48 protein-coding genes and 1 pseudogene are annotated in these 49,187 nt (G+C 63.0%); 33 read left to right on the plus strand and 16 right to left on the minus strand.

Annotated elements, in window-relative coordinates; all coding sequences use genetic code 11:
- The first annotated feature begins 49 nt into the window (after nucleotides 1-49).
- The 5 genes from NKI59_RS06620 to NKI59_RS06640 all read left to right on the plus strand — a co-directional run bounded on the left by NKI59_RS06620 (nucleotide 50) and on the right by NKI59_RS06640 (nucleotide 6,587).
- Nucleotides 50-1,555 carry a UxaA family hydrolase gene (locus tag NKI59_RS06620; RefSeq protein WP_352703111.1) on the plus strand — a complete coding sequence of 502 codons (1,506 nt, stop codon included), beginning with the start codon at nucleotides 50-52 and terminating at the stop codon, nucleotides 1,553-1,555.
- A gap of 329 nt (nucleotides 1,556-1,884) precedes the next feature.
- Complete coding sequence (locus tag NKI59_RS06625; RefSeq protein ID WP_023675208.1) at nucleotides 1,885-2,880, plus strand: ABC transporter substrate-binding protein; 996 nt, start codon at nucleotides 1,885-1,887, stop codon at nucleotides 2,878-2,880.
- Between the two features lie 104 nt (nucleotides 2,881-2,984).
- Complete coding sequence (locus NKI59_RS06630) at nucleotides 2,985-4,538, plus strand: sugar ABC transporter ATP-binding protein (RefSeq protein WP_352703113.1); 1,554 nt, start codon at nucleotides 2,985-2,987, stop codon at nucleotides 4,536-4,538.
- The gene (locus NKI59_RS06635) at nucleotides 4,535-5,500 is read left to right on the plus strand and encodes an ABC transporter permease (RefSeq protein ID WP_352448376.1); all 966 of its coding nucleotides are present in this window, start codon (nucleotides 4,535-4,537) and stop codon (nucleotides 5,498-5,500) included. The genes NKI59_RS06630 and NKI59_RS06635 overlap by 4 nt, the downstream gene beginning before the upstream one ends.
- Before the next feature lie 70 nt (nucleotides 5,501-5,570).
- Nucleotides 5,571-6,587, plus strand: coding sequence for a zinc-binding alcohol dehydrogenase family protein (locus NKI59_RS06640; RefSeq protein WP_352703116.1), 1,017 nt, complete (start codon nucleotides 5,571-5,573; stop codon nucleotides 6,585-6,587).
- Nucleotides 6,588-6,605: 18 nt separating this feature from the next.
- Here NKI59_RS06640 and phnF read toward each other — a convergent pair whose 3' ends face one another.
- Complete coding sequence (phnF, locus tag NKI59_RS06645) at nucleotides 6,606-7,349, minus strand: phosphonate metabolism transcriptional regulator PhnF (protein WP_352703118.1); 744 nt, start codon at nucleotides 7,347-7,349, stop codon at nucleotides 6,606-6,608.
- A 134-nt stretch (nucleotides 7,350-7,483) separates the two neighbouring features.
- On the opposite strand from phnF, the gene phnG reads away from it, so the two are divergent.
- The 12 genes and pseudogenes from phnG to phnE (NKI59_RS06705) all read left to right on the plus strand — a co-directional run bounded on the left by phnG (nucleotide 7,484) and on the right by phnE (NKI59_RS06705) (nucleotide 18,689).
- A complete protein-coding gene (gene phnG / locus NKI59_RS06650) occupies nucleotides 7,484-7,945 on the plus strand; it encodes a phosphonate C-P lyase system protein PhnG (RefSeq protein WP_352703121.1) in 462 nt (153 codons plus the stop codon).
- Nucleotides 7,945-8,553, plus strand: coding sequence for a phosphonate C-P lyase system protein PhnH (phnH, locus tag NKI59_RS06655; protein ID WP_352703123.1), 609 nt, complete (start codon nucleotides 7,945-7,947; stop codon nucleotides 8,551-8,553). Before phnG ends, phnH begins: the two co-directional genes overlap by 1 nt.
- A 1-nt stretch (nucleotide 8,554) precedes the next feature.
- A complete protein-coding gene (locus tag NKI59_RS06660) occupies nucleotides 8,555-9,667 on the plus strand; it encodes a carbon-phosphorus lyase complex subunit (protein WP_352703125.1) in 1,113 nt (370 codons plus the stop codon).
- On the plus strand, nucleotides 9,664-10,575 hold the full coding sequence (locus NKI59_RS06665; protein ID WP_352703127.1) for an alpha-D-ribose 1-methylphosphonate 5-phosphate C-P-lyase PhnJ: 912 nt from the start codon (nucleotides 9,664-9,666) through the stop codon (nucleotides 10,573-10,575). The genes NKI59_RS06660 and NKI59_RS06665 overlap by 4 nt, the downstream gene beginning before the upstream one ends.
- Nucleotides 10,572-11,348 (plus strand): phosphonate C-P lyase system protein PhnK, encoded by a 777-nt coding sequence (gene phnK, locus NKI59_RS06670; RefSeq protein ID WP_352703129.1) that lies wholly within the window; start codon nucleotides 10,572-10,574, stop codon nucleotides 11,346-11,348. The genes NKI59_RS06665 and phnK overlap by 4 nt, the downstream gene beginning before the upstream one ends.
- A 175-nt stretch (nucleotides 11,349-11,523) precedes the next feature.
- Nucleotides 11,524-12,231, plus strand: a complete 708-nt coding sequence (gene phnL / locus NKI59_RS06675; RefSeq protein ID WP_352633814.1) for a phosphonate C-P lyase system protein PhnL — start codon at nucleotides 11,524-11,526, stop codon at nucleotides 12,229-12,231.
- The gene (locus NKI59_RS06680; RefSeq protein ID WP_352703132.1) at nucleotides 12,228-12,845 is read left to right on the plus strand and encodes a DapH/DapD/GlmU-related protein; all 618 of its coding nucleotides are present in this window, start codon (nucleotides 12,228-12,230) and stop codon (nucleotides 12,843-12,845) included. Before phnL ends, NKI59_RS06680 begins: the two co-directional genes overlap by 4 nt.
- Nucleotides 12,846-13,396: 551 nt before the next feature.
- A pseudogene (locus tag NKI59_RS06685) lies at nucleotides 13,397-14,106 on the plus strand (DUF1868 domain-containing protein).
- A gap of 167 nt (nucleotides 14,107-14,273) precedes the next feature.
- The gene (gene phnC, locus NKI59_RS06690; protein WP_352703134.1) at nucleotides 14,274-15,140 is read left to right on the plus strand and encodes a phosphonate ABC transporter ATP-binding protein; all 867 of its coding nucleotides are present in this window, start codon (nucleotides 14,274-14,276) and stop codon (nucleotides 15,138-15,140) included.
- An 89-nt stretch (nucleotides 15,141-15,229) separates the two neighbouring features.
- On the plus strand, nucleotides 15,230-16,138 hold the full coding sequence (phnD, locus tag NKI59_RS06695) for a phosphonate ABC transporter substrate-binding protein (RefSeq protein WP_352703136.1): 909 nt from the start codon (nucleotides 15,230-15,232) through the stop codon (nucleotides 16,136-16,138).
- 159 nt (nucleotides 16,139-16,297) lie between these two features.
- Nucleotides 16,298-17,254: a phosphonate ABC transporter, permease protein PhnE gene (phnE, locus tag NKI59_RS06700; protein WP_352703138.1), complete on the plus strand. Its 957-nt coding sequence runs from the start codon at nucleotides 16,298-16,300 to the stop codon at nucleotides 17,252-17,254.
- 67 nt (nucleotides 17,255-17,321) lie between these two features.
- Nucleotides 17,322-18,689, plus strand: a complete 1,368-nt coding sequence (gene phnE / locus NKI59_RS06705; RefSeq protein ID WP_352703140.1) for a phosphonate ABC transporter, permease protein PhnE — start codon at nucleotides 17,322-17,324, stop codon at nucleotides 18,687-18,689.
- Between the two features lie 25 nt (nucleotides 18,690-18,714).
- Here phnE (NKI59_RS06705) and NKI59_RS06710 read toward each other — a convergent pair whose 3' ends face one another.
- The 3 genes from NKI59_RS06710 to NKI59_RS06720 all read right to left on the minus strand — a co-directional run bounded on the left by NKI59_RS06710 (nucleotide 18,715) and on the right by NKI59_RS06720 (nucleotide 22,193).
- Nucleotides 18,715-19,566 (minus strand): sugar phosphate isomerase/epimerase family protein, encoded by an 852-nt coding sequence (locus tag NKI59_RS06710; RefSeq protein WP_352448390.1) that lies wholly within the window; start codon nucleotides 19,564-19,566, stop codon nucleotides 18,715-18,717.
- Between the two features lie 227 nt (nucleotides 19,567-19,793).
- The gene (locus NKI59_RS06715) at nucleotides 19,794-20,981 is read right to left on the minus strand and encodes a Gfo/Idh/MocA family protein (protein WP_352448391.1); all 1,188 of its coding nucleotides are present in this window, start codon (nucleotides 20,979-20,981) and stop codon (nucleotides 19,794-19,796) included.
- A 156-nt stretch (nucleotides 20,982-21,137) separates the two neighbouring features.
- The gene (locus NKI59_RS06720) at nucleotides 21,138-22,193 is read right to left on the minus strand and encodes a sugar phosphate isomerase/epimerase family protein (RefSeq protein WP_292661180.1); all 1,056 of its coding nucleotides are present in this window, start codon (nucleotides 22,191-22,193) and stop codon (nucleotides 21,138-21,140) included.
- A gap of 392 nt (nucleotides 22,194-22,585) precedes the next feature.
- Between NKI59_RS06720 and NKI59_RS06725 the strand changes: the two genes are divergently transcribed.
- From NKI59_RS06725 to NKI59_RS06745, 5 genes are read left to right on the plus strand one after another with little or no spacing between them, the layout of a single operon-like run.
- Nucleotides 22,586-23,473, plus strand: coding sequence for a sugar phosphate isomerase/epimerase family protein (locus tag NKI59_RS06725; protein ID WP_023675190.1), 888 nt, complete (start codon nucleotides 22,586-22,588; stop codon nucleotides 23,471-23,473).
- Between the two features lie 53 nt (nucleotides 23,474-23,526).
- Nucleotides 23,527-24,696, plus strand: coding sequence for a mandelate racemase/muconate lactonizing enzyme family protein (locus NKI59_RS06730; protein WP_023675189.1), 1,170 nt, complete (start codon nucleotides 23,527-23,529; stop codon nucleotides 24,694-24,696).
- A 1-nt stretch (nucleotide 24,697) separates the two neighbouring features.
- Nucleotides 24,698-25,414 (plus strand): FadR/GntR family transcriptional regulator, encoded by a 717-nt coding sequence (locus tag NKI59_RS06735; protein ID WP_292661187.1) that lies wholly within the window; start codon nucleotides 24,698-24,700, stop codon nucleotides 25,412-25,414.
- A 1-nt stretch (nucleotide 25,415) separates the two neighbouring features.
- Nucleotides 25,416-26,396: a hydroxyacid dehydrogenase gene (locus tag NKI59_RS06740; RefSeq protein WP_352644064.1), complete on the plus strand. Its 981-nt coding sequence runs from the start codon at nucleotides 25,416-25,418 to the stop codon at nucleotides 26,394-26,396.
- Nucleotides 26,397-26,438: 42 nt separating this feature from the next.
- Nucleotides 26,439-26,822 carry a DUF6748 domain-containing protein gene (locus NKI59_RS06745; RefSeq protein WP_352703144.1) on the plus strand — a complete coding sequence of 128 codons (384 nt, stop codon included), beginning with the start codon at nucleotides 26,439-26,441 and terminating at the stop codon, nucleotides 26,820-26,822.
- A gap of 14 nt (nucleotides 26,823-26,836) precedes the next feature.
- Here the strand turns inward: NKI59_RS06745 and NKI59_RS06750 are convergent, their stop codons facing one another.
- Nucleotides 26,837-28,132, minus strand: coding sequence for an amidase (locus NKI59_RS06750; protein WP_352703146.1), 1,296 nt, complete (start codon nucleotides 28,130-28,132; stop codon nucleotides 26,837-26,839).
- 120 nt (nucleotides 28,133-28,252) lie between these two features.
- Here NKI59_RS06750 and NKI59_RS06755 point away from each other — a divergent pair, with 120 nt between their 5' ends.
- The gene (locus NKI59_RS06755; RefSeq protein ID WP_352703148.1) at nucleotides 28,253-28,600 is read left to right on the plus strand and encodes a GFA family protein; all 348 of its coding nucleotides are present in this window, start codon (nucleotides 28,253-28,255) and stop codon (nucleotides 28,598-28,600) included.
- Here the strand turns inward: NKI59_RS06755 and NKI59_RS06760 are convergent.
- Complete coding sequence (locus NKI59_RS06760) at nucleotides 28,597-29,820, minus strand: MFS transporter (RefSeq protein WP_352703150.1); 1,224 nt, start codon at nucleotides 29,818-29,820, stop codon at nucleotides 28,597-28,599. The two genes, NKI59_RS06755 and NKI59_RS06760, sit on opposite strands and share 4 nt — an antisense overlap.
- A 91-nt stretch (nucleotides 29,821-29,911) precedes the next feature.
- Here NKI59_RS06760 and NKI59_RS06765 point away from each other — a divergent pair, with 91 nt between their 5' ends.
- Nucleotides 29,912-30,892 (plus strand): AraC family transcriptional regulator, encoded by a 981-nt coding sequence (locus NKI59_RS06765; RefSeq protein ID WP_352703152.1) that lies wholly within the window; start codon nucleotides 29,912-29,914, stop codon nucleotides 30,890-30,892.
- Between the two features lie 12 nt (nucleotides 30,893-30,904).
- On the opposite strand, the gene NKI59_RS06770 is transcribed toward NKI59_RS06765, so the two are convergent.
- The 8 genes from NKI59_RS06770 to NKI59_RS06805 form a co-directional block, all read right to left on the minus strand.
- Entirely contained in the window at nucleotides 30,905-31,186 is a 282-nt protein-coding gene (locus NKI59_RS06770) for a hypothetical protein (RefSeq protein ID WP_352448400.1), read from the minus strand.
- Nucleotides 31,187-31,432: 246 nt separating this feature from the next.
- Nucleotides 31,433-32,536, minus strand: coding sequence for an ABC transporter ATP-binding protein (locus NKI59_RS06775; protein WP_023675181.1), 1,104 nt, complete (start codon nucleotides 32,534-32,536; stop codon nucleotides 31,433-31,435).
- Nucleotides 32,536-33,639 carry an ABC transporter ATP-binding protein gene (locus NKI59_RS06780; protein WP_023675180.1) on the minus strand — a complete coding sequence of 368 codons (1,104 nt, stop codon included), beginning with the start codon at nucleotides 33,637-33,639 and terminating at the stop codon, nucleotides 32,536-32,538. Before NKI59_RS06780 ends, NKI59_RS06775 begins: the two co-directional genes overlap by 1 nt.
- Nucleotides 33,636-33,857: a hypothetical protein gene (locus NKI59_RS06785; protein WP_023675179.1), complete on the minus strand. Its 222-nt coding sequence runs from the start codon at nucleotides 33,855-33,857 to the stop codon at nucleotides 33,636-33,638. The genes NKI59_RS06780 and NKI59_RS06785 overlap by 4 nt, the downstream gene beginning before the upstream one ends.
- Nucleotides 33,854-34,813 (minus strand): carbohydrate ABC transporter permease, encoded by a 960-nt coding sequence (locus tag NKI59_RS06790; protein ID WP_292661213.1) that lies wholly within the window; start codon nucleotides 34,811-34,813, stop codon nucleotides 33,854-33,856. The genes NKI59_RS06785 and NKI59_RS06790 overlap by 4 nt, the downstream gene beginning before the upstream one ends.
- A 1-nt stretch (nucleotide 34,814) precedes the next feature.
- Nucleotides 34,815-35,720: a carbohydrate ABC transporter permease gene (locus NKI59_RS06795; protein ID WP_023722315.1), complete on the minus strand. Its 906-nt coding sequence runs from the start codon at nucleotides 35,718-35,720 to the stop codon at nucleotides 34,815-34,817.
- 74 nt (nucleotides 35,721-35,794) lie between these two features.
- Nucleotides 35,795-37,111, minus strand: a complete 1,317-nt coding sequence (locus tag NKI59_RS06800) for an ABC transporter substrate-binding protein (RefSeq protein WP_352456826.1) — start codon at nucleotides 37,109-37,111, stop codon at nucleotides 35,795-35,797.
- 359 nt (nucleotides 37,112-37,470) lie between these two features.
- Nucleotides 37,471-38,166 (minus strand): TetR/AcrR family transcriptional regulator, encoded by a 696-nt coding sequence (locus NKI59_RS06805; protein WP_502901030.1) that lies wholly within the window; start codon nucleotides 38,164-38,166, stop codon nucleotides 37,471-37,473.
- Between the two features lie 109 nt (nucleotides 38,167-38,275).
- On the opposite strand from NKI59_RS06805, the gene NKI59_RS06810 reads away from it, so the two are divergent.
- From NKI59_RS06810 to NKI59_RS06820, 3 genes are read left to right on the plus strand one after another with little or no spacing between them, the layout of a single operon-like run.
- On the plus strand, nucleotides 38,276-39,472 hold the full coding sequence (locus tag NKI59_RS06810; RefSeq protein ID WP_352703154.1) for a Tm-1-like ATP-binding domain-containing protein: 1,197 nt from the start codon (nucleotides 38,276-38,278) through the stop codon (nucleotides 39,470-39,472).
- A gap of 11 nt (nucleotides 39,473-39,483) precedes the next feature.
- The gene (locus NKI59_RS06815) at nucleotides 39,484-40,323 is read left to right on the plus strand and encodes a phosphoenolpyruvate hydrolase family protein (protein ID WP_352456829.1); all 840 of its coding nucleotides are present in this window, start codon (nucleotides 39,484-39,486) and stop codon (nucleotides 40,321-40,323) included.
- 26 nt (nucleotides 40,324-40,349) lie between these two features.
- A complete protein-coding gene (locus NKI59_RS06820; protein WP_352456830.1) occupies nucleotides 40,350-40,766 on the plus strand; it encodes a cupin domain-containing protein in 417 nt (138 codons plus the stop codon).
- A gap of 2 nt (nucleotides 40,767-40,768) precedes the next feature.
- Here NKI59_RS06820 and NKI59_RS06825 read toward each other — a convergent pair whose 3' ends face one another.
- Entirely contained in the window at nucleotides 40,769-41,449 is a 681-nt protein-coding gene (locus NKI59_RS06825; RefSeq protein WP_352622262.1) for a DUF4304 domain-containing protein, read from the minus strand.
- A gap of 62 nt (nucleotides 41,450-41,511) precedes the next feature.
- Nucleotides 41,512-42,717, minus strand: coding sequence for a M24 family metallopeptidase (locus NKI59_RS06830; RefSeq protein WP_352703156.1), 1,206 nt, complete (start codon nucleotides 42,715-42,717; stop codon nucleotides 41,512-41,514).
- A gap of 366 nt (nucleotides 42,718-43,083) precedes the next feature.
- On the opposite strand from NKI59_RS06830, the gene NKI59_RS06835 reads away from it, so the two are divergent.
- The 6 genes from NKI59_RS06835 (at nucleotide 43,084) to NKI59_RS06860 (ending at nucleotide 49,081) form a co-directional block, all read left to right on the plus strand.
- Nucleotides 43,084-44,694, plus strand: a complete 1,611-nt coding sequence (locus tag NKI59_RS06835; protein ID WP_352677668.1) for an ABC transporter substrate-binding protein — start codon at nucleotides 43,084-43,086, stop codon at nucleotides 44,692-44,694.
- 287 nt (nucleotides 44,695-44,981) lie between these two features.
- On the plus strand, nucleotides 44,982-45,968 hold the full coding sequence (locus NKI59_RS06840) for an ABC transporter permease (protein WP_352703158.1): 987 nt from the start codon (nucleotides 44,982-44,984) through the stop codon (nucleotides 45,966-45,968).
- Nucleotides 45,965-46,795, plus strand: a complete 831-nt coding sequence (locus NKI59_RS06845; protein WP_352703160.1) for an ABC transporter permease — start codon at nucleotides 45,965-45,967, stop codon at nucleotides 46,793-46,795. Before NKI59_RS06840 ends, NKI59_RS06845 begins: the two co-directional genes overlap by 4 nt.
- Nucleotides 46,792-47,790, plus strand: a complete 999-nt coding sequence (locus NKI59_RS06850) for an ABC transporter ATP-binding protein (RefSeq protein ID WP_352703162.1) — start codon at nucleotides 46,792-46,794, stop codon at nucleotides 47,788-47,790. Before NKI59_RS06845 ends, NKI59_RS06850 begins: the two co-directional genes overlap by 4 nt.
- Complete coding sequence (locus tag NKI59_RS06855; protein WP_352703164.1) at nucleotides 47,787-48,578, plus strand: ATP-binding cassette domain-containing protein; 792 nt, start codon at nucleotides 47,787-47,789, stop codon at nucleotides 48,576-48,578. Before NKI59_RS06850 ends, NKI59_RS06855 begins: the two co-directional genes overlap by 4 nt.
- Nucleotides 48,575-49,081, plus strand: coding sequence for an L-2-amino-thiazoline-4-carboxylic acid hydrolase (locus tag NKI59_RS06860; RefSeq protein WP_352703166.1), 507 nt, complete (start codon nucleotides 48,575-48,577; stop codon nucleotides 49,079-49,081). Before NKI59_RS06855 ends, NKI59_RS06860 begins: the two co-directional genes overlap by 4 nt.
- Nucleotides 49,082-49,187 lie beyond the last annotated feature (106 nt).

The following is a 49,187-nucleotide window of genomic DNA, read 5'->3' on the forward strand; positions in this document are numbered from 1 at the left end:
CCGCGTGTCAATCCGCTCGCGCACCCAGGAACACACCCAGGAAGCTCCCGTGAACGCCGCAAACAGCATTCTTCTGTCTCCCGCCGACAATGTCGCGGTCGCCAATGGCCGCATCGAGATCGGCACCGTGCTGCCGGGCGGCGCCGTCGCCGCCGCAGTGATCGAGCCGGGCCACAAAGTGGCGATCAAGCCGATTGCGGCCGGCGAGGCCGTGGTCAAATACGCCCAGGCGATCGGCCGCGCCACGCAAAACATCGCGCCCGGCGAGCATGTCCATTCGCACAATCTGGTCTTCGAAAGCGGGCGTTTGCCGGTGGTGCCGCCGAGCGAGGCTGTGCATGCGACCGAGGCCGATCGCGCCCGCACCTTCATGGGCTACCGCCGCGCCGATGGCCGCGCCGGCACGCGCAATTTCATCGGCATTCTCGCCAGCGTCAATTGCTCGGCCACCGTCTGCCATGCCATCGCCGACGCGGCGAACCGCACGCTTTTGCCGCAATATCCCGGCATCGACGGCTTCGTCCCGATCGTCCACGGCCAGGGCTGCGGCATGAGCGCCACCGGCGACGGCATGATGGTGCTGCATCGCACGCTGGCCGGCTATGCCCGTCACCCGAATTTCGGCGGCGTGCTGATGGTCGGGCTCGGCTGCGAGGTCAACCAGCTCACCCTCTACGGCCAGAAGGGCGTTGCCGCGGGAAAACGTCATTTCAACATCCAGGAAGCCGGCGGCTCGCGCAAATCGGTCGAGAAGGCGTTGGTCGTGCTGGCCGAGATCGCCGAAGAGGTCGGCAAGCTTCAGCGTGAGCCGATCCCGGTCAGCGAGATAGTCGTCGGCCTGCAATGCGGCGGCTCCGACGGCATGTCCGGCATCACTGCCAATCCGGCGCTGGGTGCCGCGGTTGACATCCTGGCCGGCGTCGGCGGTGTCGGCATCCTCTCCGAGACGACGGAGATCTACGGCGCCGAGCACCTGCTCGCTTATCGCGCCGCAACCCCCGAGATCGCCGCCAAGCTCGACGGTTATGTGAAATGGTGGGAAGACCACGTCGCCAAGCATGGCGCATCGATCGACAACAATCCCTCACCGGGTAACAAGCGCGGCGGCCTGACCACCATCCTGGAAAAGTCGCTCGGCGCGGTCGCCAAGGGCGGCCAGACGCCGCTCAACGGCGTCTTCGGCTATGCCGAAAAGGTCACCGGGCACGGGCTGGTGTTCATGGACACGCCCGGCTACGACCCGGTCTCGGCCACCGGCCAGGTGGCGGGCGGCGCCAACGTCATCGTCTTCACCACAGGCCGCGGCTCCTGCTTCGGCTGCCGGCCGACGCCGTCGATCAAGGTCGCCAGCAACTCGACCATGTATCACACGATGGAAGAGGACATGGACGTGAATTGCGGCGTCATCGCCTCGGGCGAAAAGACCATCGCCGGCATGGGCCGCGAGATCTTCGAACTGATCGTCGAGACGGCTTCGGGCCGCAAGACCAAGAGCGAAGAGTTCGGCTACGGCGACAACGAGTTCGTGCCTTGGCATCTCGGAGCGACGCTCTAAGCCGGACATGCGCAATAGTCGCGAACCCCGGACGTGATCGCCAGGCGTCACAGTTTCAACGCTCCCGAAAAAGAATGAACATTCCATATTGACTGGATGATGGAATTAATATTCCATGCGGCATATTGGAGGAGATTGGCAGCGGAGTTCCGAGGGAGCAAGCTTTCCCGCCCAGCCATTCGAGCGGCCATTAAACATCGCTTGCGCCGACCGAGGTGATGCACTATCAAAATGCGGTAAATGTTTTTTATTGATAAAGTTCCGTTTGGGCCGCGCCATCCGAATGGAGCTTCCGTAACATTCACCGGGCGACTTAGGGAGGACTCCTAATGAAATTCGTGACCAGCATTCTCAATCGCCGCGCCTTCGTGGCACTCGCAGCCGCCTCGATGCTTGCCGGCGTGATGCACTCGGCCCCGGCATCCGCGGCCGACGCGACCATTCCGATCATCGTTAAGGACACCACGTCCTTCTACTGGCAGATCGTTCTGGCCGGCGCCCGCAAGGCCGGCAAGGATCTCGGCGTCAACGTGCCGGAGCTCGGCGCCCAGGCCGAGACCGACGTCAACGGCCAGATCTCGATCCTCGAAAATGCCGTCGCCGGTAACCCGGCCGCCGTCGTCATCGCGCCGACCGAAGCCAAGGCGCTCGGCAAGCCGATCGACGAGGCCGCCACCAAGGTCAAGATCATCGGCATCGACTCCGGTGCCGACTCCAAGGCCTTCACCTCGTTCCTGACCACCGACAACATCCAGGGCGGCCGCGTTGCCGCTGACGGCCTTGCCGCAGCCATCGGCGAAGCCAATGGCGGCAAGGTCGAGGGCGACGTCGCCCTGATCACCGCTCTTCCGGGCGCCGGCTCGCTCGAACAGCGCGCCCAGGGTTTTAAGGAACAGCTCGCTGCCAAATATCCGGGCCTCAAGCTGGTCGCCGACAAATACGCCGACGGCCAGGCCACCACCGGCCTCAACATCGCCACCGACCTGATCACCGCCAACCCCAACCTCAAGGGCATCTTCGCCTCCAACCTGATCATGGCGCAGGGCGTCGGTCAGGCGATCGCCGAGAACAGTCTTGCCGGCAAGGTCGGGCTGGTCGGTTTCGACAGCGACGAGAAGCTGATCAAATTCCTCAACGACGGCGTCATTTCGGCTCTCGTCGTTCAGGATCCGTACCGGATGGGCTATGACGGCATCAAAACGGCGCTCGCCGCCTCGAAGGGCGAGAAGGTCGAGGCCAATGTCGATACCGGCGCCAATTTGGTTACCAAGGCCAACATGAAGGATCCGAAGATCGACGCGCTGCTCAACCCGAAGCTCGACTGAGCATAGCCGCAAGTGAACTGTTTCCGGGGCCTTTTCGCCCCGGAAACATCCCACTCGTGCCAATCGCGAGGCCAATCTTTGGGGGCCAATCTGGGAGGATTGTCATGATGTCGACGGCGCAGGAACTCCATCCGGCCCCAACGCTTGAACCGGGCAGGACCATCCTCGAACTCCGCGGGCTGGAAAAGCGCTATCCCGGCACCCACGCGCTGAAGCCGGTCGACCTCGCCTTCAAGGCCGGCGAGATCCACGCCATCGTCGGCGAGAACGGCGCCGGCAAATCCACCCTGATCAAGCTTCTGACCGGCGTCATGCCGCGCACCTCCGGCGACGTCATCTGGGAGGGCAAGCCTGCCGCATTGGCAACGCCGCATGAGGCGATGGCGCTCGGCATCAATGCCGTGCATCAGGAAGTCGTCCTGTGCCGCCATCTCACCGTCGCCGCCAACATGTTCCTCGGCGAGGAGGATTCCCGCTTCGGCATCCTGCAGCAGCGGGCGATGGTCAGGCAGGCGCAGAAGATCATCGACGATCTCGGCTTCGACCTGCCGGCGCATGTCATGCTGGGTGACCTGACCATCGGCCAGCAGCAGCTGATCGCCGCCGCCCGCGCCACGGTGCGCGGCACCAAATTCCTGATCTTCGACGAGCCGACCGCCTATCTTACCCGCAAGGAGGCCGACCAGCTGTTCACGCTGATCCGCCGGCTGAAGGGCGAAGGCGTCACCATCATCTACATCAGCCATCGCATGGAAGAAGTGTTCGAGCTCGCCGACCGCGTCTCGGTGCTGCGCGACGGCACGCTGGTCGGCACCAGGAACATTGCCGAGACCAATGACGCCGAGCTGGTCAAGATGATGATCAACCGCTCGATCGAGCAGGTCTACCACAAGGAGCATTTCACCCCCGGCGCGACCATCGTCGAAACCAGGAACCTGTCCGGCAAGGGTTTCGAAAATGTCTCGATGTCCGTCCGCGCCGGCGAGATCGTCGGCCTCTATGGCCTGATTGGCGCCGGGCGCAGCGAGTTCGTCACCACGCTCTATGGCCGCCACCGCAAATCGGCCGGCCATATCCTCTGGGAGGGCAAGGAGGTCAAGGTCAATTCCGAACATGACGCGATCAGGCTCGGCATGGCGCTGGCCCCGGAAAGCCGCCGCGACCAGGGCCTCTGCCTCAACCTGCCGGTCGGACTCAACCTTAATCTGCCGATCTACAAGCGCATCTCGAGCAATCTGCTGATCTCGCGCGCGCAGGAAAAGGCGCAAGCCGATCGCCAGATCGCCGACCTGCGCATCAAGACGCCGACGCGCGGCGCCCTGGCCTCCAGCCTGTCCGGCGGCAACCAGCAGAAGATCGTCATCGGCAAATGGCTCGCCCATGGCGCCAAGCTATTCATCTTCGACGAGCCGACTGTCGGCGTCGACGTCGGCACCAAGGCCGAGATCTACCGCCTGTTCGGCGCGCTGTTGTCCAAGGGAGCCGGCATCATCCTGATCTCGTCCTACCTGCCCGAGGTCTATGAACTCGCGGACACGCTGCACGTGTTCCGGCGCGGCAAGCTGGTGGCCACGCACGGCTTTCGTACCGCTGACCACGAGGAGATCCTCACCCAGGCGCTGGCCGAGAAACAAGAAAAACCGGGAGGACGGATATGAGCACCGAGGCGATCGCTGCCGAAAGGCCGAAACGCAACTACAACGCCCTGTTCGGGCTGACACTGCTGGCGCTGCTGGTTCTTTTATGGATCATCCTGTCGGTGGCGACGCCGAGCTTCGCCTCCGCCAACAACATCTCCAACCTGTTGCGGCAAGGGTCGATGATCGCCATCCTGGCGGTCGGCCAGACCTTCGTCATCATCACCGGCGGAATCGACCTTTCCGTCGGCGCCGTGGTCGGCTTCGCCACCGTCATCGTCGCGATGCTGATCAACGCCGGCACACCGGTTTTCCTCGCCATCCTGATCACCTTGCTGGTCGGCGTCGCCATCGGCATGTTCCATGGGTTCGGCATCGTCAAGATGGGCCTGCCGCCCTTCATCATCACCCTGGCAACGCTGACCTCGCTGCGCGGCATCGGTCTGTTGATGACCAATGGCAACTCGATCTCGATCAACAACGACGCCTTCCAGACGTTCTCGCGCAGTTCCTTCGCCGGCGTCCCCAATCTGTTCTGGATGGTGATCCTGGTCGGCATCCCAGCCTACATCTTCCTACACCACAGCCGCTGGGGTCGCTATCTGTTCTCGGTCGGCTCCAACGCCGAGGCGTCGCGCCTGTCAGGCGTCAACGTCCAGCGCACCATCTACATGGCCTACACGCTGTCGGGCCTGTGTGCGGCCTTCGTCGGCGTGCTGCTTGCCTCGCGTATCGGCATCGGCAATCCGACGCAGGCCGAGGGCTGGGAATTGCAGGCGATCGCCTCCTCGGTGATCGGCGGCACCTCGCTGTTCGGCGCTGTCGGCTCAGTGCACGGGCCGCTGCTCGGCGCCTTCATCCTTGCCACCATCAACAACGGCGCCAATCTGCTCAACGTCAACGCCTTCTGGCAGCGCATTATCACCGGCGTGCTGATCATCGTCATCGTCTATTTCGACGGGCTGCGCCGCCGCGGCAAATAGACTGCCTCCCAACAACCGCCGGCCTCGCGACAGCAGGGCCGGCGGTGCCATGAACCGACTGGATTGAAGCATGAAAGCCGTCGTCTGCCGCTCGCCCGGCGAACTTGTCCTCGAAGATCGTCCGGCGCCTGGCGCGCCCCCCGCCGGCTGGGCGCTGGTCGCCGTCAGCCATGTCGGCATCTGCGGCACCGACTATCACATCTTCGAAGGCAAGCACCCGTTCCTCGCCTATCCCCGCATCATGGGCCACGAGGTTTCCGGCACCGTGATCGAGGTTGGCGAGGACGTCGATCTCGCCGTCGGCGAAGCGGTGATCGTCAATCCCTATCTCGCCTGCGGCAAATGCATCGCCTGCCGGCAAGGCAAGCCGAATTGCTGCGTCAGGATCGAGGTGCTCGGCGTCCACCGCGACGGCGCCATGTGCGAGCAGATCCTGGTGCCGGCGCAAAATCTTTATCCGGCAAACGGCCTGTCGCTGGCCGATGCCGCCGCCGTCGAATTCCTGGCGATCGGCGCCCATGCCGTGCGGCGCTCGCTCGCTGATCCAGGTGCGCGCACACTGGTCATCGGTGCAGGCCCGATCGGGCTCGGCACGGCGCTGTTCGCCCGCATCGCCGGGCTAGACCTGATGCTGCTCGACATGAGTGCGGAGAGGCTGGGTTTCGCCGAAAGCGAACTCGGCTTCGCGACCCTCGACGGCTCGCGGGGCGCTGCTGCCGACCTGGTGCGGGAAGCAACCGGCGGCGACGGCTTCGACGTGGTTTTCGATGCCACCGGCAACACCCGGTCGGTGCAGTCGGCCTTCGCCCATGTCGCGCACGGCGGGGCGCTGGTCCTGGTCAGCGTCGTCAAGGACGACATCGCCTTTTCCGATCCCGAATTCCACAAGCGCGAGATGATGCTGATCGGCAGCCGCAACGCCCTGCGTGCCGATTTCGACCATGTCGCCGCCTCGATCCGCAACGGCGCGCTGCCGCTGGCAAAGCTTGTGACGCACCGCACCACGCTTGGCGAGACGCCGCACGACCTCGCCCGCTGGGCGCATGAGAAGTCTGGCCTGATCAAGGCTGTCATTCAGGTCGGATGATGCCAGGGCTGCCGTATCTCAGAGCGCCGACAATTTGAGCTCGATCCGCTCGGCCGGGAAGCGCGACTCCGAAAACTGTATCGGCTGACCGTCGGGCGTGACGTTGACGGCGACCGTCACCAGCACGATGGCGCCGGGCTGCAGCTCGAGGTCCGCAAGGTCGACGGCATCGGCATGGCGCGCCGACAGCACGGTCGATTGCCTGAGATAGTCGTCGATGCCGAAACGTGCCAGCGATGCGGTGATCGAACCGGTTTCCGCCATGGCGGCATCGATGCCGGCAAAGCGCTTGGCATCGAACCAGCCGGCAGCGCGGGACACCGGCATTCCATCGGCTTCGCCGCGCGTTTCCAGGCGTATCACATCGGCGCCCGTCGCAAGGCCTAAGCCCTCTGCGACACGACGGTTGGCCGGCTCGACCGATGACGCGAGCAAGGTGATATGCCGCTCGGACGCCTGTCCTTGCAATCCCTCGGAAAAGCGGGTGCGAGCGCCGATCGGATAAGACATCCGCTTGCGCGACAGCACGAAAGTGCCGCGCCCCTGCTCCGCCCTGAGCACACCCTCCTGCACCAGCGCTGCGATAGCGCTGCGCACCGTGTGGCGGTTGACGCCATAGCGTCCGGCCAACGCGATCTCCGGCGGCAGCGCGGCATTCTCGGGAAAATCGCCGGCGGCGATCGAATGCAGGATTTGGTCGGCGATCTGCCGCCACAGCGCGACACCGCTGCGCCGCTCGATGCTGTTGGCTTGTCCGATCATCTCCCGCCCCAATTCCTTGCGCCGATCTTTTGGCCCGTGTCACGTGCCCGTCATGGACACGCGCTAGATAATGGATATAATTTGTATAGTTGTCTATATCAATAGACAAATGAACGCAGACGAGGAGCACCGCCATGCGAGGACGGGAAGCGAGAGAGCAGGCCGAGCGCAAGGCCGTGATGGCGACGCTGGCGCAATCGGCCGGCGACGACATCGTCCGCCTGTGGGACGAAACCGGCCTGCCTTGCGAAGCGGAACTTCTGCGTGGCCCCGAAACCGGCCTAGTTACGGTACGCGGCCGCATCGGCGGCGGTGGTGCCCCTTTCAATGTCGGCGAGGCGACGGTCACCCGTGCCACGGTGCGGCTTGCGTCCGGCCATGTCGGCCACTGCTACGCGCTCGGCCGCGACAAGCAGAAGGCAAGGCTGGCGGCAATCGCCGATGCGCTGTGGCAGGATCCTGCCCACCGCAATGAGGTCGAGATCGGGATCGTTGCGCCCTTGCAGGCGGCACTGGCCAAGGCGCGTGAACAGCGCCGCGCCGAGACGGCGGCGACCAAGGTCGATTTCTTCACCATGGTGCGCGGAGAAGACTGATGGATATCGCCACTCAATCCATTGAAGGCGGCTTCGCCGATCCGGTATTCAATGCCCAGACCGTATTCCGTGCCGTGATGGACGCGATGGCGCGGCCGGGCAGCGTCCAGCCCTTGCCGGCCCTTGCCCACCCACCGGCGCCGCTGTCGGCCACCGCCGGCGCCGTTGCGCTGGCGCTGTGCGACAACGACACGCCGCTCTGGCTCGACCCGGCTTTGCAGGCGTCGGCGGTGAAATCCTGGCTTGGCTTCCATACCGGCGCGCCGCTGGCCAACACCCCGGCCGACGCGCATTTCGCGCTGATCGCCACGCCGGCCGAGATGATGGCGCTCGACGGGTTTTCGCAAGGCACCCAGGATTATCCCGATCGTTCGACGACGCTGATCCTCGAGGTCGGCGATCTCGTCTCCGGCGCTCCGCTGCTGCTCGAAGGCCCGGGCATCGAGAAGACGGCGACGATCGCGCCGGCGCAAATGCCGCGCCATTTCGTCGAGCAATGGAAGCAGAACAACCAGCGTTTTCCGCGTGGCGTCGACATCATCCTCGCCACGTTCGACGCAATTGCCTGCCTGCCGCGCACGACGCGCATCAAGACGATGGAGGCATAGGATGTATGTCGCGGTAAAGGGTGGCGAAGCGGCCATTCGCAACGCCCACAAACTGCTCGCCGACCGCCGGCGCGGCGATCGTTCGGTGGCCGCACTTCGCCTCGACCAGATCGTCGAGCAGCTGGCGCTCGGCGTCGACCGGGTGATGAGCGAAGGCTCGCTCTACGACAGGGATTTGGCGGCACTCGCCATCGTCCAGGCGCGCGGCGATATGATCGAGGCGATCTTCCTGGTTCGCGCCTATCGCACGACGCTGCCGCGTTTCGGCTACACAAGGGCGATCGACACCAGCACGATGCTGGTCGAGCGGCGGGTGTCGGCCACCTACAAGGACCTGCCCGGCGGCCAGTTGCTCGGCCCGACTTTCGACTACACCCACCGGCTGCTCGATCCCGAACTTGCCGCCGGCGGCGATGTCGCCGAGCCGGAGCAACGTGCAGGCGAGGCGGAAGCCATGCCGCGCGTCTCGGCCATCCTCGCCCGCGAAGGCCTGATCGAGCCCGACGGCGACATGCCTGGGGATCATACCCCCGGCGACATCACCCGCGAGCCGCTCGAATTCCCGATGGCGCGCGACATCCGCCTGCAGGCGCTGTCGCGCGGCGACGAGGGGTTTCTGCTGGCGCTCGGCTATTCCACCCAACGCGGCTATGCGCGCAACCATCCCTTCGTCGGCGAAGTTCGCATCGGCGAGGTCGAACTGGAACTGGACGTGCCGGAACTGCCCTTTGCCCTGCCGCTCGGCAGCATCCGCGTCACCGAGTGCCAGATGGTCAACCAGTTCAAGGGCTCGGCAAAGGCGCCGCCGCAATTCACCCGCGGCTATGGCCTCGTCTTCGGCCAGAGCGAGCGCAAGGCCATGGCCATGGCGCTATGCGACCGCGCGCTGCGCGCCTCGGAGTTGGGTGAGGATGTCATCGCCGCAGCGCAGGATGAGGAGTTCGTCATCTCGCATTCCGACAATGTCCAGGCGACCGGCTTCGTCGAGCATCTGAAGCTGCCGCATTATGTCGACTTCCAGGCCGAACTCGACCTCGTGCGCCGCATGCGCGCCGAGCATGATGCCCGCGAAAATGCCGGCAAGGGCGAAGAGAAGAGGCAGGTAGCGGAATGAGTGCACAACCAGCGGACATCGCCACCTACAACTTCGCCTATCTTGACGAACAGACCAAGCGGATGATCCGCCGCGCCATCCTCAAGGGCATCGCCATTCCTGGCTATCAGGTGCCGTTCGCCTCGCGCGAAATGCCGATGCCCTATGGTTGGGGCACCGGCGGCGTCCAGGTCACCGCTTCGATCATTGGCCCGGACGATGTGCTCAAGGTCATCGACCAGGGCGCCGACGACACCACCAATGCCGTCTCGATCCGCGCCTTCTTCAAGAAGGTCGCCAATGTCGCGGTCACCACCGAGACGGCCAAGGCGACCATCATCCAGACCCGCCACCGCATCCCTGAATATCCGCTGAGTGCCGGCCAGGTGCTGGTCTACCAGGTGCCCATCCCCGAGCCGCTGCGCTTCCTCGAGCCGCGGGAAACGGAGACGCGCAAGATGCATGCGCTGGAGGAATACGGCCTTATGCATGTGAAGCTCTACGAGGACATCGCCAGGCACGGCCGCATCGCCACCACTTACGCCTATCCGGTCAGGGTGGAGGGCCGTTATGTGATGGACCCGTCGCCGACGCCGAAATTCGACAATCCCAAGATGCACCGTTCGCCGGCTTTGCAATTGTTCGGCGCCGGCCGCGAAAAGCGCATCTACGCGCTGCCGCCCTTCACCGATGTGGTCAGCCTCGATTTCGAGGACCATCCGTTCGAGGTGCAGACCTTCGACCAGCCCTGCGCGCTGTGCGCGGCCGAGAACGTCTATCTCGACGAGGTCATCCTCGACGACCATGGCGGCCACATGTTCGTCTGCTCCGATACCGATCATTGCGAGAAGCGGCGCGCGGAAGGCCACTGCGGCCATCTCGCGCCCGAGACCCATCTTGCCCCAGGAAAAACGGAGCCGGCGCAATGACAGACGAACCGCTGCTGCGCGTTTCGGCGCTGTCCAAATTCTACGGCTCGCGCGTCGGCTGCGAGAACGTCACTTTTGACCTCTGGCCGGGCGAAGTGCTGGCGGTGGTCGGCGAATCCGGTTCCGGCAAGACGACTTTGCTCAACTGCCTGTCAACTCGACTGCTGCCCAGCTCCGGCACCGCCAGCTACCGGATGCGCGACGGCCAGTTTCGCGAACTCTACCGCATGAGCGAGGCCGAGCGCCGCTTCCTGATGCGCACCGATTGGGGTTTTGTCCATCAGAACCCGGCCGACGGGCTGCGCATGACGGTGTCGGCCGGCGCCAATGTCGGCGAGCGGCTGATGGCGGTCGGCGACCGTCACTATGGCAGAATCCGCGCAACGGCGGTCGACTGGTTGTCTCGTGTCGAGATCGACGAAGACCGCATCGACGACGAGCCGCGCGCCTTTTCCGGAGGCATGCGCCAGCGCCTGCAGATCGCCCGCAACCTCGTCACCGGGCCGCGGCTGGTGTTCATGGACGAGCCAACCGGCGGCCTCGACGTCTCGGTGCAGGCGCGCCTGCTCGATCTGTTGCGCGGCCTGGTCACCGATCTCGGCCTGGCCGCCATCGTCGTCACCCACGATCTCGCCGTGGCGCGGCTGTTGTCGCAGCGCATGATGGTGATGAAGGACGGCTGCGTCGTCGAAAGCGGCCTCACCGACCGCGTCCTCGACGATCCGCGCGCGCCTTATACCCAGTTGCTTGTCTCCTCGATTCTGCAGGTGTGACCATGGAACGCATTTGCCTGGCACCTGCCCCCACCCCGCTGCTTCGCAGCGACCCTCCCCACAAGGGGGAGGGTAAAACGCCGGCGCCCTACCTCCCCCTTGTGGGGAGGTCGGACCGAAGGTCCGGGTGGGGGTACTCCGGCCCGCAGACGAATGACGATTGGAGAACCCTCTGATGGCAACCCCGCTCGTTGTCTCCGATGTCGCGAAGAGCTTCACCATGCATCTGCGCGACGGCATCAAACTGCCGGTGGTCGCCGGTGTCTCGTTCGCGATCAGGGCCGGCGAATGCGCCGTGCTCGGCGGCCCGTCCGGCGCCGGCAAGAGCTCGATCCTGAAAATGCTCTACGGAAATTATGCCGCCGATGAAGGCCAGATCATCGTCCAGCACGAGGGCGGGCTCATCGATCTCGCCTCGGCCAGCCCGCGCACCGTGCTTGCCGTGCGCCGGCTTACCATCGGCTATGTCAGCCAGTTCCTGCGCACCGTGCCGCGTGTCTCTGCGCTCGACGTCGTGGCCGAACCGCTGGTCGAGCGCGGCGAGGAGCGCGAGGTCGCGCACGGCAAAGCACGCGCCTTGCTGGCGCAGCTCAACCTGCCGGAGAAGCTCTGGGCGCTGCCGCCGGCGACGTTCTCCGGCGGTGAACAGCAGCGCGTCAACATCGCGCGCGGCTTCATCACCGAGCACCCGATCCTGCTGCTCGACGAGCCGACCGCTTCGCTCGACGCCAGGAACCGCGATGTGGTGATTTCCCTGATCGCCGCCAAGAAGGCAGCGGGCGTCGCTTTGCTCGGCATCTTCCACGATCACGACGTGCGTGAGGCGGTCGCCGACCGCGTCATCGACGTGACCGCCTTCGCCGCCGGGAAAATCGCCGCATGACCAGGAAACTGTCGGAGGCGCCGCTGATCCACGAGACGGCGGAAGTCGAGAACTCGACGCTTGGCCGCTGGACCGAGATCGCCGAGCGCTGCCGGGTTTCCGAAAGCACGCTCGGCGACTATTCCTATATGATGCAGGACTGCGGCGTCTGGTGCGCAACGATCGGCAAATTCGCCAACATCGCCGCAAGCGTGCGCATCAACGCTACCAACCATCCGACCTGGCGGCCGACGCTGCACCATTTCACCTATCGCGCCTCGGACTACTGGGACGACGCCGAGCACGAGAGCGAATTCTTTGCCCAGCGCCGCGCCAAACGCGTCTCTATCGGCCACGACACCTGGCTTGGCCACGGCTCGACCATCCTGCCCGGCGTCACCGTCGGCGATGGTGCAGCAGTCGGCGCCGGCGCCGTCGTGTCCAGGGATGTCGCCCCATACACCATCGTCGGTGGCGTGCCGGCAAAACCAATCCGCGAACGCTTCGACCGCCGCACGGCTGAGCGCTATCAAGCGCTGGCCTGGTGGGATTGGGATCACGCCCGGCTACGCGCCGCGCTCGACGATTTCCGCGAGCTGGAGGCCAATCAGTTTTTGGAGAAGCATGGGGGTTGACGCCCTGAATAAGTCAGCCGCTCAGGCAAATGTCCAAAATAATAGAAAGAAATCCTAACGTAATAAGAATAGCAACACAAGTCTGATTTAACCTGATAAGTCCTATAAATTTTTTGTCATAACCAATATCTATAAGCGATTTGGTTTTTTCCTCAACTTTATTTGCAAAATTTATCGTAACTAGCACGATTAAAAAAATGAGAATCATTAGAATAATGGCCGCGTCACGCCCATTTCCATAATTGTACAAGTATCCAGATATTGGATGGTTCAAGCTACCAACCCGATATATGGACGTCAAAACCAGGGCCACTGTGAAACTCATCGCAGCGACTACCCCTGCAGCATACAGTCGCAACCACTGGCGCCAACGTAGCAATTAGGAAGCCTCTCTTTGATACGAGTTTGAATCTTTATTTCAATCTTGATGATGTGGAAACCCCGGCAGCATCACTTGGCGAATCATGCGTTTGATATTCTACTTCTTGGCACGGTTTTCATGTCCCTGACACATCGTCGGGGCAGGACGCGGCCTTCGTTTGGAGATCGCAATGCCTGTTTCAGTCAGACCTTCGCTCGCCGGATTCTTTGCCGGCTCGAACCCGACCCCTCCGGTGCATCTCGGCAGGCGCTACGACACCTCTGGTAATTTTCTCAACGAGCCCGGCAACACGGTCGTCTGCCATCTCGTCAACGGCTCGGCTTCGGAAGCGGTGATCATCGACGTGCGTGAGCGCATGCGCGCCATGCCTGATGCCGACGGGCTGGCCTTCACGCCCGTCTCCAGCCTGCACATGACGCTGTTCCAGGGCATCATCGAATACCGCCGCCGGCTTCCCTATTGGCCGGAGGATGTGCCGCTCGACACCAGCATCGACGACATGACCCGCCTCTATCAGGAACGCCTGAACGGCTTCGAAGGCTGCGGCGCCTTCAAAATCAAGGTCGTCGATGTCGTACCGACGGGCTTGACCGTTGCCGGCGCAACCGATGAGGACGTGCGTATCCTGCGCGCATGGCGCGATGCCTTGTCGGCGCCTTTCGGATACCGGCGTCCGACCACGACACTTACGTCTTCCACATCACGTTCGCCTACCAGATCCGGCGTCTGGCGGACGAAAGGGCGTCCGAGTGGCAAGATCTGTTCGACGATTGCCTCTCGCTGTTTGCCCGCCAGGCTCCGGTGATCGAGCTGCGGCCACCTGCCTTTTGCCGCTTCAGGGACATGGAGCATTTCGAGGAGTTGCTGATCCTCGGCTGATCCCATCCAAGCCGCCCGGACGGCAGCGGTTTGGGTCAACTCGCCTTCGCGCCAAACGCGCCTGTGGGCAGTAACAAAACTGACATCAATCCGACACCGCAGGTTCATGCCGTTGCGCTAGCGAGGGTTAACAGACCTTCAACCGCGACTGGACTGGAACTTACCCCATGTCAGCAACGCCAGAAATGTCAGCAACGCTCGAAATTCGCGGCGTCACCCGCCGGTTCGGCAAGAACACCGCTGTCAGCAATGTCGACATCTCGATTCCGCACGGTCAGATGGTCGGCATCATTGGCCGCTCCGGCGCCGGCAAATCGACGCTGCTGCGCATGATCAACCGCCTCATCGATCCCAGCCAGGGATCCATCCTGTTCAACGGCGTCGAGGTCTCCGGGTTGCGCGGCTCGCCGCTCCGGCGATGGCAGCGCGACTGCGCCATGATCTTCCAGCAGTTCAATCTCGTGCCGCGCCTCGATGTGCTGACCAATGTGCTGCTCGGCCGGCTCAACCACCGCTCGACGCTGTCCAACCTATTTGGCATGTTCTCCCGCGGTGAATGCGCCGAGGCGGTTGCAGCCCTCGAGCGCCTCGACATCGCCCGCACCGCCCTGCAGCCGGCCGGCACGCTTTCCGGCGGCCAGCAGCAGCGCGTTGCGATTGCGCGCGCCATGATGCAGCAGCCGAAGGTGTTGCTGGCGGATGAGCCGATTGCCTCGCTCGATCCGCTCAACGCCAAGGTGGTGATGGATTCGCTGCAGGACATCAATTTGCGCGAGGGCATCACCGTCATCACAAATCTGCATACGCTGGATACGGCCCGCACCTACTGCAACCGCATCATCGGCATGGCCGCCGGCAAGGTCGTCTTCGACGGCTCGCCCGAAGCCCTCAACCGCGAGGCCGTGCGCATGGTCTACGGCACCGACAGCAATGGCGGCGAAATCTCCGAGGCCATCACCTCCACCAGTGTCGCCATCAAACAGAAAATCGCTGCATCCGCCGGACCGCTCGAGCCCGCATTCCCGGGATATTGAGAACGGCCTGATCGCCCGCCCGCGTCAAAGCACCTGTCAAAAAATTCGAACGCTACCGGCGCGAGGCCGGAACCAACAGGAGAGAGATAATGTTCAGGAAGATGGTTTTTGGCGCCGTTTCATTGCTCGCCATCGCGGCAAGCGCCGCTCACGCCCAGGATATCAAGGAATTCCGCATCGGCATCCTTGGCGGTGAAAACGAAGCGGACCGGCTGCGCAACTTTCAGTGCCTCGCCGATCACATGAAGTCCGAATTCGGCTTCGAGAAGGTCTCGCTGTTCCCGGCCGCCGACTATGACGGCGTTATCCAGGGCCTGCTCGGCGGCACGCTCGATTTCGCAGAGCTTGGCGCGTCGGGCTATGCCAGCGTCTACCTCAAGGATCCGAACGCCGTGACTCCGATCCTCACCACCGAGCAGACCGACGGCGCGACCGGCTATTATTCGATCGGCCTTGCGCTGAAGTCGTCCGGCATCACCGACATCAAGTCGGCCAAGGGCAAGAAGCTCGGCTATGCCGACCCGGATTCGACCTCCGGCTACCTGATCCCGCTGACCCAGATCCCGAAAGACACCGGCGCTTCGAACGAAACCTTCTTCGCCTCGACACAGTTCAATGGCGGCCACGAGAACAACCTCCTCGCGGTTCGCGACGGCAAGGTCGATGTTGCGGTTGACGATTCCTCTGGCATCGGCGACTTCAAGAACGGCTACACCTCCGGCACCTTCCACAAGGAAGTCGCCAAGGGCGCCGTGGACCCCAACGATTTCGTTGAAGTCTGGCGCTCCGGCTTGATCCCGAACGGCCCGCTGGTCGTGCGCACCGCACTCGGCGGCGACATGAGCGCCAAGCTCGCCAACTTCTTCACCAGCCTGCCGGCCAAGGACAAGCCTTGCTTCGAGGCCGTCGAAGGCGGCGATTTCACCGGCTATGTTCCGGTGAAGCCGGACTTCTACAGCGTCATCGTCGAAGCCCGCAAAGCCGCGATCGGCGGCTGACGACAATTGCGGAAAGGGCGGCGTCCATTAGAGCGACGTGCGTCCACTTGGACGCACAAAGTACGCTCTAACACTTAGATGCCGCATCGTGCTTTCCGAAAGTCGACTTTCGGGCCGATGCGGTCGCCGCCCTTTTTGCGTGTCCGCTCGTGACCCCGTATGACCTTCGCCGCTACAATTCGTTCAGACGCGGTCCGGCAGGCAGCAGACGCCTGGCGACGCCAGACGTCCTTGCGCCGGTTCTACACGGCGCTCGGCATCGGCTCACTGCTTGTCGCCATGTGCACAGCCATGTGGTTCGCCGACGAGGCCAATGCCGGACATTTCTTCGATCGGCTGCCGCACATACTGGATTTCCTTGGTTGGCTTGTTCCCAAGGACTGGAACGACGTCTGGCGGGCGCTGTTCGACATCGCATCGCCGCACGACAAGGGCAGCCAAGAGTTCAACTTCCCGCTTGGCCGCGTCTATCTCTGGGGCGGCTTTTATCTACCCGAATATTTCGAGCTGATGCTCACCACGCTTAACGTGGCGCTGGTTTCCACTTTCATCGGCTTTGTCTTTGCGGTGCCCTTTTCCTTCATCGCCGCGCGCAACTTGACGCCCAGTCCGGTGCTCAGGCTCGTCGTCAAGCGCTTCATGGAACTGCTTCGCGCCTTCCCCGAGATCGTCATTGCCGGCCTGTTCGCAGCCATCCTCTCGACCGGCCCGGTCGCAGCCATCATCGCCATCGGCCTGCATTCCATCGGCGCCCTCGGCAAGCTCTTCTACGAGATCAACGAAAACATCGACATGCGTGCCGAAGAAGGCCTGCGCGCGGTCGGCGCCAACTGGTTCGAGCGCGTGCGCTTTGCCGGCCTGCCGCAAGTGCTGCCCAATTTCATGTCCTACACGCTGCTCAGGATCGAGATCAATGTGCGTATCTCGACCATTATCGGCGCGGTCGGCGGTGGCGGCATCGGCGAGGAACTGAAGCTCTCCATCTCGCGCGGCTTCGGCGCCAAGACGCTGGCATTGGTGCTGCTGCTGTTCACGACGATCTTCCTCGTCGACCAGTTTTCCGCCTGGCTACGCCGCAAGCTCGTCGGCGAGCAGGCATTCATGATGGGTGCCTGACCATGATCCCAAAAAGTGGATTCCGGTTTTTGGAAAAGATCATGGCAAATCAACAAGAAGACTGCCCATGGCCGCAATGACCGCCGATGAGATGCGGTCGATCGAGGAGCGCTTTCCCCAAGTGTTCCGGCGGCCCTTGTACAAACGCTTTGGCCCGCTCGTGCTGTTCGCCGGCATCCTGCTCTACCTCGTCTATGCCTTGTGGTTCTTCAGCCTGCCGCAAGTGCTGAGGGAATCGCACTGGGAGCGCCTGCCGCTCTTCCTGACGCAATGGATCAGCTACGATCTGCAGCCGGAATTCCGTCTCGACCAGCCTCAGATCACACCCAGATACCCGCGTTTTTCGGCGCTCGGCGAAGACCCGCATCCCGATTGGGTCATCACCAACGCCAACGGCTCCTACTCCATCCTGATCGACGGCCGGGCCAAATCGGTCACCTTCGACAAGACCGAGGCGACGCTGGTCGCCAATGGCCAGACGGTGCCGATGTCCTTGGCCAGCGGCAAACCGGTAACATCCGGCCCGGTGCCGGAGTGGATCACCGCGCATGACGATGAGATCGTCGCCAGGATGGGCTTTGCCGGCGAGGTCCGTATAACCGTCGATCGCGTCAAGGTCCGCAAGCGCTTCCTCGGCTGGGCGAATTTCGTCTTCGACACACGCTCGCCCTTCTTCGGCAAGTCGCCCGGCGAGGTGGTCTCGTTGCTGATGTCCGGACCCCAGCTCAAGCCGGGCACATCAAACATTGCACTGGCCGCCGACAATATCTGGAACAACGCCCAATGGCAGCATGGCGACGTCTGGACGAAGCTGTTCCAGACCATCGTCATGGCGTTTCTCGGCACCTTGCTCGGCGGCATCGTTGCCTTCCCGCTCGCCTTCTTCGCCGCCCGCAACATCACCCCGAGCGGCCTGCTTAGCCAGGTGCTAAAGCGGTTCTTCGATTTCATGCGTTCGGTCGACATGCTGATCTGGGCGCTGTTCTTCACCCGCGCCTTCGGCCCGGGCCCGCTTGCCGGCAGCGCCGCGATTTTCTTCACCGAGATCGGCACGCTCGGCAAAGTCTATTCGGAAGGCCTCGAGAACATCGACGACAAGCCACGCGAGGGCATCCAGTCGACCGGCGCCAACGGCTTGCTGGTGCAGCGCTATGGCGTGCTGCCGGAAGTGATCCCGGTCTTCATCAGCCAGACACTCTATCAGTGGGAATCCAACACCAGGGGCGCGACGATCATCGGCGCCGTCGGTGCCGGTGGCATCGGCCTGAAGCTCTGGGAGGCGATGCGCACCAATTCCAACTGGGCCAATGTCTTCTACATGGTGCTCTTGGTCCTGCTCGTCGTTTTCATCTTCGACAACATTTCCAATTTCCTGCGCCGCCGCTTGAGCAGGACGATCCACGACTACAACCGGATCCAGGCCGGCCAGGGCTGACGGGGGGCGTTGCGCAGGCGTGCGGTTAGGGCGCCTTCCTCCATCCATTCCTGATATGCCTGTAGCCGTCGCGGTAAACAGCTTCCGGGCCTTCGGAAAAGTCGCGCCACACCTTGGTGGCCGCGGCCAGATCCTTCAGCGAACGCCCGAACGCCTCGATCGTCAGCCAATCGTCGTAGCCGCTCTTGCGAATGGCGGAGAAAGTCTCCTTCCAGGGGACGTGGCCGCGGCCCGGCACGCCGCGATCGTTCTCCGAAATATGGATATGGACGATGTTCTTGCGGTTGCGCATATAGGCGCCGATCGGGTCGGCCTCTTCGATGTTGGCGTGGAAGGTGTCGTACATCGCCTTGATGTGCGGCCGGTCGATCGCGTCGATATGCGCCGACAAATCGTCCATCGTGTTGAGCAGATAGCATTCGAAGCGGTTGAGCGCCTCCAGCCCGATGGTGATGCTCTTGTTGCCGGCATAGTCGCCAATGGCGCGTTGCGAAGCGATCGAACGTTTTTTCTCGGCCGCCGTCGGCCCGCTGCCGGAGAAGGCTCCGAGTGTCGAATGCAGCGGGCCGCTCAACGTGTTCGCGCCAAGCGCCTGAGCGCAGTCGATCGCCGATTTCATGTAGTCGATCCCGGCCTTGCGCGTCGAGGCGTCGGCCGAGATCAGGTTCATCGCCGGATCGCCCATCGCCGAGACGGCGGTACGTTGCAGCCCGATGCGGTCGAGCAACTCACCGAGCTTCTTGTAGTCGTCCGGCGTGCCGGAGAAGACCGGTATCTCGACGCCGTCGAAGCCGGTCGCCTTGATATCCCTCAACAACGGCTCGTGTTTTTTCGTGACACTGGTCGTCCACAACAACATGCACATGCCGATTTTCATCGACGCCCCTCCCCTTTGACGGCCGGGCTTGCTCCTCCGGCGACTTCGCCACAAGCCCCCTCATCCGGCCACTTCGCGGCCACCTTCTCCCCGCTGGGGACAAGATGCAGACGCCAACGCAGGCGATCTCCTCTCCCCTCGGGGAGAGATCGGAATGCCCCGAATTGCCCTTGCAATTCGGCTGGCAATCCGGGTGAGGGGGACTTCCCGTTAACCGGACGCAGTGATTAAAGTTTCGTCCATACTCCATTCTTCTTCGCCGATTTCACGCAGGCCTCGATGAAGGCCATGCCTTCGACGCCGTCTTGCACAGTTGGGAAAACGACATCCTTAGCCGGCTTGCCGCCCTTCCGGCGCGCCGCACGAATGGCCCGCGCGGCTTCCTGGTAGATGTTGGCGAAACCTTCGAGATAGCCTTCCGGATGGCCTGGTGGAACGCGGCTGACGCGCCCGGCAACGGGCAACGCTCCCGCGCCGTTTCGGGTGATCAACTGCTTCGGCTGGCCGAACGGCGTGTACCAGAGATAGTTCGGATCGGCCTGCACCCATTCGAGCCCGCCCTTCGAGCCGTAGATGCGCAATTTCAGGCCGTTCTCGTGGCCGGGCGCCACCTGGCTTGCCCAGATCATGCCCTTGGCGGGGTGCGACCCGCCGACCGGCTTGAAGCGCAGCAGCACATTGATGTTGTCGTCGAGCAGCCGCCCCGGTACGAACGCATCGAGATCGGCCGACAACGAATCGAGCTCCAGCCCGGAGACGAAACGGGCGAGGTTGTAGGCGTGCGTGCCGATATCGCCCAGCGCACCGCCGGCACCGGCCTGCTTGGGGTCTGAGCGCCACGCAGCCTGCTTCTGGCCGGTGGCGGCCAGATCTTCGGTCAGCCAGTCCTGCGGATATTCCGACTGCACGATGCGGACATCGCCGAGCTGTCCTTTGGCCACCATCTCGCGTGCCTGCCGCACCATCGGATAGGCGGTGTAGTTGTGCGTCAGCACAAAAACTTTGCCGGTCTTCTCGACCAGCGCGGCCAACCTCTTCGCCTCGGCCAGCGACGTCGCCAGCGGCTTGTCGCAGATGACATGGATGCCGGCCTCGAGAAAAGCCTTGGCTGCCGGCACGTGCACATTGTTCGGCGTGACGATGGCCACCGCCTCGATGCCGTCCGGCCGCTCGGCCTCGGCCTTGGCCATCTCGGCATAGGAGCCGTAGCTGCGCGCCGGATCGAGCCCAAGCTCGGCCGCCGAGGCCTTGGCGCGCTCCGGATTCGACGACAAGGCGCCGGCAACCAGCACGAACTCGTTATCAATGCGCGCCGCGATGCGATGCACCGCGCCGATAAAGGCGCCTTGTCCGCCGCCAACCATGCCGTAACGGATCGGACCGCCTCCCGTTTCCGTCTTCGATGCGCCAACCATGATTTTCTCCCTCGTCACTGAAATACCCCTCCGCTTGAGGGGAAGGTGGCCCGCAGGGCCGGGTGGGGTTGGTTCATGCCGAGCTCTACGCCCAGCGACCCCACCCCGATCCGCTGCGTGGATCGACCCTCCCCTCGAGGGGGAGGGATATCTGTGCTAGATCCCCATCATGCCGCGCAGCACCTTTTTATCGGTCGTGCCGCCGGCGAAGTCGTCGAATGCTTTTTCCGTCACCCTGATGATGTGGTGCTGGATGAAGGGAGCGCCTTCGGCAGCACCATCCTCCGGGTGCTTGAGGCAGCATTCCCATTCCAGCACCGCCCATGAATCGTAATTGTATTGGGTGAGCTTGGAGAAGATGCCGCCGAAATCCACCTGCCCGTCACCGAGCGAGCGGAAACGCCCGGCACGGTTGGTCCAGCTCTGGTAACCGGAATAGACACCTTGCCGCCCGGTCGGATTGAACTCGGCATCCTTGACGTGGAACGCCTTGATCCGCTCGTGGTAGATGTCGATGAATTCGAGATAATCGAGCTGCTGCAGCAGGAAGTGCGACGGGTCGTAGTTGATGTTGCAGCGCTTATGGCCGCCGACCGCATCGAGGAACATCTCGAATGTCGCGCCGTCGAACACGTCCTCGCCCGGATGGATTTCGTAGCCGACATCGACGCCGTTCTCGTCATAGACGTCGAGGATCGGCTTCCAGCGCTTGCCCAGCTCAGCAAATGCTTCCTCGATCAGTCCCGCCGGCCGCTGCGGCCATGGGTAGAGGTATGGGAAGGCCAACGCGCCGCAAAACGACACCGACGCCTTGAGCCCGAGATTCTTCGACGCCTTGGCGGCGAACTTCATCTGTTCGACCGCCCATTGCTGCCTGGCTTTTGGATTGTTGTGCACCGCAGCCGGCGCAAAGCCGTCGAACTGCGCGTCATAGGCGGGATGCACTGCCACCAGTTGCCCCTGCAGATGCGTCGACAGTTCGGTGATTTCGACGCCGGCATCGGCGCAGATGCCCTTCACCTCGTCGCAATAGGCCTTGGAGGAGGCTGCCTTCTCGAGATCGAACAGTCGGGCGTCCCATGTCGGGATCTGCACGCCCTTGTAGCCCAGACCAGCCGCCCATTTGGTGATCGAGGCCAGCGAATTGAACGGCGCGGCGTCGCCCGCAAACTGCGCCAAGAACAGACCAGGCCCCTTCATCGTCGTCGGCATCGGCATCTCCCTATGTTTCACGACCAAGCATAGCGCCGATTGAAAACAGGGCCAGCGTCTTTGGTCTCTTTGCACAGCGCGCTCAGCGCTGCTATTCTGGTATTACCAAATGCCGAAATCTGGTCAAGCCATTTGACACGCTGCCGCGGTCCTGCAACCATGCCGAGTTGAGCCACATGTTTAAGTATAATCAATAGCATAGACAGGAGCCAACGCTTGATGGCAGCACTTCTTGCCGTCCAGATGAAATTGCTGTAGACCTCCCATCAAGCCCAATTGGTCGAACCAGTTTGCGAAAAAATGCTGGGACGCCTTGGGGAGGAATCATGCGGCGGCTTCGGCAGAGTGCGCCGCAGGCAAACTGGTACAGGCGATTCTGGGAAGGATAGACCATGCATCTTTCGACGCACAATTGGATGCGGGCGGAGCCGCTGGAAACGACGCTCAAGCGCATCAAGAAATTCGGCTACGAGTCGATCGAGATCTCCGGCGAACCCGAACAGTACAAGCCCAAGGAGACGCGCGCACTGTTGAACGAGTACGGCATTCGCTGCTGGGGAGCGGTGACGCTGATGCTGGGCGAGCGCAATCTCGCCGCCAAGGACCAGGGCCAGCGCGAGCGCTCGGTGCAGTATGTCAAGGACGTGCTGACCATGGTCAGCGAACTTGATGGCGAGATCATCACGCTGGTTCCGGCCACCGTCGGCAAGGTGGTGCCGGACGGCACCGAGGAAGAGGAGTGGAAATGGGTGGTCGACGCCACCCGGGAATGCTTCACCCACGCCAAGAAGGTCGGCGTCAAGATCGCGGTCGAGCCGCTCAACCGCTTCGAGACCTATCTGTTCAACCGCGGCGCCCAGGCACTGGCGCTGGCCGATGCGGTCAGTCCCGAATGCGGCGTCTGCCTCGACGCCTACCACATCCACATGGAAGAATTTAACGTCTACGACGCCATCCGGCAGGTCGGCAAGCGCCTGTACGACTTCCATGTCGCCGACAACAACCGCTTCGCCGCCGGCCTCGGGCAGATCGACTGGCCGAAGATCGTCGGCACGCTGAAGGAGATCGGCTATGACGGCGCGCTGACCAATGAATTCGTCGCCCCCGTCGACCGCACGCCGGCTGCCCCCTATCCCGACATGGTCGAACGCAACCCCGTCGACATCTCGCCGGAGCAGCTGAAATTCATTCAGGACCACGGCTCCAGCGTGCTCACGGAGAAATTCTACACCGACCAGATGCGCATCAACGCGGAAACGCTGCTGCCGCTGATCAAGTAGCCGAGCCGTTTGGAAAGCCCTTCCGCCTCACCGCGGCCGGGCCGAGGATGAACATGCGTATCAAGACGGTCCAAGCCTGGTGGGTCCGCATACCGATCGAAGCCGCGAAGCAGCACCGCAGCGACTTCGGTCAGGTGGCGACGTTCGACGCCGCCATCCTGCGCATCGAAACCGACGACGGGCTGGTCGGCTGGGGCGAGGGCAAGAATGCCGCCGGCAGCGCCGGCAGCTACGGCGCCCTTGTCCATTTGCTGAACTACGAGGTCGGCCCGCAGCTGGTCGGCCGCGACCCGGCTGACATCGGCGTCATATGGGAGATGCTCTATAATGGCACGCGCCACGACAGCGCCGCTCGCGCCGGCCACGCCATGCCGCAATTGGCGCGACGCGGCATGAGCATCGCCGCTATCAGCGCCGTCGACATCGCATTGTGGGACATTCTTGGCAAATCGCTCGGCGTTCCGGTCTGGCGGCTGCTCGGCGGCCGCAAGCTGGACCGCATGCCGGCCTATGCTTCCGGCGGCTGGGCTACTGCGGAAGCCATCGGCGACCAGCTGCAGTCCTACATCACCAAGGGCGGTTTCAAGGCGCTGAAGATGCGCGTCGGCGCCATGGACGGCGCCCCACATATCTCGGCCGCTCGCGTCCGTGCCGCCAGACAGGCGCTCGGTCCCGATATCGACCTGATGGTCGACGCGCACGGCACCTACACGGTGGCCGAAGCCAAGCGCTTTATCCATCTCGCCGGCGACCTCGATCTCGCCTGGTTCGAGGAGCCGGTGATCGCCGACGACAAGCCCGGCATGGCCGAGGTGCGCGCCTGCGGTTCGATCCCGATCGCCACCGGCGAAAGTGAGGCGACGCGCTATGCCTTCCGCGACCTCGCCGTGCTCAAATCCGCCGATATATTCCAGCCGGATCCGGCCTTTTGCGGTGGCATCAGCGAGGCGATGAAGATCGGCACCATCGCCAGCGCCTTCAATCTGCGCTTTGCGCCGCATCTTTGGGCCGGCGCGCCCTGCTTCTTTGCCGGGTTGCATGTCTGCGCTGCTTCACCGGCGAGCTTCACCGTCGAATATTCGCTCGGCGCCAACCCGATGATCCACGATCTGATCGAAGAGACTGTCGAAGCAAAGGACGGTATGGTAGCGATCCCTGATAGACCCGGGCTGGGATTCACCATTTCGGAGCGGTTCCTGGAGGCGCACGCGCAACACGGCTGACATGAAAGAAAAGAACCTTCTCGCGGAACTCGCCGCCTATCTGTTCTCCCATTCGGACAAGGAGACGGGCCGCACGCCGTCGGAGCGCGAACTGGCAGAGCATTTCAGCGTCAGCCGCGGCCAGATCCGCGAGGCGCTGGCCATTCTCGAGGCCATGCGCATCGTCGAGCGACGGGCGAAATCCGGCATCTACATCGATACGAAGCAGGCGAGCGTCGAGGCGATGGCGCTGTTCGCCCGCGCCGGCCTGCCGCTCGATCCCGTCCAGATCTACGAGACGGTCGAGTTGCGCAAGATCCACGAGATCAAGGCCGCCGAACTTGCCTGTTCACGCGCCACCGAGGAGAATTTCGAGCGGCTGCGCGAGATCCTGAAGGCCTCCGAGGATCGCATCGCCGCCGGTGAAGGGCTTGCCCGGGAAGACCGCGAGTTCCACCTCGAGATCGTGCGGGCGACCAAGAACAGCGTCTTCCACAATATCTGCAGCGTCTACTACATGATGGGTGAGCTGCGCCTGCCGATCTATTTCAACGATCCCGAACGCAGCGTGCGCTCCCATGCCGAGCATATCCAGATCTACGAGGCGCTGCTGCGCCGCGACGGCAATCTCGCCCAGGCGCTGATGAGCGCCCACCTGCAAGGCGCGGAAAGCTACTGGAAGGGGCTGATCGAGGGGCGTGGGGCGGAACCGGAAAGCCCTGCGCTCGAAAAGGCCTGAAATGCCCAAGATCCTGTCAACACACAGACTGCACCCTCGTGCCGCTTCCATGCTGACCGGGGCCGGCGAACTCGTCGTTGCTTCCGCCCTCGATGCGGCCACGCTGGCCGCCGAGGCGAGGAACGCCGATGTCATCATCGTTCGCGCTCCCTTGCCTGCGGCGCTTTTCGAAGGCGCGAAGAAGCTCAGGGCCGCGATACGCCACGGCGCCGGGCTGGACATGGTACCGATGGAAGCGGCCAATGCGGCCGGCGTGCTGGTGGCGAACGTGCCGGGGGTGAACGCGCGATCTGTCGCCGAATATGTGATGTTCGCGGCGCTGGCGCTACTTAGGCGCTTCCGTGTGTTGGACCGCGACTTGCGTGCGAAGGGCTGGCTGGCGGGCCGCGAACACACGGTGGTGGCCAGCGAGCTAGCGGGCAAGACGATCGGCATTGTCGGCCTCGGCGCGATCGGTCAGGCGGTTGGCCACATCGCCGCCCATGGGTTCGATCTGAATGTGGTGGCGACGACGCGCAGCATGCGGCCGGCGCCGGACAGGGTCGGCTTCCTGTCGATCGATGCACTCATCGAACAGAGCGACATCATCGTTCTGTGCTGCCCGCTGACGCCCGAAACACGGGGGCTGATCAGCCGCGAGCGCATTGAGCGGATGAAGCCGGATGCGCTGCTGATCAATGTTTCGCGCGGGCCGGTGATCGATGACAACGCGCTGATCGAGGCCTTGCAGAAGGGCCGCATCGGCGGCGCTGCGCTCGATGTTTTTGCTACACAACCGCTACCGCCCAACCATCCTTATTTCGGCTTCGACAACGTCATCGTCACCCCGCACATGGCTGGGATCACCGAGCAGTCGATGATGCGCATGGGCGTCGGCGCGGCTGGCGAAGCCTTGCTGGTGCTGGCCAACAGATTGCCGGTCAATCTGCGCAACCCCGAAGTGGTCGAGCACTACCGGCGGCGGTTCCCTGCCGATTTCTGAAAGCGCCCCAATTTTCCCGAATTCGCCGGCGATGGTGCCGGCATGGCAAGCGTCACAAAATTCCTGCTGACCGCCGGCTTCTGCGTGGCGACGGCGCAAGCCTTCGCCAACGGACAGGGTAGTTACGTGTTCTGCGACAACGGCATACGCTGCGTGGCGGCACCCTGTCCATCGAACAGCGCACTCGACCTCGCTGCTAGGAAGCTCATCAAAGGCGTTTCAATCGACATCGATCGCCTGCCGCAGCAAGACAAGGCGCTCGATCTTTCAGACAAGCTCTATGCCGGCAAGGTCGTTGTTGTCGGCTCGATCGAGAACCGCACCCGGACCTTCAACGGCAAGCGGTACACCCTGCCTTGGCTGGTCGCCACCAGCATCGAACGCGCCGCCAAGGACAGCGAACGCGGCCACTGCTCGTCGCGCTGACACGCGCTATCCGATCAATTTGCAAGCAGCCCCTCCACGCCCGCTGCGATGCGCAGCAGGTGATGGTCATGGCCATTGCGCGCCAGCAGCATCAGCCCGGCCGGACGCGTCATTCCCGGCATCGGCAGCGAGATGGCTGATAGATCGAACTGGTTGGCGACCTGCGTGTTGCGCAGCAGAAGGCCTTCCGTCCTGTTGCACAGAGCCTCGTCGCTGGTCATCGACACGATCGTCGGCGCCGTCACCGGTGTGGTCGGCAGGGCCAGCACGTCGACCGACGCCAGCCGGTCATCCATCGCGGCGGCCAGGGCCGTGCGGCGGCGCATTGCCCTGATATAGACCGTGGCCGGAATGGCGGCGGCGCGCGCCAATGGCCCGCTTACCCGCGGGTCGACCGGCCTCGTCGCTCCCGTCGCCAGCCAGTCGGCATGGATCTCCGCCCCTTCCATCGCCGCGATCGACGCGCGTTGGGTTGCCACGCGCAGATCGGCAAGCAGGTCGTCGATCGACAGCCCCACAAGCCGTGCGCCGCTAAGCTCTATCTTACGCAGACACCGGTCGAACGTCGTCGCGACCTCTTCCTGCGTATCATCGAACAGCACGCCGCGCGCAATACCGATGCGCAGGCCGCCCAGCGGCAGCGGCAACAGTGCCGCCAGGTTTTCGCCCGACATCACTGCATCGGCCGCCGCACATTCGGCGACGGTGCGGGCCAGCGGACCGATCGAGTCCAGCGTGGCTGACAGCGGAAACGCACCCGCAAGCGGCACGCGCCGCGCAGTCGGCTTGAAACCGACGACGCCATTCAGCGATGCCGGAATGCGCACCGAACCACCGGTATCGGAACCGATGGAGATTTCGCTGGTGCCTTCGCCCACCGAAACGCCGGCGCCTGAGGAGGAGCCGCCCGGAATACGGCTGGCATCGCTAGCATTGCCGGGCGTGCCATAATGTGGATTGACGCCGATCGCAGTAAAGGCGAACTCGGTCATGTTGGTCTTGCCGAGGATGATTGCACCGGCCTGGCGCAACTGTTGCACGACAATGGCATCCCGCAGCGCCGGCGCTGCGTTGGCGAGCAGCAGAGAGCCCGCCGTGGTCGGCTCGCCGGCGACATCGAACAGATCCTTGATCGAGACGATCGCCCCATCGAGCGGCCCGAGCGTGACGCCGGCTTTTCGCCGCGCATCGGTGGCGTCCGCCGCCGCCCGTGCGGCTTCCGGGTAGAGCTTTACGAAAACCCTCTCATCGTCGACGCGAGCGGCAAGAGGCGAAAGAATTGCTTCGAGGTGATCGCGGGCTGATTGCATTTTTCGGTGTCGGACTCCGCGCGCTTACAACGTCTTAAGGTAGCAGCCAGAAACGGGCCGCAGGAGACATAGCCCGGCACGGTCGGATTTGCACCTGTCGAACCGAAGGAGGAAGGCCCGATGCTCTACCAAGGCAGCTGCCACTGCGGCAAGGTCGCGTTCGAGGTCGAAGGCGAGCTGACCGGAGCCGTTCGGTGCAATTGCTCGATCTGCTCGCGCAAGGGTGCACTGCTATGGGCAGTTCCGCATGAGAGCATGCGGGTGCTTGCCTGGGGCGATGATCTCGGCCGCTACAGCTTCAGCAACCATGTCATCGCCCACCGCTTCTGCCGCAGCTGCGGCATTCACCCCTTCGCCGAGGATGTCGGCGAAGGGAGCGGGCGAAGTGCCTATATCAATATTAATTGCATCGAGGCGTTGGACGTCGCCGCCGTGCCGGTCTTCGACTTCGACGGCCGTTCCGTTTAGGCCTTAGGGTCGTCGATCGGCTTGGGGCCAAGGAAGAACGCCGCCAGTGCCGCAAGCAACGTCGCCGCCGCGCAATAGGCGAAGGCGGTGGCAACGCCGGTATTGTCGACCAGCAGGCCGCCGAAGACGGCGCCCAACGCGATGGCGACCTGGAACGTCATGACCATGAGCCCACCGGCGCTTTCCGCCTGATCGGGAGCGGCCCGCACCAGCCAGGTCTGCAGCCCGACTGGGACGGCGCCGAAGGCAAAGCCCCAGCTGGCCACTGCTATTGCAGCCACGACGGGTGAACCTCCGACCACCAGCAGCAGGAGCGCCGAAAACGCGATCAGCAGGGGCGCTAGGCTGACGGCTGCCTTGAGGCTGCGTTCGGCAATGAAGCCGCCGGCAAAATTGCCGAAGAAGCCACCAATGCCGTAGGCGAGCAGCACAAGCGAGATCGTCTCGATGTCCAGCGCGGGCACCTTCTCGAGAAACGGGCGGACATAGGTGAAGCCGGCAAAATGTCCCGAGGCGACCAGCAGCACCACCAGCAGTGCCACCCTGATCATCGGCCGCTTCATCACCTCCAGCAGCGTGCGAAAACCTGCCGTACCTGCAGGCGGCAGCTTCGGAATGGTAGCCACCTGCACCAGCAGCGCCAGCGCACCGACCACGGCGGCGATCATGAACGCCGTCCGCCAGCCCCAGATGTCGCCGACATAGGCGCCGACCGGAGCCGCGCAGACCGTCGCCACCGAAACGCCGGTGAGAATGATCGACATGGCGCGCGGCATCAGCCGCATCGGAACGAGCCGCATCGCCATGGCTGCCGACATCGACCAGAAGCCGCCAAGACTGATCCCGAGCATGATGCGGGCAATCAGAAGAACGGGAAGCGAGGACGCAAACGCGGCCACCAGGTTTGACAGCACAAGCAGCACCGTCAGCGCCAACATGACCAGCCTGCGGTCCAGCCGCTTGGTGACAATAGCCATGGTCGGCGCCGCAATCGCGCCAATGACGGCGGTGGCCGTTACCGCCTGCCCGGCGGCGCCTTCGGTGATGCCGAGATCCTGCGCAAGCGGCGTCAGCAGGCTGGCAGGCAGAAATTCCGCGGTCACCAGGCCAAAGACTCCGAGCGCCAGGGAGACCACCGCCCCCCATGCGGGCTCGGATCGTTCGCCGGTTTCCGATGGGTCGAGAACGGCGTCCATGACGCCTGTCGCGGGTTCGCTCATGAGGGATCTCCGATCTGGTTGCAGGGCAGAATCTGGCTGCAGTGCAACATAGGGAGTGACCGTCTGGAGCTTCCATGCTAGAAACACCATTATGCTTGACCGTTCGTCCAAAATCCCCGTCACCGGTGATCCGCTGACAGACATATTGCGCGGATTGCGCCTCGAAGGCGTCGATTACGGCCGTTGCGAGATGAAGGAACCCTGGGGCATCCATTTTCCGGCTCAGGCGGCGGCACGGTTTCATTTCATCGGCCGCAAAGGCTGCTGGTTGCTGCAGCCGTCCGGTGAATGGGTCGAGCTCAAGGCGGGCGACGCGGTATTGTTGCCGCGCGGCTCAGCCCACACACTGGCGAGCGAGCCGGGTATCGAGGCGGCGCCGATCCACGGCTATGAGGTCGAGGAAATCTGCAAGGGTGTCTATTGCATGTCGAATGACGGCATGCCCGGCTGCCGTCCGGGGACCTTGCTGTTTTTCGGCAGCATGTATTTCAATCTCGATGGCTTGCACCCCTTGCTCGGCATGATGCCGGACGTGATGCGCGCACATGAGTTGGAGGCCTATGAGCCAGGTATCCCGCATTTGCTGGAAGCGATGGCCCGCGAGGTGACGATGGAGCGCGTCGGCTCCGGCGGCATCCTGGCGCGGCTGGCCGATGTGCTCGCCGCGACCGTCATCCGCTCATGGGTCGAGCGCGGCTGCGGCGACTCTTCCGGTTGGATTGCGGCGGTCAGGGACCGCGAGATCGGCCGGGTGCTGGCCGCGATCCATCTTGAACCGAACCGCGACTGGACGGTGGAGGCTCTGGCGAAGATGATGGGTGCCTCGCGATCAGGTTTCGCCGAGCGCTTCGCAACCATTGTCGGCGAAACACCGGCAAAGTACGTCACGCAGGTGCGGATGCACCAGGCGAGGCAATGGCTGGTCCGCGACCGGCTCAAGATTTCCGTCGTCGCGGCGCGCCTCGGCTACGAATCCGACGCCTCCTTCAGCCGCGCCTTCAAACGGGTCATCGGATCGCCGCCCAGCCATTTCCGGGCCGAGGAACAGGCGGAGATCCGCCAGGCCGGCTAAACGTTGGCCGGCTTATTGCTCGGTGATGCAGGCCGAGCCGGCGCTGCTCTTGCAATATTTGCCGGAGGCCCCGCACCTGCCATCCGAGACTTCCACGACGGTGCCGCTCAACAACAGCTTGCAGTCGCTGGTGGACAGATTGACCGTGCCGTTGAGGTCCTTGATCTTTTTGGCGTCGACCTTCGCGCCGGCGACAACTTTCTTGGCTGCCTGCGCCTCGCCCAGATGCGCCGCCGACAATCCCATACCGGCGACGAGCAGGATCGTCGCAAAACTGCGGAACAGATTTCCCATAGCCAACCCTCCATTTTGGGCCTCCAAATTGGGCTTGCAAAGCCCGTTTGGGACCAAAGGATCAGCCTATTCGACAAATCGGAGCATCCGCATCCCCCGTACGGGGGATGACGGGAAGACTCGAGCATTTCGCAGCCAAGTGGAATTACGTGGCGTCGCACAAATGCGGCTAAAACACATGGATAGAGCGGGATACACGGTTCACTTTGAACGCATCCCGCTCTAGCGCAGTAAAGACGCTTGTACTTAGCCGGCGTGACGCAGGCTTATTCCGCTGCCCTTGTCGAACAGCACCACCTTGTCCGGGTTCCAGGCAAAGCGCACCGGCTGCTCTATCTGGACGTCGGTCCTGGCAGGCACGGTGGCGCGCAGCATGGCGTCGCCGACCCGCAGCGTCAGGATCTTCTCGACGCCATGGTTCTCGACGTCATGGACCCGCGCCTCGACCGGCGCGCCGGTCTCGAGATAGACGTCCTCGGGACGAATACCGAAGACGAGCGGGCGACCGTCGGTCGCCGCGCCCGTCTTGGCACCCCCCGAAGTCTTGGCACCCCCTGCAAACGGCAATTCGAAATTGAGCGGCGCCATCACCGCACGTCCGTTGACGAGCTTGCCGTCGATGAGATTCATCGGCGGCGAGCCGACGAAGCTTGCCACGTAGGTGTCGCGCGGATTGTTATAGATCTCGTACGGCGTGCCGGTCTGGACGATGCGGCCATGGTTGAGCACGCCGACCTTGTCACCCATCGACATCGCCTCGATCTGATCATGCGTCACGAACAGGAAGGTGGCGCCAAGCTGCATCTGCAGGTTCTTCAATTCGGTGCGCAGCGCCTCGCGCAATTTGGCGTCGAGCGCCGACAACGGCTCGTCCATCAGGAATACCCGCGGCTTGCGCACGATGGCGCGACCGATCGAGACGCGCTGCATCTCGCCGCCTGAAAGCCTGTCGGTCTTGCGGTCGAGCAGATGCTCGATCCTCAGCGTCCTGGCCGCGCGGTCGACACGATCCTTGATCTCGGCATCGGGCAGCCGGCGGATCTTCGGCTTCAGCGGAAATTCGAGGTTCTGGCGCACCGTATAGCGCGGGTACAGCGAATATTGCTGCAGCACCAGCGCCACGTCACGCTCGGCCGCGCCCCAGTCGGCGACATCGACGCCGTCGATGAAGACCTGGCCTTCGCTCGGTTTTTCCAAGCCGGCAATCATGCGCAGCGTCGTCGTCTTGCCGGCGCCGGTCTCGCCAAGCAGAACGAAGAACTCGCCATCGGCGATGTCGAGATCGAGCCCGGTCAAAGCAGTATGGTTGCCGAACTTCTTCGAGATGTTCTTGAGCTGGATGTGGGCCATCAGAGTCTCACTCCCAGCGATTTGCCGCTCGCCGTGTCGAAGAAATGCGCCTGGCTGGGATCGATTCTGACGAAGACTCTTTCGCCGGGGCCGCCGATGAAGCCGCTCTTGGTGCGCGCACGCAGCATCTTGGAGCCGACCTTGAGGTCGACGATGTCGAAGGACCCGAGCGGCTCGACGATCTGCGTCTCCACCGGCAGGAACCCCTCGGCGGCTTCGCGGCGGACGAGGACGCCTTCCGGCCGGATGCCGAGCGCGAGTTGGCTGCCGGCATGGCCGTTGAGCTTCGACAGCAAGGCGCGCGGGAATTCGAAACCGGCGGCCGCATCGCCGACCGTGACCGAGGCCGATGAGGCTTTCTCGGTCACCGAAGTGTCGGCGACGTTCATCACCGGGCTGCCTACAAATTGCGCGACGAAAAGATTCGCCGGGTGCGAATAGACCTCGTCCGGCGAGCCGACCTGCTGCAGCACACCTTCATGCATGATGACGATGCGGTCGGCGAGGCTCATCGCCTCGATCTGGTCGTGGGTGACGTAGATGCTGGTCGAGCCCTGCTTGATGTGCAGCCGCTTGATCTCGGCCCGCATCTCCTCGCGCAGCTTGGCATCGAGCGCCCCGATCGGCTCGTCCATCAGCATCGCCTTCGGCCGCCGCACCAAGGCTCGGCCGATCGCCACGCGCTGCATGTCGCCGCCCGACAGCGCCGACGGTTTCTTGGCGAGGAGATCGCTGATCTGCAGCGTCTTGGCGACCGAGCGCACCTCGCTGTCGATCTCGGCCTTGCTCTTGCGCGTCGCCCTGAGCGGAAAGGCGATGTTCTCATAGACGCTCATATGCGGATAGAGCGAGAACGACTGGAAGACCATGGCGATATCGCGATCGGCGGCCTTGAGGTGCTGGACCGGCTTGCCGTCGATGAGGATGTCGCCGCCGTCGATCGTCTCCAGCCCGGCAATCGCCCTGAGCGTCGTCGTCTTCCCGCAGCCCGACTGGCCGAGCAGCACGATGAACTCGTTGTCGTTGATCTTCAGGTTGAGGTCCTTGATGACCTGGACGGCGCCGAAATATTTCTGGACGCCTCGAAGCTCGATCTGGGTCAATGCTGTGCCCCCGGATTTGCCCCTTGCCCGGTGCCGGCCTTCTCCTCCGGCGCGATCTTGGAGGTGATGTTGAAGCCGATCAGGCCGATCAGGATGATGGTCACGCCATAGCTGTGCAGCAGCATGTTCCACGGCTGGCAGAGCGCGATGATACCGAGCACCATCAGCACCTGGCTGCCCGGTTCGAGATATTTCTGGTTGATGTCGCGAAAGCTCATTTGCGGATCGCTCCAAACGACATGCCGCGCAACAGGTGGTTGCGGAGCAGGAAGGTGAAGATCGCGACCGGCAGCAGGAACAGGAAGGTTCCGGCGGCAATCACCGTCCAGTCCGGCAGGCCGGAACCGACCTGGCTGGGGATGAAGGGCGGTGCTGTCTGGGCACGGCGGCTGGTCATGATCAGTGCGAAGGCATATTCGTTCCACGCCGTGATAAAGCAGAACACGGCGGTAGCGGCGATGCCGGTGGCGGCCTCGGGCAGCACGATCTTGAAGAAGGCCTCCATGCGCGTATAGCCGTCGACGAGGGCCGCCTCCTCATACTCCTTGGGGATCTCGTCCATGAAGCCTTTCATCAGCCACACCGAGAAGGACAGGTTGAAGGCGGTGTAAAGGATGATCAGGCCGATATGGGAATCGTTGAGGCCGACCGCCCGGTACATCAGGAACATCGGAATGGCCACGACCACCGGCGGCAGCATGCGTGTCGACAGGATGAAGAACAGTAGGTCCGCCTCGCCTTTTACCTTGAAGCGAGAGAACCCATAGGCGGTGAAGGTGCCCATGCCGACGGCCAGGACGGTCGAGGTTATGGCAACGATCAGTGAGTTCATGAAACGGCTCGGATAGCCCGACCACTGCACCTGGCCCTTGCCGTCGCGCACGATCTTTTCGCCCCCATTGAAGACCACGCGCTCCCACCACGGCGCAGCCGCGTACTCCTCCGGCGACGGCGGGCTGCGCAGCTGCGAACGCTTGGTGAACAACTTGACGAAGGGCGATATCTCCGGCTGGAAAACCACCGTCGGCGGAATGGTGGTGGCGAGGTTGCGCGGCTTGAACGCCGTCGAGGCGATCCAGTAGATCGGCGCCAGGAAGATGATCGTCACCAGCAGGACAGCGACGATGGCGACCCGGTTGAAGGTGATTTCGGAAGAAGTGCGGACTGCGGCCATCTCAGCGCTCCTTCACCTTGTTGAGGTACTTGACATAGATGTTGGTGATCGCCAGCACCATGATCAGCACGATGTAGGCGAGCGCGCAGGAACGCCCGGTCTGCCATTCCTGGAACGCCATCTTGTAGAGCCGGATCGAGATCAGCTCGGCCGTCGGCTGGCTGGTCAGGATGTAGGCGAGGTCGAAGGTCTTGAACGCCTCCATGGTGCGGAAGATGACCGCGATCATCAGGATCGGCGCAACCAGCGGCAGCGTTATGCGGAAGAAGGTGTAGAACGGCCCGGCCCTGTCGATCGCGGCTGCCTCGTAGAGATGCTTGGGCACGGCCGACAGGCCGGCCAGCGACAACAGCATGACGAAGGGCGACCACATCCAGATGTCGGTCAGCGCGACCGCATAGAGCGCCATTTTCGGATCCGACAGCCATTCGAAGGTGCCGAGGCCCAGCGCATAATTGATGATGCCGAAGGACGGATCGTAGAGCAGCTTCCAGAACAGGCCGACGACGGCCATCGACAGCATCATCGGCAACAACAGGAGCGTCGTCAGCAGGCCCTTGAGCGGAATGTCGCGATTGAGCAGCATGGCCACGCCGAAGCCGACGAGCAGCTGGCCGGCGACCGAGATGATGACGTATTTTGCGGTGATGGCGAAGTTGGACCAGACATAGGGATCGCTGAGCAGGTCGCGGTAGTTTTGCAGCCCGACGAAATTCGCCGCCGCGCTGGTCGAGGCGCGGAAATCGGTGAACGAATAGCCCAGCGAATAGATCAGCGGGAAGATGTTGAAGACGATCAGAAACAGGATCGTCGGGATGATGAAGAGATTGCGGATCGAAATGTCGCTTAGACCGCGAGCGGCGGCCCGCGAGGACCTGTCCAGCGTGGTGATCATCGTGGTCGCCAAGACTCTGCTCCCGGTTCAAAAATCAGAAAAAGAAACGGAGGAGGCACGAACGCCCCCTCCGTGAAACTTCATACTTATTGGCCGCGGCCGTATTTCTTGAAGGTCGCGTTCCAGTCGGCTGCCAGTGCGTCCAGCGTCTCCTTGGCGGTGCCTTCGCCGCCGATCATGTAAGGATAGATGCGCTGGTTGAGCTGCTGCAGCAGTTCCGCATATTCCGGAACCGCCCAGAAGTCCTTGACCTTGAACATGGTCTCGTAGAACGCCTTGTTGTAGGGCGTGGCGTTCTGGAATTCGGGCGACTTGAGCACGGCGGCACTGCAGGTGTAGCCGCCGAGCGCTGCCCATTTCTTCTGGGTCTCGTCCTTGATGAACCATTCCAGGAACTTCGTCGCCTCTTCCTGCTTCTGCGAGTAGGAAACGATGGAGATGCCCTGACCGCCGAGTGCGGCGAACTGGTCGCCGTTCGGGCCGGGAGGATTGGCGAAGAAGCCGGTGTTCTTGGCGTTCGGGTTCGACGCCTCGTTGATCAACGAGGGGAAGAACGCGAAGTAGTTCATGCTCATCGCGGCCAGGTTTTCAGTGATCGCCTGGTTGTCCTCGACGAAGAACGACTTGGCCCAGCCCGGAGGCGTGAACTTGTAGAGTTCCTTGTAGGCGTCGAGCGCCGCGATCGCCTTGTCGGAGTTGATGAAGCCATCGACCTTGTAGGTCTTATAGTCACCCAGCTCGCCGCCGAAGGAGAACAGCGCGTTTTCGAAGCCCATCGCCATCGCGTCATAGGAATTGTCGGTGTAGATGGCGATGCCGTATTTTTTCTGGTCCGGCCGGTAGAAGAATTCGGCGATGTCGCGTAGCGCCTTGAAATCCTTCGGCACGTCGAGATCGTAGCCATACTTGGCCTTGAAGGCTTCCTTTTCCTTGGGGTCTTCGAACCAGTCCTTGCGATAGGACCAGCCGACGGCGTCGCCTTCGAGCGGAATGGCCCAGTACTTGCTGCTGCCGCCCGGATATTCGGCATAGTATTTCACCGTGGCCGGTGCCATCACTTCACCGACCTTGTGCTTGTTGAAGAAGTCGGTCAGGTCGACATAGTGGCCACCGGTCGAGCCGGCACCGAGCCATTGCGAGTCGCCGACGACCATATCGTAGGCGTCGCCATGGGCGTTGAACTCGGTGAAGGCCTTGGTCTGGAAGTCGGGCCACGGTGTGGTTTCCACCGTGATCTTGACGCCGGTTTCCTTCTCGTACTCGTTGCCGAGTTCCTGCAGGTAATTGGCCGGATCCCATTCCGCCCAGAAGATTGTAAGTTCCTTTTCCTGCGCGTAGACGGACGTTCCGCAGGCGAGCACTAGGCCGATACCAGCAAGCAAGCTGGTCATTGTCTTGCGCATAATGATTTCCTCCCTTGTGCGCATTCTACCGCGTCATGCGAGCCGGCGGCGAGGCCGGCCCTGGTAGTCCTCCCGTGACGGCACCGTTCCGGTTTTTGAGCCTCCTCGTTCGACCGAAACGGATCTTAGCCTTCACCCTTTGATCCGCTTTATTTGTCCTGATCTGGTATTACCAATCTAAGACGAACGTCAAGCTCTTTCTTGGACGGTGGCGGACACGCAGACAAGTTGGCTTCTGCGATATCTGCCTGTTTTCCCTGAATTTTCCTACTCCTTGATACATAAGTGCCTTACTTGGGCCGCTGCATCGCTAGTAGCACAAATGGTCAGGCTGAAAATCTGGTCGAACCAGATTGGCCTCATCTAACGGCCCTCGTCGGCGCGATCCCGTCACTTTCAGCCATCGATTCCGTCACCGCCGCACGCACCAGTGCGCCGGCCGCCCATTGCGCAACCGACATCATACTGCGGCTATCCAATCCCCATATATCCTTTAAAACGATCAGCACCTCAACACCGAAGATCAATGACAGCGCCTGCGCGAGCCGCTTGAATTCGCGCGGCGGCAACCGGCCTTTGAGTGGCGCGATCGCATCTTTCAAAAGATCGACGCGATGGCCGCGCGTGAAGGCAGGTTCGCCGTCAAGCGTGCCTGCCTGTCGCTGCGCCCACTGGTCGAGCGACAGTTTCAGCGCCGCCTTGAACGTCGCTTCGAAGACCTCGATGCGCGGCATGGCGGTCTCGAACAGCTCGGCGACCCGGCGCTCGGGATCGGCAGAGCTCGATTTCCACGTAAGGATCGGCCCAAGCCCCTCATCGACCACCGCCTGCACCAACGCCGCCTGGCTCGGAAAATACCGATAGGCGGTGGCGCGCGAGACCTCCGCTGCCTCCGCCACCTCGCTGACGGAGGGCGTGGCGCCCGCCTGCATCAGCTTTGTCGCCGTCTCAAGCATGAGACGCCTGGTGCGCGCGCGGGCCCCGCGCTCTACTTGGGGGTTCGGCCCTTGGCTGGCATCGTCGTCCATTGCCGCTTGTTGACGTGAGACATTCATGTCAATACGATACGCGTGTCTCAAAAAATTGCAATGGCCCTTCGCGCCGTCGAACGGCCGGGCAAAAAGGGGCGGCAGCGCCGAACACGCCCAAGACCGGGGAAACGCGATGAAGCGCATCTATGTGGTGGGCACCGCCGACACCAAGGGCGAGGAACTCGCATTTCTGGCCGATGCGGTCGCGGCTACCGGCGCTTCGATTGCCCGTGTCGACATCGGAACACGCGGCGCGACCGTGCCGGTCGATGTTTCGGCAGACGAGGTCGCCAGCCACCATTCCGAGGGTCGCAATGCCGTGCTCGGCGTCGACGATCGCGGCACCGCGGTGGCGGCAATGGCCGCCGCCTTTGCCCGGTTTGTCCAGTCGCGCAGCGATATTGCCGGGATTATCGGCATTGGCGGCGGTGGCGGCACCTCGATCATCACCGCAGGAATGCGCACGCTGCCGCTAGGCCTGCCCAAGATCATGGTTTCGACCTTGGCTTCCGGCGACACCGCACCTTATGTCGACATCTCCGACATCGTCATGATGCCGTCGGTGACCGACATGGCCGGCCTCAACCGGCTTTCCCGTGTCGTGCTGCATAATGCCGCCCAGGCGATATCAGGCATGGCGGCAAAGCCGGCGCCGCCGGCCGACGGCAAACCGTCGCTCGGCCTGACCATGTTCGGCGTCACCACGCCATGCGTGACCGCGATCGCCGATGAGCTTCGTTCGACTTATGACTGCATGGTCTTTCATGCCACCGGCACCGGCGGCCGCACCATGGAAAAATTGGCCGACAGCGGCCTGTTGTCAGGCGTCATCGACATCACAACGACCGAAGTCTGCGACTTGGTGCTTGGCGGCGTGCTGCCGGCGACCAAAGATCGCTTTGGCGCCATCGCCCGCGCCGGGCTGCCTTATGTCGGCTCGGTCGGCGCGCTCGACATGGTCAATTTCTGGGCGCCGCCGACAATTCCGGAACGCTATCGCGGCCGGCTGTTCTATGAGCACAATCCAAACGTCACACTGATGCGCACCACTGCCGACGAAAGCAGAACGATCGGCGAATGGATCGGTACAAGGCTGAGCCTCTGCCAGGGTCCGGTTCGTTTCCTCATTCCGGAGAAAGGCGTGTCGGCGCTCGACATTGAAGGCGGCGCCTTCTTCGACCCTGAAGCCGATGCCGCTTTGTTCGAGGCGATCGAGCGTACCATCAAACCCGCCAAAACGCGGCGCGTGCTGCGCCTGCCGCTTCATATCAACGACCCCGAATTCGCCTGGGCTGCCACAACGGCCTTCCTCGACATCGCCAGACAGTGAGACACCAAGACATGGCCGCCATACCGCGCAAGAAAATCCTGGAGAAATTCCGCAAGATGATCGCGGACGGCGTGCCGATCGTCGGCGGCGGTGCCGGCACCGGCCTGTCGGCCAAGGCAGAGGAAGCCGGCGGCATCGACCTGATCATCATCTACAATTCCGGCCGCTACCGCATGGCCGGGCGCGGCTCGGCCGCCGGCCTGCTCGCCTATGGCAACGCCAACGAGATCGTCAAGGAAATGGCCTACGAAGTGCTGCCGGTAGTGAAGAAGACGCCGGTGCTGGCCGGCGTCAACGGCACCGATCCCTTCGTCATCATGCCGCTGCTTTTGGCCGAGTTGAAGACGATGGGCTTTTCCGGTGTGCAGAACTTTCCGACCATCGGACTGTTCGACGGCCAGATGCGGCAGAGTTTTGAAGAAACCGGCATGGGCTTCGGGCTCGAGGTCGACATGATCGCCGAGGCTCACAAACTCGACCTGTTGACCACGCCCTATGTCTTCAACCCAGACGAGGCGCGCGCCATGACAACAGCTGGCGCCGACATCGTCGTCGCCCATATGGGGGTGACCACCGGCGGCTCGATTGGCGCGACATCGGCTAAATCGCTGGACGACTGTGTGAGCGAGATCGACGCCATCGCCAAAGCGGCACGCTCAGTGCGCGAGGATATGATCCTGCTTTGCCATGGCGGGCCGATCTCGATGCCGGACGACGCCAGATATATTCTCGAGCGCTGCAAGGGCCTGCACGGGTTCTATGGCGCCAGTTCGATGGAGCGGCTGCCGGCGGAAGCCTCGATCGCCAGGCAGACGGCGGATTTCAAGGCCGTTACGTTCGGCGCTGCGTAGAGACCAGCAAAAAGAAGGGTGGGACGATGACCGACAACAGCAAGGTATTCGTATATCCAAAAGACGTCAGCGCCTTCGGCTTCGACTGGGGCAGGCTGTCGCTGACAGTCGCTCCCGAAGTGAACGGCGCAAAGCGATTTTCCGGTGGTGTCGTCGACCTACCGTCAGGCAAAGGCCATACGCGTCATAACCATCCGGGTGCGGAGGAGATCATCTTTGTCATCTCAGGCAATGGCGAACAGATGGTCGAAGACGAGAAAGGCAACCCGGTCGTCGAGAAAGTCGGCCCCGGCTGCACCATCTATGTGCCGGAAAGCCGCTTCCACTCGACGCTCAATACCGGCGACGGGCCGATGCAGCTTTTCGTCGTCTATTCGCCGGCCGGGCCGGAACTGGCGTTGCGGGAGTTGCCGGATTTCAGGTTGATCCCGCCGGGCAGATAATGTCACAGGCTGAGGCCAATCTTCATCGCACGAGCGACCCTTGCTAGGTTGTTAGTATCGCTTCCCAGAGCGAGCCTATCCGGCAAAGTGGGGACATCGCGCTCTGATCGGAAAGCATCCGGCGAAGGTAAGCGCGCCACCCAATAGGACAAACAGTTTTCCGCTGCCTCTGGACCAAGCTGCCAGAGTACAAATCGAACAGCATTTTCAGGGAACATGAAGCCCGGAACCTCAGAACATGCGACCTGTTCGGCTAGTTTGCGCGGAACGTCGAAACGTTCGAAGAGCGGCAGGACAGTCGTTTGGATGTTGGCAACGATGTTCGCGATTTCAGCCTGGCGGGTATGCGGGTTTGCGATGTTCCATGTCCGCCAATGATGCGGGGTTCGCAAATTGCCAAGCTGTCCACCGGCGACCCAATCGCTGGCACTGGCGGGCCAAGCGCTTCGCTCGTCCCACTCCTTTATTGCCTTGCTGTAGACCGACGCATGCACGACGAGTTCGACGTACTCGCCGCCGACGTTCAGATAGTTTGATTGAAAAGAGATTTTGAATGCCCAGTCGCCGGCCCGACGACTCGCATGAGGACCGCTTTTCGCAAAGCGGAACCCAATCGGTTCGAACTCCATGGAGATCTGCTCGCACCCGTCGATAAAGACCTGCTTGGGCAGTTCGCGTTCCATATCGGCAAATGCTCGCTGGCGTGACCAATTATTTGCTCGGACGAGGTAATCTCAAGAACGGGCTAGGTACCAGCGCCTAAGCCGCCCCCGCCCCTGTTCCAGCCCCGGCCCCGATCGCCGAACATGACGTAGCCGGCATCGGTCACCGCCACCGTGTCCTCCAGCTTGATGAAGCCGCGCGTCGGGTGGAGCATGGTCGTCTCGACCGAAAGCACCATGTTCTTCTCCAGCGGCTTTGCAGCATAGGTGCCTTCATAGGTCACCGGATGGTTAGTCATCAGGAATGGCGCTTCGTGCGTGATCAGTCCCATGCCGTGCGCGAAGAAATCGGTACAGGCCGCAACCTTGGATTTCTTCAGCACGCCTTCGGCATGAGAAATCATGTCACCGCCCAGCGTGCCCGCCTTGACCATGGAGAAGGCCGCCTGCTGCACTGTCTCGATCTCGGCCAGCAGATCCTCGAGTTCGGCGTCAGGGTCGCCCAGCACGCCCATGCGGCAAAGATCGCCGATATAGCCGTGGTAGTTGCCGCCGGAATCGATCGACATCACCTCGCCCTTCCTCCACGCCTGCGGCGAGGCGGCGCGGTTGTGGCTGGAGCCTAGCGTCAACAGGCAATATTCGAAATGCGCGCCGCGATTGGTCTCCTCGCGCCTGAGCTGTTCGATGATCTCGCTCTTGGTCGTGCCTTCGCGTGCCCAGCCGATGGTCGCCAGCATGGAATCGGTGATCAGCTCCGAAGCGATGCGCAGCTTTTCCAGCTCCGCCTCGGTTTTGATTGCCCGCATGCGCTCCAGCATATCAGTCGCATCGATCAGCTTGGCATCCGGCAGCGCGTTGCGGATCAGCATATAGGCGTCGGACGGCAGGAAGGCGGGCTCGATGCCGATGCGGACATTGCCCTTGCCGATCTTTCGCAAATGCTCGACCGCCAGATTGGCGGCATCGAGCGTACCCCAGCAGGCGGCATGCAGTGTCGGCGTCCAGAACGGATGATTCTGGTGCTCGCCGCCTTCCATGCGGTTGCCGATATAGGCGGCATGCTCCGGCCCACCTTTCTCATAGACGACGACAGGCAGATAACGGCTGTGGCCGATTGCATCCATGGCGGCGAAGAAGATGAACTTGTAGCCGCCAAGCAGATATTGCGTGTTGTGCTTGGAGGTGGCGAGCAGCACGTCGATGCCGGCCTCCTCCATCAGCCCGTCCACCCTGGCCTGGTCGAACGGCACGCTGCCGACGGCATTCTTGCCTGGGGCAATGTTCATGTCTCTCTCCCTGAAATCCCTTAGCCGGCCGCTCGCCGGCACCGGCTTTTCCGGCTCTGAACCTCGGCTATGCTTAAATCTGCATCATTTTGACCGATCTGGTCCAGCCAGAACGGGCGAACCAGCCCCAAAAGCTGCTCCACCTGCTGCACTTTACTCCAGTCTGGTCCTGCTAGAACCGCGCGTCGAACCGTTTTCTGTACAACTGGTCCAGCGGACGGAAATTTCAAAGCCACGTAGAGATGCGCCAATTCCGTCTTTGGCGAAACCCCGCACAAGGCCCATAATCAGCTTTGCAGGATGCTTACGAGCGTCCGAGGGGTACGGCGGACCCGGCCGGGTCCGCGGAGAGGACGGAGTTCGATCATGCCAGAGTTCACCATTTCCAGACGTACAATGCTGGCCGGTTCGGCATTGCTGTTGGCCTCCACCGCCATGCCGACGATCGGCTCGGCGCAGACGCCGAGAAAGGGCGGACGACTGGTTGTCGCCGCCGATTCCGAGCCGCGCAATCTCAATCCGGCGATTGTCGCCTCGAACGGCGTCTTCTTCATCTCGAGCAAGATCGTGGAAACCTTGGCCGAGGCCTCCTTCGGCGGCAAGGACGGGCTCGATCCGCGCCTGGCGCTCAGCTGGGAAGGTGCCGCCGACGGCCTGTCGGTGACGTTCAAACTGCGCGAGGGCGTCAAATGGCATGATGGGAAGCCATTCACCTCAGCCGATGTCGCCTTCTCGGCGCTGCAGGTCTGGAAGCCGCTGCAGAATCTCGGCCGCACCGTGTTCAAGGATCTGGAGGCGGTCGACACGCCGGACGAAACCACCGCCGTGTTCAAATTCGCCAAGCCGACACCGTTCCAGCTGATCCGCAACGCCTTGCCGGCGCTGAGCAGCGTGGTGCCCAAGCACATCTACGAGACCGGAAAGATCGAGGATAACCCGGCCAACAACGCCCCGGTCGGCACCGGACCGTTCAAATTTGCCGAACACAAGCCCGGCGAATATTACCGGCTGGAGAAGAACACCGACTATTGGGGCAAGGACGAGCCCTATCTCGACGAGATCATCTATCAGGTGCTGCCGGACCGCACGTCGGCGGCCAGCGCCCTGGAAGCCGAAGAGATCCAGCTCGCCGCCTTCTCCGCCGTGCCCCTGGCCGATCTCGACCGCATCTCCAAAGTGCCCGGTCTCAAGGTGATCACCAAGGGTTATGAAGGGCTGACCTACCAGCTCGTCGTCGAGATCAATCATCGCCGCAAGGAGCTGGCCGACCTGAAAGTACGCCAGGCGATCGCTCACGCCATCGACAAGGATTTCGTCGTCAAGACGGTATTCCTTAGCTATGCCGCCACCGCCACTGGCCCGGTGCCGAAAAACGACCCGCAATTCTACACCGCCGACGTGCCGACCTACGCCTTCGACGTCGCCAAGGCCAACGCCTTGCTTGACGAGGCCGGCTACAGCCGGGGCGATGACGGCAAGCGCTTTTCACTGAGATTGCTGCCGGCGCCTTACTTCAACGAAACCAAGCAGTTCGGCGACTATCTGCGCCAGGCGCTCGCCGCCATCGGCATCGACGCCCAGCTGGTCAACAACGACTCTGCCGCGCATATCAAGGCGGTTTACACCGATCACGCCTTCGACCTTGCGGTCGGGCCGCCGGTGTTCCGCGGCGATCCGGCGATCTCGACCACCATCCTGGTGCAGAGCGGTATTCCTGACGGCGTGCCCTTCTCCAACCAGGGTGGCTACAAGAATGCCGATCTCGACGCCCTGATCGCCAAGGCATCGGAGACGCTCGACACCGCCGCCCGCACTGAACTCTACACGGAGTTCCAGAGAAAAGTTGCCGCCGACCTGCCGCTGATCAACGTCGCCGAATGGAGTTTCATCAGCGTCGCCCGAGATACGGTCAACAACATCGCCAACAACCCGCGCTGGGCGGTATCGAACTGGGCGGACACTTGGCTGGAGGGGTAAGGAAGTCTCTTCAGACTTGCGCGCCGCTTGTGTGGGTACTCAGCTTCAGCGATGAGAGCTTTTTCGCGCCCCCCTCTGTCCTGCCCTCTTTGCCACCACTTGGCATCTCCCCCACGAGGGGGGAGATCGGCTGTCATTGTCGCTTTTGCCAATCTCCAGCGTTGCAAGACGGCCGGCAACGCCGAAACTGCCAATCTCCCTCCTTGTGGGGGAGATGTCCGGCAGGACAGAGGGGGGCGCCGTAGAGCGCGGCACCGAAGACTTGGCTCTCCTATCGGCGTTGCGCCATGACCCGCGCCGTCATCCTCCTTCGCCGCCGTCTCGTCGGCAGCATCTTCGTGCTGCTGATTGTCGTCATCGGCACCTTCCTGTTGCTCGAAGCCGCTCCCGGCGACGCGGTCGATGCCTACATCGTCTCGACCGGCGGCGACGCCGGCATGATCGAGCTGTTGCGTCACCGCTGGGGGCTCGACCAGTCGGAGCTGACACGGCTCGCCAATTATCTTTGGGCGCTGCTGCATCTCGATCTCGGCCAATCGGTCAGCTTTTCGCGGCCGATCCGCGATGTCATCCTCGAACGCCTGCCCAACACGCTGCTGTTGATGGGCAGCGCCACCGCGCTCTCCTTCGGCCTCGGCTCGGCGCTCGGCATCTATGCCGGCGCCAGACCCGGCAGCTTCCGCGATCGCTTCCTCTCCATCGGTTCGCTGGCGCTCTATGCCGTGCCGGGCTTCTGGCTCGGGCTTGTGCTGATCATTGTCTTCGCCGTCGACCTGCGCTGGTTTCCGATCGGCGGCATCGAGAGTATCGTCTCGGCCAGGACCGGCCTCGATCGCGCCGCCGATATCGCCCGCCATCTCGTCCTGCCGGTTTCGGCGCTCGGCTTCATTTATCTCGCGCTCTATCTGCGCATGATGCGCGCCGGCATGGCCGAGGTGTGGCGACAGGACTTTGTGCTGGCCGCCCGTGCCAGGGGACTTTCCCGCCGCCGCATCGTGCTCGCCCATGTCGCACGCAACGCACTGTTGCCGCTGGTCACCATGCTCGGCCTGCAATCCGCGCAGATGTTGGGCGGCAGCGTCGTCATCGAGAGCGTCTTTTCCGTCCCCGGCCTCGGCCGACTGGCGCAGGAAGCGGTGGCCGCGCGGGATACCCCACTACTGCTCGGCATCATTCTCGTCAGCGCTGTCCTGGTCGTCATCATCAACCTTCTCGTCGACATCGCCTACGCCTTCCTCGATCCGCGCGTCGGGGCCAGTGAGGCCGGCGCGTGAGCCCGCTTCGCCGCTTTCTCCGGACCCCGGAAGCGATCGCCGGCGCGGTCATCTTGGCGGCGCTGTTTGCCGTGGCGCTTGCCGCACCCTTGTTCTTTCCCGGCGATCCGCAGGCGATTGCCGGGCCGGCGTTGCTGCCGCCGTTCCAGGACTGGTCGTTGCCACTCGGCACCGACCGCCTCGGCCGCGACGTGCTAGCCGAGCTTCTCCACGGCGCCCGTACCTCGCTGGCGGTCGGGCTGGCAGCAGCAGCCGCCGCCCTTGCCATCGGCGCCGTGATCGGCACCGTGGCCGGCTTTGCTGGCGGCCTTGTCGACGAGATGCTGATGCGCATCGCCGACGCGTTCCAGACCGTGCCAGCCTTCCTGCTGGCTTTGGCTTTCGTGAGCATCGTCGGGCCGTCGCTCGGCGTCGTCGTCGCGGCGATCGCGCTTGGCGCCTGGACCGGACCGGCACGCGTGGCGCGGGCCGAAGTGCTGTCGATCCGCGAGCGCGATTTTGTTGCCGGCGCCCGCGTCATCGGCATGCATCCGTTGGAGATCGCCTTTCGCGAGGTGCTCCCCAATGCGCTGCCGCCGGTAATGGCTTTGTCGTCGGTGATCGTCGCCGCGGCGATTCTCACCGAAGCGGCATTGTCCTTTCTCGGCCTCGGCGATCCCAACCGGGTTACCTGGGGCGGCATGATCGCCGAAGGCCGCGCCGTGCTGCGCACCGCGCCCTTCCTGTCGATCATTCCGGGCGTAGCGCTCGTGCTCACCGTGCTCGGCGTCTATCTCGCCGGCGAAGGCGTCGTCGAGACCACGGCGATGAGGAGGAGCCTGTCGTGACGGCGCTTGCTTCGATCCGCAATCTGACGGTGACCTATCGCCGTGACGGCGCCGAGGTAGCGGCGCTGAAGAATGTCGGCTTCGACATCACCGCCGGCGAGCGCTTTGCCGTCATCGGTGAAAGCGGTTCCGGCAAGAGCACGCTGGCGCTGGCCATTGCCGGCCTGCTGCCGGCCACCGCCAGGATCGAAGGCCGCATCGATTGGCTCTTGCGCCCGCCACCAATGTTTGGTGGCAAGGCACCCCCCTCTGTCCTGCCGGACATCTCCCCCTCAAGGGGGGAGATCGGTAGTTTCGCAGCCGGTTGCTTTCCGCCAGCTTCGGTGATTGGCGAAGGCAGAGATGAAAGCGCAATCTCCCCCCTTGAGGGGGAGATGTCCGGCAGGACAGAGGGGGGCGCGACAGAGCGCCGACCATTCGTCATTGCGACAAGCCACACCCCTATCGGCGGCCGCGATATCGGCTTCGTTTTCCAGGACCCATCCGCAAGTCTCGATCCGGTGATGCCAATAGGCAAGCAGATCGCGGAAGTCGCCTACACCCATCTCGGCTTCAGTTGGCGAGACGCCTATGCCAAGGCAAAAACCCTGCTCGAGCGCGTCCGCCTGCCCGATCCGGACGCTGCCCTCTGCGCCTTTCCACACCAGCTCTCGGGCGGCCAGAAGCAGCGTGTCGCCATCGCCGCGGCGATCGCGGCCGGTCCGAGATTGCTGATCGCCGACGAGGCGACCAGCGCGCTGGACACCATCGTGCAGGCCGAGATCGTCGCGCTAATTCGGCAATTGGTAGCCGAGGACGGCATGACGCTGCTGTTCGTCAGCCACGACATCGCGCTGGCCGCTGAGCTTGCAGAGCGCATCGCGGTGTTCCGGCATGGCGAGCTGCTCGAGCTCGGTTCGACAGCCCAAATCGTCAATGCGCCGCGTCACGCATACACTCGTGTGCTGCTTGACGCTCATCTCGGCCTCGACGCCGAGCCGCTGTTGCGAACATGACCGACCCGCTGCTCGCCGTTTCCGGCCTGACCAAACGATACAGTCGCGGCGGCAAGATCATCGCCGCGGTCGACGACGTTTCCTTCCACATCGACCCCGGCGAGACGCTGGCGCTGGCCGGACCTTCCGGCAGCGGCAAGTCGACGATAGCTCGGCTGATGCTGCGGCTCATCGAACCCGACGCCGGCTATATCGAATTTGAAGGCAGCGATTTCCTGTCACTGAACGGCGCTGCCTTGCGCGGCCGGCGCGCCCGTCTTCAGATGGTGTTTCAGGATCCGCTCGCCGCCTTGAACCCCCGCGCCACAGTCGCGCGTGTGCTCGACGACCCCTTGCGCATCCATCACATCGCCTCTGGCCCCGAGCGCCCGCGCCGTATTGCAGCTCTGCTGGAACGCGTCGGCCTCGGCCCCGGTCTCGCCGGCCGCGCCATTCACGAGATTTCCGGCGGCCAACGCCAGCGCGTTGCAATCGCCCGCGCCATCGCCACGAAACCGTCGCTGGTCGTGCTCGACGAGGCCGTGTCGGCGCTCGACGTTTCGGTGCGCGCGCAGATCCTGCAGCTGCTGCTTGACCTTCAACGCGAGGAACGCATCGCCTATCTCTTCATTTCGCACGATCTCGGTGTCGTCCGTGCCATCGCTCACCGGGTCACTATTCTGGACGCCGGGCGGATTGCCGAGAGCGGCGATGCGCGCAGCGTAATCGACGCGCCGCAATCCGCGATCGGCAAGGAGCTGGCAGCGGCAGCGCCAAGACTGTCAAGGATCGAACGGGACGTATCATGACCGGCGCCGAAGCCCGAGCCGAAAAACTGTCGCGCGAACTCGATTCCGCCTTCCGCAACCGCGCCGATCTCTATCGTCTATTCCTCGACGAGCTAACCGCGGAGTTGGGCGCGGAAAAAGCCGAGGCGATCATGATCCATATAATCGAACAACGCGGCAAGGAGGTTGCGGCGGCGGCCTTTGCCGATTTCGGCCCGAACGATGCACCGGCGATCGGCGAGGCGTTCCTCGCCGTCAGCCCGGATGGCGGCCGCATGTATCCGACCGACGTCGAACGCGGTCCGGACCGCATCGCCTTCAAGGTCAGGCGCTGTCCGCTGAAGGACGCCTGGGTCGAAGCCGGCGTCGGCGACGAGAAGCTCGCCACGCTCTGCCGCATCGCCGGCGCCTTCGACCGCGGACTGTTCGAGGCCACCGGAGTGCGCTTCGACAACGTCACCTGGACGCCGGGCCACGGTTCCGGCTGCTGCCAAATCGCCTTGACCAACCGGGATGCCGGTTAGAGCGTAAGCGGGCAGCTGAGGCCGTTCAGCGCTGGTAATTCCATGGCATGAGGGCGTCGATATTGCTGTTTGGCCAGCCATTGGCAATGCGCTCGAGGGTCAGGGT

It is taken from the genome of Mesorhizobium sp. M0598 (genome assembly GCF_040320865.1).
GTDB lineage: Bacteria > Pseudomonadota > Alphaproteobacteria > Rhizobiales > Rhizobiaceae > Mesorhizobium.

Bases quoted from the DNA above. Each gene is read 5' to 3' on its own strand.
- NKI59_RS06625 (WP_023675208.1), top strand. From the start codon at position 1,885: ATGAAATTCGTGACCAGCATTCTCAATCGCCGCGCCTTCGTGGCACTC.
- NKI59_RS06630 (WP_352703113.1), top strand. From the start codon at position 2,985: ATGATGTCGACGGCGCAGGAACTCCATCCGGCCCCAACGCTTGAACCG.
- NKI59_RS06635 (WP_352448376.1), top strand. From the start codon at position 4,535: ATGAGCACCGAGGCGATCGCTGCCGAAAGGCCGAAACGCAACTACAAC.
- NKI59_RS06640 (WP_352703116.1), top strand. From the start codon at position 5,571: ATGAAAGCCGTCGTCTGCCGCTCGCCCGGCGAACTTGTCCTCGAAGAT.
- phnF (WP_352703118.1), bottom strand. From the start codon at position 7,349: ATGATCGGACAAGCCAACAGCATCGAGCGGCGCAGCGGTGTCGCGCTG.
- phnG (WP_352703121.1), top strand. From the start codon at position 7,484: ATGCGAGGACGGGAAGCGAGAGAGCAGGCCGAGCGCAAGGCCGTGATG.
- phnH (WP_352703123.1), top strand. From the start codon at position 7,945: ATGGATATCGCCACTCAATCCATTGAAGGCGGCTTCGCCGATCCGGTA.
- NKI59_RS06660 (WP_352703125.1), top strand. From the start codon at position 8,555: ATGTATGTCGCGGTAAAGGGTGGCGAAGCGGCCATTCGCAACGCCCAC.
- NKI59_RS06665 (WP_352703127.1), top strand. From the start codon at position 9,664: ATGAGTGCACAACCAGCGGACATCGCCACCTACAACTTCGCCTATCTT.
- phnK (WP_352703129.1), top strand. From the start codon at position 10,572: ATGACAGACGAACCGCTGCTGCGCGTTTCGGCGCTGTCCAAATTCTAC.
- phnL (WP_352633814.1), top strand. From the start codon at position 11,524: ATGGCAACCCCGCTCGTTGTCTCCGATGTCGCGAAGAGCTTCACCATG.
- NKI59_RS06680 (WP_352703132.1), top strand. From the start codon at position 12,228: ATGACCAGGAAACTGTCGGAGGCGCCGCTGATCCACGAGACGGCGGAA.
- phnC (WP_352703134.1), top strand. From the start codon at position 14,274: ATGTCAGCAACGCCAGAAATGTCAGCAACGCTCGAAATTCGCGGCGTC.
- phnD (WP_352703136.1), top strand. From the start codon at position 15,230: ATGTTCAGGAAGATGGTTTTTGGCGCCGTTTCATTGCTCGCCATCGCG.
- phnE (WP_352703138.1), top strand. From the start codon at position 16,298: ATGACCTTCGCCGCTACAATTCGTTCAGACGCGGTCCGGCAGGCAGCA.
- phnE (WP_352703140.1), top strand. From the start codon at position 17,322: ATGGCCGCAATGACCGCCGATGAGATGCGGTCGATCGAGGAGCGCTTT.
- NKI59_RS06710 (WP_352448390.1), bottom strand. From the start codon at position 19,566: ATGAAAATCGGCATGTGCATGTTGTTGTGGACGACCAGTGTCACGAAA.
- NKI59_RS06715 (WP_352448391.1), bottom strand. From the start codon at position 20,981: ATGGTTGGCGCATCGAAGACGGAAACGGGAGGCGGTCCGATCCGTTAC.
- NKI59_RS06720 (WP_292661180.1), bottom strand. From the start codon at position 22,193: ATGCCGACGACGATGAAGGGGCCTGGTCTGTTCTTGGCGCAGTTTGCG.
- NKI59_RS06725 (WP_023675190.1), top strand. From the start codon at position 22,586: ATGCATCTTTCGACGCACAATTGGATGCGGGCGGAGCCGCTGGAAACG.
- NKI59_RS06730 (WP_023675189.1), top strand. From the start codon at position 23,527: ATGCGTATCAAGACGGTCCAAGCCTGGTGGGTCCGCATACCGATCGAA.
- NKI59_RS06735 (WP_292661187.1), top strand. From the start codon at position 24,698: ATGAAAGAAAAGAACCTTCTCGCGGAACTCGCCGCCTATCTGTTCTCC.
- NKI59_RS06740 (WP_352644064.1), top strand. From the start codon at position 25,416: ATGCCCAAGATCCTGTCAACACACAGACTGCACCCTCGTGCCGCTTCC.
- NKI59_RS06745 (WP_352703144.1), top strand. From the start codon at position 26,439: ATGGCAAGCGTCACAAAATTCCTGCTGACCGCCGGCTTCTGCGTGGCG.
- NKI59_RS06750 (WP_352703146.1), bottom strand. From the start codon at position 28,132: ATGCAATCAGCCCGCGATCACCTCGAAGCAATTCTTTCGCCTCTTGCC.
- NKI59_RS06755 (WP_352703148.1), top strand. From the start codon at position 28,253: ATGCTCTACCAAGGCAGCTGCCACTGCGGCAAGGTCGCGTTCGAGGTC.
- NKI59_RS06760 (WP_352703150.1), bottom strand. From the start codon at position 29,820: ATGAGCGAACCCGCGACAGGCGTCATGGACGCCGTTCTCGACCCATCG.
- NKI59_RS06765 (WP_352703152.1), top strand. From the start codon at position 29,912: ATGCTTGACCGTTCGTCCAAAATCCCCGTCACCGGTGATCCGCTGACA.
- NKI59_RS06770 (WP_352448400.1), bottom strand. From the start codon at position 31,186: ATGGGAAATCTGTTCCGCAGTTTTGCGACGATCCTGCTCGTCGCCGGT.
- NKI59_RS06775 (WP_023675181.1), bottom strand. From the start codon at position 32,536: ATGGCCCACATCCAGCTCAAGAACATCTCGAAGAAGTTCGGCAACCAT.
- NKI59_RS06785 (WP_023675179.1), bottom strand. From the start codon at position 33,857: ATGAGCTTTCGCGACATCAACCAGAAATATCTCGAACCGGGCAGCCAG.
- NKI59_RS06790 (WP_292661213.1), bottom strand. From the start codon at position 34,813: ATGGCCGCAGTCCGCACTTCTTCCGAAATCACCTTCAACCGGGTCGCC.
- NKI59_RS06800 (WP_352456826.1), bottom strand. From the start codon at position 37,111: ATGCGCAAGACAATGACCAGCTTGCTTGCTGGTATCGGCCTAGTGCTC.
- NKI59_RS06805 (WP_502901030.1), bottom strand. From the start codon at position 38,166: ATGAATGTCTCACGTCAACAAGCGGCAATGGACGACGATGCCAGCCAA.
- NKI59_RS06810 (WP_352703154.1), top strand. From the start codon at position 38,276: ATGAAGCGCATCTATGTGGTGGGCACCGCCGACACCAAGGGCGAGGAA.
- NKI59_RS06815 (WP_352456829.1), top strand. From the start codon at position 39,484: ATGGCCGCCATACCGCGCAAGAAAATCCTGGAGAAATTCCGCAAGATG.
- NKI59_RS06820 (WP_352456830.1), top strand. From the start codon at position 40,350: ATGACCGACAACAGCAAGGTATTCGTATATCCAAAAGACGTCAGCGCC.
- NKI59_RS06825 (WP_352622262.1), bottom strand. From the start codon at position 41,449: ATGGAACGCGAACTGCCCAAGCAGGTCTTTATCGACGGGTGCGAGCAG.
- NKI59_RS06830 (WP_352703156.1), bottom strand. From the start codon at position 42,717: ATGAACATTGCCCCAGGCAAGAATGCCGTCGGCAGCGTGCCGTTCGAC.
- NKI59_RS06835 (WP_352677668.1), top strand. From the start codon at position 43,084: ATGCCAGAGTTCACCATTTCCAGACGTACAATGCTGGCCGGTTCGGCA.
- NKI59_RS06840 (WP_352703158.1), top strand. From the start codon at position 44,982: ATGACCCGCGCCGTCATCCTCCTTCGCCGCCGTCTCGTCGGCAGCATC.
- NKI59_RS06855 (WP_352703164.1), top strand. From the start codon at position 47,787: ATGACCGACCCGCTGCTCGCCGTTTCCGGCCTGACCAAACGATACAGT.
- NKI59_RS06860 (WP_352703166.1), top strand. From the start codon at position 48,575: ATGACCGGCGCCGAAGCCCGAGCCGAAAAACTGTCGCGCGAACTCGAT.